This is a genomic window from Clostridia bacterium, from assembly GCA_035628995.1.
In the GTDB taxonomy this organism is placed as follows: Bacteria; Bacillota; Clostridia; order Lutisporales; family Lutisporaceae; genus BRH-c25.
In genome coordinates this window covers 519,043-576,713 of sequence record DASPIR010000023.1, presented here as the reverse complement: position 1 = coordinate 576,713, position 57,671 = coordinate 519,043, and the positions used below count along the sequence as shown (strand labels likewise).

The following is a 57,671-nucleotide window of genomic DNA, read 5'->3' as shown; positions in this document are numbered from 1 at the left end:
AGTGATTAAAAAATAAATAAGTACTATATGTTTCGCACTAATTCCATTAAATAATAGTTCAATAGTACGAAACATTTTCATTGATGTTATAAATCGCATCTATTCGATATAATCTTCTTCGTGCGATTTACTTGAGTAAAATGATGCTAAAAATGAACATGGCTGTTCTCACTATCAATATTCTTGAGTAAATATAAATATGATAATTTCAAAATCACCTATTGGGGAGTGATTTTAGTGGAAAGGACTCCAAGAATAAAGGCTATAGCCATTTTGCTTTTTCTATTGATTATATGCAGCAGTACGCTTGTCTTCACGAGGGGAGAGGGTACTTCAAAGGTTGGAACTGCAAATATTGAAGTAATCCAAGTTGAAGCCTTCATGGACAGCACAGTTGTGCTAAAAAGCGATGGAACAGTGTGGGGCTGGGGGGATAACAGCTCCGGCATGCTGGGAGAAGCCAGGGACAAATATGTTTTTTCTCCGGTAAGGCTTGAAGGACTTGAAGATATTGGGTCCATCTCTATGGGAAACGGATATCTGCTTGCTGTTAAAAAAGATGGCACAGTATGGGGAGCAGGCAATAACGAGCTTGGAATATTAAACCCGGAAAAGATCGGCAGCCGCATAAAAAAGCCAGCCAGGATCAAGGAGCTGACTGAGATTCAAGCTGTCTCTGCCGGTATTAACTATGCAATGGCAATTAAGAACGATGGCACTGTATTTTTATGGGGTGATTACAGATACAAGGCGTCAGAGACGCAGAAGCATCCACCCAGAAAGGTAAATCATGCAAAAGGTATTACAAGCATAGCGGCATCAAGATATAATGCTTTTGTAATAGACAATAATTCTAGGGCTTGGTTCTTGCGAGGGTATTTGCATAAACCGGAGGGAATAGAAAACCTGGAAGAAATAATGCTTATATATGAATCCAGCAAACTCACCTATGCAGTGTCAAAGGACGGCAGCTTATGGTATTGGACTATAAACGGACAATTCACAAATAAGCTCGAAGGGGTCTATGGGATTGAAAAACTGGCAGCCTACGGGGCTAATGAAATGATTGCTCTTGATAAGTCAGGATTCCTTTGGAAGTGGAATCAGAAAGATATGCAGCTTGGTAGAATAACGGGAATTGAAGCTGTGAGGGATATTGCTGCAGGGAATTCCCATATAGCAGCACTCAAGCAGGATGGAACGGTATGGACTTGGGGGGATAACAGCCATGGGCAGCTTGGGGATGGAGGAGAATATATTCAAAGGACTCCTTTGGAAGTGCCAGGGCTGAAGGATGTGAAAATGGTATCAGCATCCTCTGCTTTTGCAGCTGCATTGATGCAGGATGGAACTGTTTGGATGTGGGGAGACAATGGCTATGGGCAGCTGGGAAATGGAACCAGGGAAAGCAGCATGCATCCGGTGAAGGTGAAAGGAATGGAAGGAGTAAAATATATATCTACTGGTCATTCTCATACCCTTGCACTAAAGGAGGACGGCACTGTATGGGCATGGGGAAGCAACAGCAGCGGTGAGCTTGGAGATAGTACATATGAAGACAGGCTGCTGCCTGTACATATAGCGGAATTGAAAAAGTCAGTGTCGGTATCCGCCGGAAACGGCTTTTCGATGGCATTGGCGGGCAATGGAACTGTATGGGTTTGGGGAAACAGCTCCTATGAGCCTAAGCGGGCAAAAAAGAAAATGGATACATCAAAACCTTTGAGAGTGGAAGAACTCTCGGCAATAGCAGAAATAGAGGCTGGGGATGAATGTGCAATGGCGGTAAAAAGAGGAGGCTCTGTATGGGGTTGGGGAAATAATTTCAGCGGTCAGCTTGGGTTTTCACCAAACAAGGAGGACAATGTGAGGGGAAAGCCCAGAGTTGTAAGTGGATGCAGCTATATTGACAGTGTAAGCATAGGTGAAGGTCATGTGCTGTCACTGGACAGCGACGGTTTGGTTAAGTCATGGGGCAGCAATGAATATGGACAGTTAGGAAACGACCTTCCAGCAAAATTCATGAGCCCAAGAACAATAGAGGGACTGGGAGATATAGCAGTGGTGACGGCTGCTGGCAACCACAGCTTCGCATTAGATAAAAATGGGATGCTTTGGGCGTGGGGTGACAATATGAACGGGCAACTGGGTCCGAGCTTAGGCAATATTATTAAACAGCCCATGCAGGTAGATTACCTGGCTGACATAAAGCAGCTTGCATGCGGTGAAAGCTATACTCTGGCTTTGACAACGGGTGGAAAGCTCATGGCATGGGGATTCAATGAATACGGGCAGCTGGGAATTGACAGAAAAGATTCCAGTTTCGTTGAGGATCCCAAACAGATAATAATCCCGTAGCATTTCACTCACTCTTTGCCATAATTTTATGCTATAATTCTTACGACGGTGGGAAAAGGATAGAAGATAATAATGCGAGGTGCTATATGGAGATATATAGGAATTGCAGAATAATCACAATGGATGGCGAAATGTCCAATGGGGATTATATGGCAGTTGATTCCGGGAGAATAGTGGAGGTAGGAACGGGTATTATCAAACCTGAATATGAAGGTGCAAAGCAAGTAGATCTCAATGGAAGTGTCGTTATACCCGGTTTCTGGGAATCACATCTCCATATTGCTACAGGAATGAGAAGTCTTATGGAGTTGAACCTCAAGGATTGTGGCAATTATAAGCAGCTGAAGGATAGAGTATATGCTTATTGTAAAAAAATTGCTCCCGGAGACTGGGTTATAGGGCATGGCTGGGATGAAAAAAAGCTTTTCGGGGGTAAGTTTCCAGATAGGTTAGTTCTGGATGAGCTTTGCAATAGCCATCCTATGGTACTGGTGAGAATGGATGGCCATTCACTGTGCGTAAACACTGCAGCTATAGAACATTTGGGCCTTCAAGGCCTGGAGTCCTCCGCGGAAGCACCTCAGGGAGGAGATGGAAAGCCCAGCGGCATGTTCTTTGAAAACACCGCGACTGATATTCTTGCAAGCATAGAGTGCTTGTTTCCTGATAATTACATAGAGAAAGTAATACTTAGCGCTCAGGATTTATTCTTTAAGAATGGGATTACTTCGGTAAATGATATTTCAATTCAATACGGAAGATATCTGGAGCTATATAGAAAGCTGGGGGCGGAAGGAAAACTTAAGTTAAGGATTACTGCCTCACCAAATGGAGCGGATGAGGATTTGGTTGAGGAGTTTGAAATGAATAAAAGCAATCAGAATGAAAGGCTGAAAATAGGACCCCCTAAGTATTTTATGGATGGCAGCTTTGGTTCCAGAACCGGACTGTTGTGGGAAGAGTATACCGATGACCCGGGGAATATAGGGCTTCAGCTTATTGAAGAGGATGAGCTGGAAGCTATAATTGACAGCAATGCAGCTAAAGGCATTCCTATAAACATTCATGCAATTGGAGACAGAGCAGTAAGTATAATACTGGATGCCTTTGATAAGCTCAAGGGTGCAAATAAAAGAGGATTGAGATGCAGAATTGAGCATATACAGATTATCAAAGATGAGGATATAGAACGGTTTAAGCAGAATTCCATTACAGCTTCCTTTCAGCCGGTATTCCTTTATGAAGTGGATTTGACGCAGTCCAGGTTGGGGAAAGAAAGGCTCCCAAGGGTTTATAGAATCAAGAGCTTTATAGATCAGGGGATAAATGTCGTTCTTAACAGCGATTGGCCATATGGGGGAGAGGTATTTCCTGAAAAAACCGATGGAACGAGATATATTGGGTTTGAGCCGATACTGGGAATTCATGCTGCCTGCTGCAAGCAGATGAATGAGTCTGAGTCTGTAACTCCAGACCAGGCATTACAGTGCTATACGGTGAATCCTGCTTATGTGAATTGCAGGGAGAAGGAGTTGGGAAAGCTGAAGAAAGGATATCTGGCTGATTTTGCAGTACTGTCAGTAGATATAACTGAAGTAGCAGCTGAAGAAATTTTAAGCACCGAAGTATTGGCAACTTATATAAGCGGTAAAAAAGTATATGAAAAAAAGAATCTGTAAAGATTCTTTTTTTACTTCATAGAAATCGCGCTATGTGGGCAGTAAGCCACGCATTTTGAGCAGCCTATGCATTTTTCATGATCAATAACGATTTTCCCGGAGAAGAGCCCTTCCTTTTCAAATTTGATTGCTCCTGTGGGACAAACTCTCTTAGCTCCGCAGAAGGGTGACTTGTCACAGTTCTTATCATTCAAACATGCCTTTTTCATACAATCACTCCTTTACATATACCCCGTATAGGTATATTATATAATCTTTTTGTATCAATGTCAATATAAAGGATTAATTGTGGCAAAATAACTTAAAGTATTCTATAATTCATAGGAAAGCATAAATTCGCCTTGAACAGGCTTACATATGTATAGGCTTTACACATTTTGGAGGAATAGAAATGTTCAACACTATTGATTACGAACAACTTGATGGAGATTATATACTAATTGATCTTAGGAGTCCGGAAGAGTATTCGGATTTCACAATACCCGGTGCTGTGAGCCTGCCACTGTTTGACAATGAAGAAAGGAAGCTTATCGGTACTGTATACAATCATGAAAGTGTAGAAAAGGCTAAAAAAATAGGAGTTGATTTTGCTTCGAAAAAGCTTCCGGTGCTTTACGAAGAAATATCAAAACTCAAAAAAGACCATGACAAGGTAGTATTGTTTTGTGAGCGTGGAGGCTTGAGAAGCAGCTCGGTATGTTCGCTTCTAAGCTCTCTTGGCGTCGGAGCTGTAAAGCTCAGAGGAGGATATAAAGGTTACCGTTCTGTAGTTAATGCCATGCTTCCGAAGCTGAACAGCGGAGTGAATTATATAGTCGTTCATGGGTATACAGGAACAGGAAAGACAGAGTTGTTGAAAATGCTGGAAGGTAATGGCCATGACGTGTTGGACTTGGAAAGGTATGCGAACCATAGGGGATCGCTACTTGGAGATGTTGGACTAGGAAGCCGTGTAAGCCAGAAACAATTTGAATCACTGGTATATGACAGATTAAAAGATAGAAAATCCGATGTAGTATTTGTTGAAGGGGAAAGCAGCAGAATAGGAAATATTGTGGTTCCACATTATATTATGGAGAGTATGAAGGCCGGAAAGCACATACTTGCAGAGGGGAGCCTCGACAAACGTATGCATAGGGTTGTTGAGGAATATACCCAACATGCGGATTGCAAGGCAGATATCAGGAACTCACTGGAGAAGCTGGGAAGACACATTTCAGCCAAGAGAATCGAAGAATATACAAAAAGTATAGAAGAAGATAATTACAGTGAAGTAGCAAGAGACCTTATGGTTAGGTATTATGACCCTATGTACGAGAATGAACAGAAGGAATTTGAATATGAGCTGACAGTCAACACTGACAACATGGAAGAAGCTTGCTTGAGTATTGAAAAGTGGCTGGAAAATACAAGACCGGAGTAATGAAACTCCGGTCTTGTATTTTTTACTTCACTGTTTCCATTGCCTTCTTAGCAAATTCCTGAGTCACGACTTTGTCATACTCTACTTTTTTATCCAGCTGACCTGCTGATTGCATTACATCCTGCAGCAATTCGAAGGATTCGGGAGTAGTGATGGGGTTGTCGCAGAAAGCATCAATTTCTTTATACCTGTTAATGACAGTGACTAGGATATCATCTTCGGTATCAGGGAAGAAGGACTTAATTTCCTTGGCTATTTCCGCTGCTGTGTGGTTTTTGACCCAAAGCTGGCCTTTATAGGTAGCATTTGTGAACTTTTGAATCATTTCTGGATTTTTATCGATAACGCTTTTTGAAGTGAAATATGCTGTGTAAGAAATCAAGCCGGTTTCTTCTCCAATGGAGGATACAATTTTGCCTGCGTTTTCTTTCTCAAGCATTGAGGCTGTGGGCTCAAATAAAGCAACATAGTCTCCTGTCCCGCTCTTGAATGCACCTGCTGTAGCTGTGAACTGCAAATTGGTTACTATTTCTACATCTTTGCCTGGAATTATCCCATGCTTTTTTAATGCGTATTCAAGTGACATTTCTGGTACTCCCCCCGGCCTTCCGCCGATAATCACTTTTCCCTTAGTGTTTTCCCATTTGAATTCAGACTCATTGTTTCTTGCGACCAGGAAAGAACCATCTCGCTGGGTAAGCTGTGCAAATACTACTGCATAATCTTCCTTACCCTCATTATAAACATAGATGCTGGCTTCTGGACCTGCAAAGCCGATATCACACTGGCCAGAAAGCAAAGCGGTCATTGTCTTATCTGCACCCTGGCCTGTAGTGAGCTCTATTTTCAAGCCTTGCTCTTCAAAAAAGCCTTTGTTGATTGCAACATATTGTGGAGCGTAGAAAATCGAGCGCACAACCTCATTCAGCTTGACGGTAGTAAGCTCCTGCTTGCTGCATCCTGTAGACAACAGTGCAACAGAGGATAGAACAATTAAGGAAACAAGTATAAGAGATATGAGTTTTGTATATTTTCTCACCAAATACCCCCCTAGCTTTTATTTGCATTCTATTATTTTCATATTATGTGGTGATAAATGATTTGAGACAGTCCATTAAAGTTTTTATGATTTTGCAGTGATAGTACAAAAGCATTTTATGTGGAATTATAATTCCACAAATGGTAATATATTAATATGATGCCAGCGTATTGAACGATGTAAAGGTAAATATTTATGTTTGTTGTTGGGAATAAATAAAGGGAAGCCTTTTATGAAACTCGTTAACTGAGCATAACAGAAATCAATTACAACCAATGGGAATATCAATTCGAGAAGCAGTCATTGATGAAAGACACCAGCTTGCAGGTAGATGTATTATAGAGAGGTGAGCTATGAATATTCCAAATGCGTTGACTATTATCAGGTTTTTATTGATTCCGGGTTTTGTTTATTACTTTTTTTCTCCAATGGAATATGGGGTTAGAATAGCCATTGTAATATTTGTAGCGGCAGGCCTGACTGATATTCTTGACGGCTTTATCGCGCGAAAGTATAATCTGGTCACAAGATTGGGAATAGTGCTTGATCCACTTGCTGATAAGCTGATGCTTCTTGCAGTTCTAATAAGCATAACACTGAAGAATCAAATACCCTTCTGGATAATTATAGTTGTGGCAATTAAAGAAACTCTGCTGATACTGGGGGCAATTGTGCTATTCAATAATCATGATATAGTTGTTCCTGCCAACCGGTTCGGGAAGATTTCCACTATCGCATTTTATATTGCCATTCTGGCCGTAGCCTTTGATTTAGCATACAGCCAAATATTTCTTGACGGGTTTGTTCTATTGACGATTGTGGCATTGGTGGTTTATGTGCAAAATTACATAACTATAAAACGCCAGCATAAGATGGACCTGATAAAAAAATAATATTGACAAATCTGCACAACTTTAATACTATTTAAATATATTTAAATAAAAGCAATGAGGAAGAGGAGTAGACAGTCACCGCCTTTTAGAGAGGAAAACTCACAGGCTGCAAGGTTTTCCAGGTATGGTGCTATCGAAGGTAGCTTCTGAGCTCCTGCTGCGAATAGAGTAGCAACAGGCGGGTCTGCCCGTTACAGTTCAAAGAGCCGGTGTTTGCCGGAAATAAGGTGGTACCGCGAAATATACCTTCGCCCTTAACATGGGCGAAGGATTTCTATTTTTTGAGCAAACTATTAACTAAAGGAGGAGACATTAATGGATGAATCTAAGAATATCGCAAAAACCTATGATCCGAAACAAGTAGAAGAGACATTGTATCAGAATTGGATGGAAAAGGGCTACTTTACACCAGTAGCGGATAAAAACAAGGAACCTTATACTATAGTGATACCGCCGCCGAATATAACCGGGCAGCTTCATATGGGCCATGCTCTGGACAATACAATACAGGACATACTGATAAGATGGAGAAGGATGCAGGGCTATGCCACACTTTGGCTTCCAGGCACAGATCACGCAAGTATAGCTACAGAGGCTAAGATAGTTGAGTCTCTTGCGAAGGAAGGCAAGACTAAGTATGGCCTTGGAAGGGAAAAATTCCTGGAGAAGGCTTGGGAATGGAAAGAAGAGTATGGCGGAAGAATACTGAACCAGCTCAAAAAGCTCGGAAGTTCCTGTGATTGGACCAGAGAAAGATTCACATTGGATGAAGGCTGTTCTAAGGCAGTTACGGAGGTTTTCATAAGGCTGTATGAAAAAGGTCTCATTTACAAGGGTGAGAGAATAATTAACTGGTGTCCTAATTGCAAGACCTCAATATCTGATATTGAAACCATATACGATACAGAAAATGGCCATTTCTGGCATATCAAGTACCCTATAAAGGGCAGTGATGAGTTTATTGAGATTGCAACCACCAGACCAGAGACAATGTTAGGCGATACTGCAATAGCGGTTAACCCTGATGATGACAGATACAAGCACTTGGTTGGCAAGATGGTGATACTGCCATTGATGGACAAGGAAATACCCATAATAGCAGATAATTATGTTGATAAGGAGTTTGGGACAGGAGCAGTTAAGATAACACCAGCACATGACCCTAACGACTTTGAAGTAGGTATGAGACACAATTTGCCAATGCCAAGGATTATGAATGATGATGGCACAATAAACGGTCTTGGCGGCAAGTACAAGGGACTTGACAGATACGAAGCAAGAAAGCAGATAATCAAGGATTTGGAAGATCAAGGACTACTGGTCAAGACAAAAGAGCATGAGCATAATGTAGGACACTGCCAGAGATGCAATACCACAATAGAGCCTATACTTTCCAAGCAGTGGTTTGTAAAGATGAAGCCCCTTGCAGAACCTGCATTAGAGGTAGTAAGGGATGGCAGGGTAAAGTTCGTACCGGATAGATTTTCAAAGACTTATTATAACTGGATGGAGAACATTCAGGACTGGTGCATCTCAAGACAGCTGTGGTGGGGTCATAGGATACCCGCATATTACTGCCAGGACTGCGGAGAGATAATAGTATCAAAGACAACGCCGAGCACCTGTGGAAAATGCGGCGGAAGCCTGAAGCAGGATGAGGACACTTTGGATACATGGTTCAGTTCTGCACTGTGGCCTTTCTCAACACTGGGATGGCCTGACAAGACTGAGGATTTGGAGTACTTCTATCCTACAAGCGTTTTGGTTACTGGTTATGACATCATATTCTTCTGGGTAGCGAGAATGATTTTCTCAGCAATGGAGAACATGCAGCAGGAGCCCTTCAAATATGTGTTCATACACGGAATAATAAGAGACTCCGAGGGTAGAAAAATGAGCAAATCCCTTGGCAACGGAATAGATCCTCTTGATGTAATTGATAAATACGGCGCTGATGCTTTGAGATTCAACCTTATATCAGGGAACTCTCCGGGAAACGATATGAGATTTTTCTGGGAGAAGGTAGAAGCTTACAGCAATTTTGCAAATAAGATTTGGAACGCTTCAAGGTTTGTTCTGATGAACTTGGATTTTGAAAAAGTACAGAAGGCAGATAGGACAAAATATGCAGCAAGCTTGACTACTGCAGACAAATGGGTAATAAGCAGATTCAACACTGTTGTAAAAGAAGTTACCGAAAACATGGAGAAGTTCGAGCTGGGTATTGCGGCACAGAAGCTATACGATTTCATGTGGTCAGAGTTCTGTGACTGGTACATTGAGCTTGTAAAGCCAAGGCTTTATGGTGAGGACGAGGAAACCAAGGTTATTGCACAAGTTACCCTCTGCGATGTATTAGAGGGAACAATGCAGCTGCTGCACCCGTTCATGCCATTTATCACTGAGGAAATATACCAGCATCTGCCCTCTGAATATGAGTCAATAATGATTTCGAAGTGGCCGGCTTATGATGAGAAGTCATATAAACCAGAGGAAGAGAAGAAGATGGAAATGGTTATGGAGGCTATAAAGGGTATAAGAAACATAAGAGCCGAAATGAATGTTGTTCCATCAAGAAAAGCCAAGGTAATGATAGTAACTGGTAAAAAAGACGTTAAAGCAGCTATGGAGGACGGCAGGATGTACTTTGAAAGACTTGCATCTGCCTCGGAGGTTGTAGTTCTTTCAGAAAAGATAGGCATACCAGAGGGTGCAGTATCGGTGCTTATAAATGGCGCTGAGATATACTTGCCTCTTGAGGATTTGGTAGACTTTGAAAAAGAGCTTGAAAGACTGAACAAGGAAAAGGATAATCTGGAGAAGGAAATTCAGAGAGTCAAAGGGAAGCTTGGAAACCAAGGCTTTGTAGCAAAGGCGCCTCAGAGTGTAATAGAAGAAGAGAAGGCCAAGGAGAAGAAATACGAAGATATGTTGGTAAAGGTACTTGAAAGGATGAATTCGCTTAAAAAGTAATGGGGCGAGGTATTAGGCATGAACTATAATGAAGTAGTAAATTTAATTGAAACCTCCATGAGATTCGGATGCAGGCCTGGACTTGAGAGAACGGCGAAGCTTCTGGCTTTCCTGGGGAATCCCCATAAAAGATTAAGGCTGATACATGTTGCAGGCACCAACGGCAAGGGCTCAACCACCGCGATGATAGCAAATGTATTGAGCAGTGCAGGATATAGCACCGGAATGTATATATCACCTCATCTTTACAAGAATACTGAGAGGATGACAATAGACGGCATAGAGATAACGGAAGAGGATTTTGTCAAGTATGCCCTGGAAGTCATGGCTATGGTGAAGCTCATGAAGGAAAAGGGACTTGAGGAGCCAACACAGTTCGAAATGTATACCGCAATGGCATTCCTTTACTTCGAGAATAAAAAGGTTGATTTTGCAGTAATTGAAGTAGGACTGGGGGGAAGGTACGATGCCACGAATGTGATAGATCCGACTCTGGCGGTGATAACCTCCATAAGCTATGATCACATGGATATACTGGGAGATTCAATAGAAAAGATAGCCTATGAGAAGGCGGGTATTATTAAAGAAGGCTCAACTGTGATAATGTATCCGCAGTTATTTGCTGATGCCGCCAACCTTATGGAAGAGGTGAGCCGAGAGAAAAAGGCGACCTTGATAAAGGCTGGCAAGAATTCAGTGATACTTAAGGAGTTCAGCATGGCTGGGCAGATAATTGATTTTAAATACAGGGGTTATGATATACATGACATTAAACTGCCACTTATCGGAGACCATCAGCTAAACAATGCAGCGGTTGCTCTCACTGCTATAGCAGAGCTTAACAAGATGGGGCATTCAGTAGAGGCTGAAGCCGTGAGAAAGGGCATTGAGAGTGTCAAATGGCCCTGCCGACTGAGCATAGTGAGCACTGAGCCTTTGATACTAATAGACGGGGCTCACAATGAAGACGGTATAAATTCTTTGCAGAGTGCACTTTCAAAGTACTTCAGCAGCAGAAAAATAATATTTGTAATAGGTATGCTGAAGGATAAGGATTACGGCTATGCAATCAGAAAACTTATGCCAATGGCCTATTATACAATAGCTACAGAACCGGTGAGCGAAAGAGCGCTTTCGGCCAGCGCAATGGCAGAAGCTGTGAAGCCTTATTGCAACAGTGTAAGCCCGGAGCCAAACATAATAAAAGCCATTGAGAAGGCAAAGGAGCTGTATGACAAGGACAGCATGATATGTGTCTGCGGGTCGTTATATCTTGCAGGCAGTGCATATGAATATTTGGCACGAGGCAATGGGCAATAGGCTATAGGCAATTGGTTTCGGGGTATAAGAAAGGTAGGGGCGAACACTGTTCGCCCGTACAATAAAAGAAAAGCGCGATATCGCGCTTTTTTTATACATTGAATCTGAAGTTTATTATATCTCCGTCTTGAACGATATACTCTTTGCCTTCCAGACGGTACAGGCCTTTTTCCTTGGCCTTTGCCATGTGGCCTAGCTCTTCAATATCCTTGAATTTCACTACCTCGGCTCTAATAAAGCCTCTCTCTATATCAGAGTGGATTTTACCTGCGGCTTTTCTTGCATCTATACCCTTCCTGATAGTCCAGGCTCTTACCTCATCCTCACCTGCGGTAAGGAAGGAAATCAAACCCTGAAAGTCATAAGTGGTGCTTGCAAGAATGTCTATGCCGGATCTTTTGATGCCAAGCTCCTCCATGAACATCAGCCTGTCTTCCTCTTCAAGCTCGCTGATTTCCATCTCTGCTTTGGCGCATACCTCTATAACCGGTACATTCCTTTCAGCTGCATACTTTTTAACTTCTTCCTTTAGCGGATAGCTGTCTGACTTAAGGGAATTCTCATCTACGTTAATAACAAGTATCATCGGTTTTTCCGAAAGGAAGCTGAAGGTTTTCAGAAGCTCTCTCTCTTCATCGGTCAGGCTTATCTGGTGTATCAGCAGCCCATCCTCAAGGCCTTTTTTGCACTTTTTAATTACTGCAAGCTCTGCGAGATTCTCCTTAGTTACCTTTTTACTGCCTTCTATTCTTGATATCCTATTGTCTATTATACCAAGGTCGGCGAAAAGCAGCTCGAGGTTGACTGTCTCGATGTCGCGCATAGGGTCTATTGAACCATCCACATGCTGCACGTCAGCGTTCTCAAAAGCTCTGATAATATGTACAAGAGTATCAACCTTCCTGATATCTTCAAGGAATTGGTTTCCTACTCCTTTTCCAGTGCTGGCTCCGCTGACCAGGCCCGGTACGTCAATAAAATCTATCAAGGCATATGTTATCTTTTTAGGCTTGTAAAGCTTGGAGAGAAAATCAATTCTATAATCAGGAACCTTTGCAGAGCCTATGTTTGAAGCTAGCTTTCCCGAAGAAAAGTTTGATATCTCCGCATGGGCGTGGGTAAGTAAATTGAAAAACGTCGTCTTGCCAACCGATGGCAGACCAACCAGACCGATTTTCATGATTATTACCTCCTACCATATATTATATAAAGGCCTTCTTTAAAGTATTGTAACGACCAAGGCAGCCTTTTATAAACTCTATGCTATTTATAATTATAGCAATAAATCAGCAATTATCAAAGTGTTTTTAGGAGATAGGCAATGGGCAATAAGCAATAGGCAATGGGCAATAGGCAATGGGCAATGGGCAATGGGATAGGGTATTCCTAAAGGGTGTGGTTTCGCGTTTCGCGTTTCGTGTTACGAGTTACGAGTTACGAGTTACGCGTGTTTTAGTAAGATTTTGGAGTAAATAAGAGAAGCACTTTGCGGCGCTTCTTTTGGTTTAATTTATGAGCGAGCTTATAAGCTGGCTGTAAATCTTTTCTGAGGAGTTTTTCCACTTTTCACAAACCTGCTTGGCCTGTTTCGCAGATACTACGCTAAGCTTGAGATCCATTAGTACAAGCTCCTTTTCAATTACCTTCAGGCTTACTATGTATTCTTTGTCACTCATTTTGCTATACTCTGCAATTACTTGGGATTCTTTCTTCAGACTGTCTTTGTTCTTAGCAATATAATTATCTATTATTCCGGTGGTGTTTTTAGGAATCCTTTGCCAGAAAACCTCAACAGCATTCTTACCAATTTCGGTAGTGGCAAAGCATTGCTTTTTCTGATGCAAAACCAGCTTTATCATGCCGGCCTCTTCCAGATCGGAGATACACTGCTGGAAAGTGAAGAAGTCTATAAGGTTGTTTTCCAATATTGCACTGGTAATCTGCGTTTTGGTAAGTGGGATGTCCATTTTGCTTAAGAGATATAATATCATTAGTTTTTTATCAGCAAGAACTCCGCTATCAAGAATCATAAATTCATCTCCAATATGTTTTGCGAAAAACATTTTATACTGGTCTTTCTTTGCCACAGTATCCTAATTATAGCACAGTTGATTTTGCATGTAACGAACTAAGTTTTTTATTTTAGAAAACACATACTTGATTTGTGTATGTGTTATTATCAGAAAGGACACTTAGTACCTTACGGGTTTTAACTGTAATATTTCGCACTTATTTGAATTTCATTATTAAGGATTAAGTGCGAAATAAATAATTAAGCAAAAACAAAAATCAGGCATATTTCAGTCTGATTTTTGTTTTTTTATCTTAAGTTATGATTTGTTTTCAAGCTGTTGTTCTGCCAGAGTGATTAACTTCTTCACCATGCTTCCTCCGACCCTTCCGCAATCCTTTGACGATAGATTTCCCCAGTAGTCTTCGGAGCCTTGGTGTACTGGCAAATTTAATTCTGAAGCTATTTCATACTTCATATTATCAAGAGCCTTGTGAGCTGTTGGTACCTTTAATCCTTTATTAAACCTTCCACTTCCTGCAGCCATTAAAAAACCCTCCTTATATATAGCATATTATAATTTAAATTTGTTTTTTTAAAGCTCTATATACTGATATTTTAAGTCTTATTTCCCTGCTGCATTATTAATTTAACCTTTTTGTGAATAAAATATGTTAGAACATTATGTTTTTATGAATAATATTATAACCAGATGCATATAATTATAGATTCAGGAAATAAAATATTCATATGGTTGATAAATGAAAAAATGAAATTTTAAAGGGCAAGTAGAAATAACACTTGCCCTCAACTCTTATCATTATTATGTCATTTTCCTTTTGATTGGAATCTTTCTTCCCTTGTTGGTACCATTTCTGTGGATGCCCTGCTGCTGCTGTTTCTGTGATGTAGCTTCTCTGTGGAAGTGTCTCTCTTGCGGCAATATCAGTTCGCGTGAGAATTCTACCATATGTCCTTGGATGTTTGTAAAGTGGCTGCGCCTGTTAGACATATATTCACCTCCAATAAAATTCGAAGTACAATATTATTTTGCCCTGAAATAAAATTTGAAATCCAGGAATTTGAGTTGAATAATGGCATGAAATGAATAATTTACTTTTTTCTTTGAATTGGATATTGTCGAAAGGGATAAGAATTTCTGGTATAATCTAGATATAACAAATCGAAAGGAGCAGGACATGAAACAACTGAAGCAGGTATTTGTACTTTTTGTCGCACTTGTTATAGCACTTAATTTTGTTGGATGCACAACTCAGAAGGTGGGAGAGGATCCCAAAAAACCGGAGCAGAACCAACCAACGCCAACACCTGTGGAACCGGTTAAAGAGCCTCAAAATAACACCCCAAGTCAGAATAATAATGAAAGCAAAGTAGATGAAGTTGATTTGGGAAAAATTAAAGCCAATGAAAACGGTCAGGTTATGATACTTATGTATCATGGCATTAGTGATAAAGAAGCTGAATGGGTGAGAACACCGGATAACTTCAGGAAAGACCTGAAGACGCTGTATGGCAAGGGATATAGGCTCGTGAGCCTTAAAGACTATGTTGAGAACAATATTAAGGTTGAAGCAGGGTACACACCATTTGTTATGACCTTTGATGACGGTCACCAGAATAATTTTAGTATAATTGAGGAAAATGGAGAGAAAAAGATAGATCCTAACTGTGCAGTAGGAATCATTGAGCAGTTCAAAAAAGAGCATCCGGATTTTGGCAGCGGCGGCAGCTTTTTCATATATTATCCGATTCCTTTCAGACAGAAGGAGCTTATTAAGGAAAAGTATGAATTTCTTATACAGAACGGCTATGATATAGGAAACCATTCCTATACACATGAGAACCTTGGAAAGCTTAGCGGTGAAGACGTACAGAAGGTATTGGCAAAAAACGTGAAGCTCACTCAGGAATATCTGCCGGAATATGATGTGTATGCTCTTGCACTTCCTTTGGGAATAGGGCCCAAGGGAGACAACTATAAGTATGCGGCTCAAGGAGAGTTTGAGGGTGTCAAATACAACCATAGGGCGATACTCAAGGTGGGAAGCAATCCTGCTCTGTCACCGGTGAACGTTAAATTTGACCCGTTAAGGCTCCCAAGAGTGAGAGGCAGTGAAATGAAAACAGAGGGCACGGGAATTTATGATTGGCTCCAACACTTCGAAAAGAAACCGGAAAAGCGATATATAAGCGATGGAAATCCAGACACTGTAGCAATACCGGAAAGTGAAAAGGTAAATGTGGATGTGAACAAGCTTAATGGTAAAGAACTAATAATATATAATTAAGAATGAATCAAACGGGATTAGTTGAAATAACTAATCCCGTTTTTTTATACTTGCCATATATGCTTTGATTTTTGAAACGAAGTACATATGCTCTCTCATAAAGTGGTCAGGAATAAGGGGTGACAGTGTACCGTTACCCAATACCTTACACTTAGTGCGAAGCTCTTTGAATTTTCCAAGAAATGCAGTGAAATTCTCCAGCCATTCTATAGTCTCTTCAGCCAGCAGCATCAAGGCTCCATCATACAAACCCACCCTGTTAAGCATCATTTCAAGCTCTGAGGCTTTTATCAGAAGCTTATCAAATTTTTCCTTGAACATTTGAACCTCAGTAGTTATTAAGGCTTCTGCAGGGTCAAGGAATGACATTAATCCGGCAGCATGACCTGAAGCGTCTGCCAGCCATATTTTTATTTGGCTTGCCAACTCAGCAGGAGTATCAACAATGCTTTCTTCAGGCATCATAAACAAATGTCTGAATTCCATCGCCTCATTAATTTGATGATTTATAAGGGTGGGTGGAAAGTTCATCTGAATATTGCACATCAGCAAACTCCGTAAGATTCCCTTCTTATACTCTATGAAGGATTCCAATGCAGATAAGAGATCCGAGAGCATTTCTTCCTCAAGGTTTTTACAATTCTCAAACTTTTTTATTGCATTTTGGAAATAGTTCTTGTAATACATTGATGTTTGCACACAACTCATTTCTTTTACTGTGAAGGCATTGGTCTGAAACATCGCATGATCTCTCATTATACCTAGCCAGAAGACTATATCTTTTCTTAACTCTGACATTAGCATGACCTCCTAATTATTTAAACGCTATAGCCATTATATTAATCAGCGCAGAGTTTGGAGCCTGGCAGGTATAATTAAGTTAAGAAAAATAAAACCCAAATCGCATTCTGGTGATTTGGGTTTTTTGCTTTTTATTGAAAATTCATCTGCTCAAGAAGCAGCCTTCCGAATAATATGCTCTCTATGACTGTATTCTTGAAGTAGGGGTTGGCCAAATCACAGCTGCTTCCTGACTTTTGAAGGAAATACAGCTCTTCGCTTTCTCCTGTGACCTCAGCATAAAGCTTGCCGTCCTTATAAAGCTTATCTCCAATATTGAGCTTTATGTCACCGAAGCCAATCTGTTCAAACATTTTTTCACTGGAATCATTTCTTCTTTTTCTTCTCATATCATTCACCTGAATTTGTAGTAATTGTTTTCTTACAATAGTATTTTCGACACATATATTATCAAAATTAATACTAATTTGCAAATCAAGTGATAAATATGTATGTTTATCGAATATTCGTTGACAGAAAATAACATAATTTGTATAATTTACATCACCGGACTATAAAAGATGGTAAATATGTAATAAAAAAACATAAATAGGATGATATGTAATATAAGCTTCGATTAATAATCATAAGCGGGGGATATATATGAGATTGCTATCTGCGATTAATTATGAGGATATTGAAGAATATCTAAACTATTTGCCTGGAATAACAGCAGTTGATATAGTAAAGGATAAAAAGTCGCTGATAGATACTGCAGGCTCATTCCAATATGACTTGGTACTACTATCAAAAGAACTCACTGGCAGTGAAGAAATGGAACATTTGATAGAACTACTGACATCAGGTGAATTTAAAACGCAGAGGGTAGTATTTATATATGGGGAATATGACAGTATTTGCGACAACTTTATAAGGTTTTTGATTGGCCATGGAGTTTATGATTTCTACGTGGGAGATGAAATAACCTCCAGAGACCTTGAAAGACTTATATTCAGACCTGCCGGCAAGGAAATGGCCTTCGGTTACCTTCAGAGCAGTTTTGACAATGAGCAGTATTTTAGTTATAAGAATCAGAATGCCAAAGAAAGCAGTTCCTTCTTAAGCGGCAGCTTACTCTTCAATTCTGGCTTCAAGACTTTTTTGAAGGCAGGCAACTATAAGAGAGCTCCTGTTGAGAAGCTAGTCATTTCTATAGTATCAAATCAAGCCACGGGTAAATCCCATACAGCATGGAATTTGGGCTATTGCCTCTCTAAACGAGGGTATGCCACCAGCCTTATTAATATTGACAGGGGTTATTCTGCAAATCTGTTTTTCGATATTGATGACATTTATTATGATCTGCTTGATTTCACCCTGCAAAACAATATGCATAAGGATATACTGGATAACTGCTGTAAAAGAAAAAACCTGAGTATTATCACCGGAAAGCTTGGTGATGAAAAGGAAATCAGCGGCGATGATTTCCTTAAACTTCTATATGGCATCCGTACTAAATCAGATATCACGATTATTGACACAAGGACAGGTTTATCAGCTTTGACAAGACTAGCGGTAAAAAGCTCTATATATGATTTGCTGATTTTTGACTGCGATATAATGCACTACCATATGAACATGAACATGCTGGAAGAGCTAAAGGATGATTTTGTACCAGAAAAGACACTTGCGGTCATTAACAACACAAATGTGAAATCTTCCAGTCACAAGTTTATATACAATGAGCTTAAAAGCTCCGGCATACCCTTTAAAGATATAGCTTTTATAAGCAGCTGCGGTTATCTTGGCTGGGAAGTGATGCATACAGGCATTGTGCCATACAAGGCAGCAGGAGAAGAGTACAAAGAATTTACAAGAGATATGGATGTTTTATTGGAAAAACTCTGCACGAGACAAAGCAAGAACGGATTTTCAATTGGTATTTTTGGAAGGTAAGAGGGTGGGATTCATTGGCTTATAACAAGAGAATAAAAGCTTATGCAATAAAGAGAGGCGCATTTATAACAATATGCTTACTATGCTTAGTTTTTATCATTTCTGCTGGTTATTTTTTCTATAGGAATATAATGTCGGCAGAAGCCGCAAATTCGTCAAGCGGAAAAAGCAATACATCCCAAAGCAGAACCATTGTAATTGCTCGTGCAAAACTCAGCATGAGGCAAGGTGAGGTAATGGATGTAAGTAAAGCAGAGCTGGTGGAGGTACCTGCGGAATTGGCTTCAAAGGGAGCAATTACAAGCCTTTCAAAGCTTAATAATATGAGACTTAAACGAGAACTATCAGAGAAAGAATTCTTGAATGCTTTGGACTTAATGGCTGAAAGCGCATCCTACGAGGAGGGCGATAGGCTAATTGAGCATAACTTCGCAGAAGGGGCTATACCTGCCGCAGTTGCAGAGGGCAGTGCCATAGATGTCAAACTCTTTGTAAAAGGTGAAGAGGATTGTGTAGTAATTTCAAAGGCTGTCGTGGTTTCGCGGAATGCTAATCTATTATCTTTTTATATGAATCAGATGGAACAGGAATTCCTCAAAGAAGCTGCAACGGAAGGAATACTCATGGTAGTACAGTATATTGATGACTCACAGGTAGCAAGTGGGGTTACATATATCCCATTATATGATAAGAGTAAAATGAAGGAGTGAATTATATGCGAGGTTCCAAAGGGAAGCTTATATGCATCTGGTCTCCTGTGCTGCATGGTGAGGGATGCTCCACATTAGCCTGCGCGCTGGGCTTTGGAATGCAGCATCTTTCAGGTAAGAAGGTGCTGATTGTAAACAAGAGCAATTCTACCAGCCACATGGAAAAATATGTGGAGAAGGATATAGAGATAAAATACTCAATGGATAACTTGAAAATATTCAATACAGGGATAAGGACAGAGCATATTCAAACCTATGCCACACAGGTGAATGCAGGCTTATACATGATAGCGGGCTCAAGGTTTAACAAGGAGATTACCAGAGAGAATAACGATTTTGACAGACTCTTCCTAGACAGATGCCTGGAGGGTTTTGATATTGTAATTACTGATATGGATACAGGAGTCAGAGAGGAAAATAGGCTTTATCTGGATCGCGCTGATAGCATCATTGCAGTTTTTACTCCTAATGAAATAATAATGGATGAACTGTATCAATATCCTGGGATGAGAGAGGTTCTTGATTATTTCACAAATGAAAAGACAGTCAGTGTAGTAAATAAGCTATATGATGGCTGGGAGACAAGCAGGGCAATTGGAAAGTTCGAGAGTAAATATTTATTATCTAAAACCTTCGGATTGAACTATGATGGTGATGTTTTAAACTCTTGCTGTGCAGATAATGATTTTTACTCTTTTCTTATGAAGGAGATAAAGCGGGAGAAAAATGGGTATGTGAAGCAATTAGTTGATATTTGCGGTTTCTTGATTGATTCACTAAATATGGAAAGAAATACTATTAATAGCATAAAAAATGGGGGCATTTTCAAAAGACTTCTTCGAAGCAGCCTATTCTAACTGGAGGTGAAGTGTTGGATTTAAAGAACCAGCTAATTATTGACTCGTTACATCTGCATATTGAAAAATATATCAATAACTTCATTAATTCTGATCCGGTTGACGAACAGGAGAGGAAAATAGTAGCTCTGCTCAGAGAATACAAAGAAAAGTCAACATCAGGGCTGCCAGAGGCCAGAGATATTATTAAGTCTCATATAAAGAATAGTATTCTTACTGGATTTGATATTTATATGGAGAGCCAGAGCGGTGAGCTGGAGGATGTATGCATATCAGATGGAATCAGCATTGAAGAGACAAGCGGCCTTATAGATTACATTATGCCTTTCAAGGATCCAATTAATCTTACAGCAAGAGAAAAATTCGAAATTATACTATACAAGAATAGAATAATAGAAAGCAATGGCAGAGATGGAGCCTTTAAAAGCCTGATTGCCAAATACCAATGCTGCAGCAAAACAAGAGAGTCTGAGGAATATGAAAGCAATAGATATGAATATAGCGGAGATGATATTGAGTATATATACAACTGTGAGAACTATATACTTACTTTCACAGACAAGATAGAAATTATCACACAGAGGTTATATGAGGAAATTTTCGGTCTCAAACACATAGATATGTTGGCATATTCAGATATTAATGAAGTGGGTTTTTCCAATAATGGCAAATATATATACTGCTGGTGTGGAAACAAGATATGGCTTAGCTTTCTTCATATAAGCGAAAGTGAAGCAAGGATAATACAGGATAGGGCTATAAGCTTTGAAAAGCATTGTCCCCAGTTGGATGTAAGTCACCCGGAAATACTATGCCACAGAGGGGATGGGGCAAGGATCACGGTCACCCAGAAGCCTTATTTTTCAGCACGAAACCTATGTATAAGGGTCTTCAATCAAAGGAATACAGATTTTAAAGATTTGATAACTATGGACAAGCTTAGGAAGCTCATTATTGCTTTAGTTAAATCAGGAGAAAGCATATGTCTTCAAGGAGGGCTTGGTACAGGCAAGACTACGACCATGAATGTGATGTATGAATTGCTGGATGATTCCCTTCATATTGGTACTGTTGAAGATTATTTTGAGCAGCATGTCATGGAGAAGTATCCCTTAAAGAGAATTGTCGAGGGTCAGGCCATAAACGACAAGGACCTTCTGGATGTGGTAAAAACACTGCTCCGAATGTCAGTAGATGTGGCTAATATCGGAGAGGTCAGGGATGGGAAAGCACTATTTGCGTTTATCCAGTTAGTGCAGTCTGTTTCAGTTGCAGCATGGTTCACAACGCATATAACCAATCCGGAGACTACAGTGCCTCGTCTAAAAAATATGCTAATTGGAACAGGTCGTTATTTTTCAGAGCAAAGTGCTGTTATGGATATAATTCACTACATTAATATGATTTTTCAACATGAGATAATTGATGGCCGGATAATGATAACTAAAGTAGTCGAAATTGTGCCATTAGTAGCGTCTTCAAGTGACTCTGATTATAGTATGGAAGCAGATAATGAACTGTTGCAGAAGCTGTATTATATCCAGCAGATACAACGTAATCCATATAATATGTTCAGATTGAATACAATAATGCAAAGGTCGGATGGGGAGGCGAGGTTTATCAATTATCCCTCTGAGAGAATGGTAGGAAAGGCAAGAAAAGGCACTGAATCATGGAAGTATGTGAAGGGTCTTATAAGCTTGATAGAGCAGGATACAGGCAAGGATATACCTGAATATGCAAGGGGGTGACCCATATTATTTGGAATATACACAGCAGAACAAATTCTAGCAGTTTTAACAGACAAAGCTTTTCCAACAGCTTGCTTTCAAAGTTGAATAGACGGCTGACTCTTATAAATCAAAAGACACCGATGCAGAATTATGGGACAAGTTTTGTGCTGCTTTCTGCACTAACAGCGCTGGGAGTATTATATTTTATATTTGCATATAACACCTTCAACGGTCTTTGGTATCATAAAGTGCTGTGTGTTCTCTCCACATTGATATTCGTTTATCTGTGCGAGCAGTCATATTTTGAGTTATATGAAAAAAGGATTAAGAAAGACTTTCCTAATACATTGAAGAAGCTCACACATTACTATAATCATTACAAAGGAAATATAATGCCTGCACTGGAGGATACTATTTCCCGATGCCCCAAAAGCAATAGAATATATGTCTTAAGAATCAGAGAAGCCCTGCTTAAGGTTGATTATGAAAGACATATGGAAGAGCTGGAGCATCGAATGCCCACTATCTGGCTGAAGATGCTATGCCAGCTTATTTTGTTTGCCAAGGAAAATGGGGGGACGGTTTCAGACAGCAGCGATAAGGCACTGAACAGTGACGTGATTTCCAGCAACCTGAAGAGGCTGACCAATATAGTCAACTTTCTTAATATTGAACAGGGATATAATGATGCTGAATTATTAGGAATGCAGATATTTGTCTTCTTTGCTCCACTCATGGTTATTCCAATTACCAAATGGTATAATACCAGTCTGCTTATTGACATTAATATTGGTGATATTTACGGCAGTATTCAAGCGGAAAGCCTGATTGCGATAATGCTGCTAATAAGCGACCTCGGAGCACTATTTATCTATTGGATGAGAAAGCTGCAAAACTGACAGGGAAGTAAGCGATACTGTGTTTAGGAATAGGAGGTGAGTAAATGCTATACTTCGTATTAATTCAAGCTTTTGGACTTGCTCTGTTGATAATAGCAATTATTGTGTTTGCTCATCAATATTGCAGATATCAGAAGATAAAGAGGTTATATAGGGCGGATTATGCGAGGTCGAGCTATTTAAAGAGCATTAGCAGGCTGCTGCCCCTTATGCCAAGATATAAGAGCAAGAGGTACAGAAATACCGAAGAGCTTATAGTTGATTCGGGATTGAGGATTTCTGTTGAAGGTTTTTATTTAGTCAAGGCAGCGTTATTTATAATAGGTCTCGCATTCTTTATAAGCATACAAACCACAAATATCTTTATGCTTCATGATGGAATAATAAACGATTTAAACATAGAAAAGACCTTGATAGATATAGCAGTTAAGGCAGATGCGGAGGGCTTGAAGCTTGAAAATGAGATATTCAGCTATATTAATAGCTGCCTCCCCAGGGAGAAAGTCACACTTAAAGAGCTTGCCAATAAAAATAATTCTCAGATGTACATTGAGTACCTGGAGGCTCAGATAGGCAATAAGTGGACTGACCTTGAAGTGGATGCTGGTGTTACAGCTAAGAGGATGTACAAAAAGCTTATAAGGATACGGACAATAGAAACGGACTACACTAGATATTTTACAGCCATATTGGCAGCTATAATACTATATTTCATGCCGAATATTATTGGCAATATAAAGTTGATGCTTATTGAAGATAAAAGGGATTGGGAGATATTGAACTACATTTATGTTTTTTCTATATTTGGGAGAATGCCTCCCTTCAATATAAAAAACGTGCTCTCTAATATTTTGGCAATATCAGATATCTATAGACCGATTATAAACGAAGCATTGAACAGTATAAAAAGCGGCAAGGGGGAGGCGTCCTTTGACAGTTTGCTGCAAAGAGTGGAAAATCAGGAGCTTTATGAACTGTTGGAGGCTATGCGGCTTTCTATGAGCACGGGACTCCTAAATATGGTGGACAACATTGATGAAATGGCTCTGAACCAGCTAAAATGGCTCGAAATCAAGAGTATAAAAAGGAGGAAGTCAAAGCAGGTAATCGCCATGGTACCGGTAGTACTGATAATGTTTATGGCAATGGTATATTTTTCATATAGTCTGTCGGCGCTTTCTAACCCTATGAATTTTATAAAATAGATAATGAAAGGGAGTATGAATTATGGAGAAATTCTGGGCGGCAATACTTATATTCGTGGTAGTTGCAGCAGCAGGACTCATGTATGTAAATCAAGTATATATTCCTCAAAAGGATTCACAAGCAGCGATGGCTGAGACTGCAAATCAGACGCTCTCTGCAGTTAAGTCAGAGATGGGAGAGGATACATCACCTTCTTTGGTTAGTGCTAGTAGCGTAAAATATACAGTTGAAACATATTGCAGCAAGGCTGGTAATGAAGTAAGCATTACAGTAAAAACTGAAGATGATGAAAAAACATATAAAGAGGATACTAATAATATAGAAGATCAGCTTAAAGATGTGACATGTATGTTTCTTAAAACACCCAAAAGAGATGAAGCGGGAAATCTCACAAGCATAAATTTTAGCTATGTTCCCGATTAGCAATTAATAAGGATCAAAGTTACTGAGGTAGAGGCTCTTAGTGGTGATACTTATCAAAATTAAGGAGAATTAATATATGGAAAAATTCTGGGCATCTCTTTTAGTAATACCAGTCTTCATGTGGTATTCATTTCATGCTGTCCTGGACAGAGACTTTAAAATAAGACAGCAGGCAGTTGAGAATATTGTATATCAGTACACCCAGGTAGCTGCTAAGAAAGGCGTCTTATATAACTCTGTCTATGATGAGATGGAAAATAAGCTTTATAAGTACGGCGAATTTGAAATCAATGTGACTGCTGAAAAATTTACTGGTGCAAGTGATATTCCAGAGATTATAGACGGTATGGCGGTTGTGAACAAAAAATTGCGGTATGAAGGTTACGATATTATAAATATATATGTTGAAAGTAAGAATGAGCACCCCTTAGGACGGTTGTATGAGGTTACACCTTTTGGCACCAAGTCGGGGGTTGAGACGGATATCAGGTATTTCGCCAAAGCATCGGTGTATATACAATAATTTAATAATACGGAAGTGGTATTATGAAATCATTTTTCTGGAGTCTTATTTTCCTGTTTTGTGCCTGGAGCTTATTTTTTATAGGAAAGGGAGCAGACAATATAGACATTATGTCCGAGCGGTACAAGAGAGCTCTGGATGCCGGAGCTAATGCGGCTGCAAGTTACAGGGCCTACAACTCCAGAGATATGCTTCTGAATCAGGGAACGGGTTATGGAGTTGGATTGGAGGACAGTGGAAATGTGGCTGTTGATAAAGAAGAAGCTGTTAAATGGTTTTACCGATTATTTTTTAGGAACCTCAGTATAAACGATACCGATAAGCAGAAAGAGTTAAAGAGATTCATACCTATGAAAGCTGTAATCTGCTATGACAGGCTTATGATAGCTGATGCTGATGATAATTGGTATTCCTATGATTCGGCAGGGGAAAAGGAATATGTAATACAATACAGGGGAAAGAGCTACATGTTTACCTTGTCCGACCAGATTTATGACATTCATAACGGGATATGGGTTAGGGCCGGGGATATTGGTCTTGAATCAAAGGATAGAAAAGCTTTGCTTACACAATATATTACAAGTGAACTTAACAGCTTTCTGGCTAACAGAGCGAATAAGGAAAGCGGCAATGATTATAAAATAGTTTTTTCCTTGGATGATGCTATTTATGATAAGCTAAGCGGTATCAATGGAGTCAACTTTATTGTGTTTAGTGAAGGAATGCCAATACCGACCTTGAAACCTTTCAAGCGAGGACGGTTCTTTGCCTACGGGGTAGGTGGAAGTGAGATAAGAAGATAAGAGTATAATTATAAATCGGCCATGGGCCAGTAATTTCAATTCAAAACATACATAAATGATTGCTGTTAATGGACATAATATGCTTGTTAAATCTTGTAAAAGTATGAAAAGGAGTGTTTTAGCAATGGATAAAACAGGCGCTGTATACACTACACCAGAAGACCTCAGGGCAGCAACGAATAATGCTAACAATTTCAAAGGTACTTTTAACCTGGATAAGTCAGGATTCAATCCCAAGATGCCCGGACATGTAACAAATCATAATATGATTCTCCGCCAGGAGCCCAGGACAGTAAAGAAAGAGGGAGCAGGAATAAATTTGCCATATGAAGTGCGCAATGAAATGGCACTTATGCTTGATGATCACCAGTGTGCGCTTACTATAGCTTTGCACCAGTACAACAAGCATCATTGGCTAAGTGAAGGTACTGAATCGTTTTTGAGCTTGCATGAGCTCTTAAATGAACACATAGAAGTTACAAAAAAGCATATAGATGAAGTTGGTGAAAGAGTAACAAGATTGGGTGGTGTACCGACTGCACATCCGATTACTCAACACGAGCTTTCATATATTAAGCATGAGGTTGAAGGGCGTTATAGCATGAGGGATTTTCTAAGAAATGACCTGGAACACGAGCTTGTGATTCAGCAGATGCTGAGGACGCAAATAGATCGAGCTCATGTTCTTAAAGACTATGGTACAGTGGAGACCTTGGAAGAAATACTGAAAGATAGGGAAGATCTGGGCTATCACCTCTACAGCGTATTGGAGGATGACTCTTTATTCAGGGGAATGACACATTTGGCAGATGAATACAACAAAGCTGGGGACGGTAGAGTAGAATCCAATAACAAGCTTCAGTAATCGTAAATATAACTATAGGAAACACAGCTGAAATCAAATAGCTGTGTTTCTTTGCTGGAAAAATGAATGTGTGTAAATCACGGATTGTGTTTCTTTTGATTAAAAACATTTAAAAAGATATTTCATGAAACTGAACTGGGATATTTATATAATTCGAGATATAGAGAATAGTAATTGCCTTTTTAGAAAAAATATATCTATAAGCTAAAAAAGAGGGTGACATTATGATTGTAAGGGAAAATTCCATAGTTCCCCTTGGATATGGGAAGTATGTGCGCTCTGATAAGATTGTCGCATTGGAACCTATTGAGGATGACAGAGGTCCGGGAAGAAGGACGAAGGTCTATGTCGATCAGTTTGAGAATCCTATCATAGCCTCCAGGACGGAGAATTCCATAATAGCGAACATTTCGGAAGTGCCTCGGGAAATAATGGAGGCAACCGCAGCCTATGAGCTGCTGCAGGATATATACGATAGTTTACAACAGATTGGGCCAATGCTCCGGAAGAGTATAAGAAAAGAAGCTGATTTGGATTTGGATAAGATACAGAAAAGGATAGAGGAAATACTAAAGCATGAGATTGAGTTTGATGTAAAACAGTAAAAAATATTCTAAATTTATTTCATGGGGCAGTTCAGGATACATAAATTTGCAAGGTTGCTCTATGACTTGCAAAATTTAAAGGGAGGGGAATGGACATGATAGATGAGGCACTTGAAGGCTTAAGAGAGGTAGCAAAAAGAAGTGGTTGTGCGTATATTATGGATAACATAGATATTACAATGGATGTTATGAGAAGAAGCATCGATGAGGATGAAAAGAGTATCGCGGCTTTAGCTTTCAGCTTTTTTGCCGATTATGCCATAGATAGGAGAAATATTGACCTGCTGCATGAAATATACGAACTGGCTGGTAAGCTTGATCTGTTGGAGGAATTTCAGAGCCGCAAGGCATACGAGATAATATACAGTCTGAGGCATGAAACAATGAATGTTTATCCTAAAGGGCTTAGGGAGCTGATTTCTTTTATGGAGGGGTTGGAAGCAGACAGTTTGGATTACCGCATAATGCCCTATGATCCTGACAATGTATTGATGGTTGAATAATTGAAAAAAATAACTTGACACGAATAATAATATAATTTATGATTATAGCATAGTAAAGTAGTAGGAATTAAGATAAAGGCTTTGATTGGAAAGTGTAGGTATACTAATATTTCTACAGAGAGGCACTGGGTTGGATTATTCCGACAGCTGAAACAGTGCCAGAGATATGTGCCGAAAGTGCATCCAGGAGCTTTTGACTGAACCAGTCTCATGTGAGACTGTAGTAGGGTACGACGGGAGCACCCGTTATAGTGCAGGGATATGATAGTATCCTTTATAGTATTGAAAGAGTGGAATCGCAGTATATGCCTCTTTATACATATGTGAGTATGTGTAAAGGGGTTTTTTATTTTAAATCGCGAATGTCACCAATTAAAAGATGGAGGTATGACAATGAAAAAGGCAGGAAGCATTATGGAACTTATCGGTGGAACGCCGGTAGTAAAACTAAACAGACTTACAAATGAAGAAATGGCGGATATATATGTAAAGCTTGAGTATTTCAACCCGGGAGGCAGCGTAAAGGACAGGATAGCTTTATATATGATTGAGAAGGCAGAAGAAGAGGGACTCCTTGGGAAGGACTCGGTAATAATAGAACCTACAAGCGGAAATACAGGGATAGGACTCGCAATGGTAGCGGCAGCAAAGGGATACAAGGTAATTCTTGTAATGCCTGAGACTATGAGCATTGAGAGAAGAAAGCTAATGAAGGTTTTTGGAGCGGAGATAATACTTACAACGGGACAGCTGGGAATGAAGGGCGCTGTTGATAAAGCTAAGGAGCTTGCAGAAGCAAATCCTGACTACTTCCTGCCAATGCAGTTCGATAATTATGCAAATCCACAGGCACATGAGAAGACGACAGCAAAAGAGATAATTGAGCAAATGGGAGACAGCCTGGATGCAGTAGTATGCGGAGTAGGGACAGGCGGAACAATTACTGGCGTTGGGAATATATTGAAACAAGCATATAAAGGTATCGAAGTAATTGCTGTAGAGCCTGAGGATTCGCCGGTACTGTCAGGTGGAAAGTCTGGTCCCCACAAGATTCAGGGTATAGGTGCAGGTTTTGTACCCAAGGTTTTGAATATGGAGATACTAGATAGAATAGTCAAGGTATCAAATGAAAATGCCATAAAGACAGCATTGCAGCTTGCAAAGCTGGAGGGTATACTGGCAGGTATATCCACAGGAGCTTCTGTCTATGCGGCGTTACAGAAAGCTAAAGAGCTGGGCAAAGGAAAAACCGTGCTTACCTTCGCCCATGATACTGGTGAAAGATACCTAAGCACAGATATGTATAGAGATTTTGAATAAAAAGGGTGGTTATCATGCTGAAACAGCTAAAGGAAGACATAAAAACAATATTTGAAAGAGATCCGGCGGCTAAAAGTTATTTGGAGGTCATATTATGCTATCCCGGCTTGCATGCAGTTATTTGCCACAGGGTTGCCAACTGCTTGTACAGAAAGAAGGTGTTCCTTCTGGCAAGGCTGCTTTCACAGATGAGCAGATTTTTTACCGGAATTGAGATACATCCCGGTGCTGCCATAGGAAGAAGGCTTTTTATTGATCATGGATCAGGAATAGTTATAGGTGAAACTTCAGAGGTAGGAAACGATGTAACCCTGTATCAGGGCGTTACACTGGGCGGGACAGGAAAGGACAAGGGTAAGAGGCATCCTACCATAGAGCATAATGTTACTATTGGTTCAGGGGCTAAAATCCTCGGACCCATCACAATAGGACATAATGCCAAGATAGGAGCCGGAGCCGTTGTGGTGAGATGCATACCTCCAAACAGCACAGCTGTGGGGGTTCCGGCTCATGTAGTCAGAGGAGTTGGACTTGATGACACTTATATAGATCTGAACCACACTGATATTCCAGATCCTCTTGAAGATGAAATCAGAGAACTTGAAAAGAGAATCAGAGAACTTGAAAGCAGAGTAAAATAGCTCAAAAGCCCAGGAAGGGCTTTTTTCTTTTCACCGTATCACACACGGGCGGACACTGTTCGCCCCTACGACTGGCGGGCATGGAAACCCGCCCCTACGATTCTCAGACCCCACAGGAATACCCAAACCTATTGCCCATCGCCTATCGCTCATTGCCTTTAAGTCTTTTTCCCTATTGATAAAAGTCTGGAATAATATTAACATTAAAGTATATTTTTGAACTAGAGGTGGTTGAAATAAAAGAAGCATTTGAAGTAGTAAATAAAGAGGAATTAGTCTATCTTTCTATACCAGCCTTTGAGAGGACCGGGATGGTGAAGCACTGCTTTACTACCAGGGTAGGCGGTGTAAGTCAAGGAATATACAATTCGTTGAATACCTCACTAGTAAAGGAAGATTCTGAAGAGAATGTGCGCAGGAATCTTGAGCTGTTGTGCAGCGCGATAGACATAGACTATACCAGGCTGGTGCACTCAAAACAAACTCATGAGGATAATATAAGGGTTGTCACAGAAGAAGATATTGGTAAAGGAATCACTGTTTCCAGCGATATTGAGAATACAGACGGACTTATGACCAATATTCCGGGGATACCGCTGATAACCTTCTACGCTGACTGTGTGCCGCTTTTCTTCCTTGATACAAAGCAGAAGGCAATAGCAGTTACTCACTCCGGCTGGAAGGGAACAGTGCTTAAAATAGGGGCAAAGACAATAAAGCAAATGGCTGAGGTGTACGGGACTATGCCAAAAGACTGCCTGGTAGGGATAGGACCTTCCATAGAGATGGACTGCTTTGAGGTTGGACCTGAGGTAGCACAGGAGTTCAGGAATGCATCTGCTAACTGGGCCGAGTTTATAAAGCCTTTTGGATATGACAAGTTCAAGATAGATTTATGGGAGATTAATAAGCAAATGCTTATAGAAGCGGGAGTTCCCGAAGAAAATATAACAATCAGCGGATATTGTACAAAGTGTAATGAGGATTTGTTTTTCTCGTACAGAAGAGATAAGGGCAGGACGGGGAGTCTTTCAGCAATAATGGAACTAAGGTGAAAAAGGCGATAAGCGGCGCAATATTGTATCATACATTGGACAAAAGTAAGAGGGAGGAATATGCTTGATAAATCAGAGGATACTTGTAATTGAGGATGAGACCAACATTCAAGAGCTTATAAAGTATAACCTTGAGAAGAATGGATACAAGGTAGTAGTTTCCGATAATGGCATAGACGGGCTGGAGGAGGCTATTGCCAATGTGCCTGACCTTATACTGCTTGACCTTATGCTTCCCGGAATGGATGGCTTGGAGGTATGCAAGAGGCTCAGGATGGATAAAAGAACAAAAAAGGTTCCCATATTTATGCTTACTGCAAAAAGTGAGGAGCTGGATAAAATATTGGGCTTAGAGCTTGGAGCTGATGACTATATAACAAAACCCTTCAGTATAAAGGAATTAATTGCAAGGATCAGAGCGGCGATGAGGAGAATCAGCGATGACAGGAATGAAGAAGCGGATGGGAAGGAAAGCAGCACGATACTCAAAGTACGGGATATTGAAATCGACAGTGAGAAATATGAAGTGCTTAAGAACGGTGAAAAGCTGGTACTGACCCTTAAAGAGTTTGAGCTTCTGAAGATGCTGATAGAAAACAAAGGAAAAGTACTGACAAGAGACTTCCTGTTGGATAAAATATGGGGATATGACTATGTAGGTGAAACCAGGACTGTAGATGTGCATATCAGGCATATAAGGCAGAAGATCAATGATGAGGAAGGCAGCAATCAGATGATAGAAACAATACGAGGCGTGGGCTATAGGTTCAAAAGTGAAGGTGAAAGATAATGCAGCGCAAGATTTTCTTTAATGTCGTAATAGTACTCCTTTTGGGAGTAATTATCTGCGGAATATTTTCTGCAAGAATAGTAGAAAGAAATCTTGTCAACAGCATTGAGGAGAGCCTTATTATTGAGTCCGGCCTAGTTAGGGAGCTTGTGGGTGAAAGGTTGATTGACAGCAACGATACAGGAGACTACATTAACAAGATAAAACAGACTACCAATACCAGAATCACTATAATAGATGTTCGGGGCAATGTAATCATAGATACAGAAAAGGATCACTCTACCATGGAAAACCATGCAGGAAGGCCTGAGTTTATAGCCGCTTTGAGTGGAGAACTTGGAAAGTCTAAGAGGTATAGCAGTACCCTTGAAGTGGATTTAATGTACATAGCCCAGCCAATTTATAAGGATGGCAGTATTATCGGTGCTGTGAGGCTGGCAAAGCCTTTGTATCAAATAAATGTTTTGCTTAATAAGCTGTATGTAAATGTTTTTATTGCAGTAATTGCAGGTATTTTGATAGCTTCTCTGCTTGGTTATAAAATGGCTGTGAATATAACGAAGCCAATTAAAGAGATTACATTTACTGCTTCAAGAATAGCAAAAGGGGATTTCGGTAAGCGGATAAATATAACCGGACGGGATGAAATAGGAATATTGGCCGATTCCATAAACGACATGGCATCCAAGCTGAATGACACCATTATGAGCCTGCAGGATAAGAACACAAAGCTGGAAGCCATTATGTCCAGTGTGGTTAATGGAATAATTGCAATAGACAGTGCAGAGAGGGTGCTCTTCATAAATAATGCAGCGGAAAGGCTTCTTAACATAACTGGAAGAGATATGGTTGGCAAGCACCTTCTTCAGGTTATAAGGAACAATTCCCTAGACAACTATTTAAAAACAATACTGCAGGATAAAAAATTCTTTGATACCGAGATTACAATAGATGACCCGGTTGAAAAGGTATTGAAGTTTTATACTAATCCAATTAAACAGACAGATAAAAGTGATATTGAGGGAATCATCATTACGCTTCAGGATATTACCGAGCTCCGGAAGCTGGAACGGATGCGAACAGAGTTCGTTGCGAATGTTTCCCATGAGCTTAAGACCCCGTTGACATCTATAAAAGGCTTTGCAGAAACACTGAAAATGGGAGATATAGAAGATAAACTGGATACAGTCAGATTCCTTAATATTATTGAGGATGAAGCAGACAGGCTCTACAGGCTTATTAACGATATATTATCCTTGTCGGAACTGGAGCAAAGAAAGGTAAAGACAGTTAAGGAAGAAATTAAAGTTGAGAAGACGATAAAACAAGTATTATCTATGCTGAAAAGCCAGAGTGAAAAGAAAAACATCGAGATTACTCTTGATGTTCAGGAAGGGCTAGATAATCTTACTGGTGATCCCGATCAGCTTAAACAGATGCTGATAAATCTAGTGGATAATGCCATCAAATACACTCCAGCGAACGGGAAGGTCCTTGTAGAGGCATATAACCTGGGAGATAAAGCTAGCCAGGGTGAGATATTGATTAAAGTTAAGGACAATGGAATTGGCATACCCAAGCAGCACATACCAAGGCTTTTCGAAAGGTTTTACAGGGTGGATAAAGCAAGATCCAGAACGGTGGGAGGCACCGGCCTTGGACTGGCAATAGTGAAACATATAGTAATACTCTTCAATGGAAAGATAGAGGTTGAAAGTGAAGTAGGAAAAGGTACAGAGTTTAGAATAATACTACCGACAAAGTAGGCATAAAGAACCGCAAATCAATGCGGCTCTTTTTTTATGCACTTAACATGCAATTAACATTCAGTTCATGGTTCTTTAACCTTCCCTTTATTTGCCGTTAACAATGCTATTGTATATTTAAATTGTGAAAAGAAAAAAATAATAAAATGAAGTTTAGGGAGGAATTATTAAATGAACATTAAAAAGGCATTAGTACTAGTTTGTGCAGCAATATTACTCATAGGTGTTTTGACTGGGTGCGCAAAACCAACAGACACAAACCAGCCGGCAGGTGAAGGTGTAAATGGAAATATAACAGTAAACGGTTCTACCTCAGTACAGCCACTTGCTGATGAGCTTGCAAAGGCATTTAAGGCAAAAAACCCTAATGCTACAATAGATGTACAGGGTGGTGGTTCAGGTGTTGGAATAAAATCAGCTATTGACGGAGTAGCAGATATCGGAATGTCTTCAAGAGATCTTAAAACTGAAGAAAAGTCACTCAAGGAATTCAAAATAGCAGTTGATGGTATAGCAGTAATAGTAAATCCGGCAAACGGAATTACCAATCTCACAATGGAACAGATAAAGAAGATTTATAATGGCGAAATCACTGACTGGAAAGATGTTGGAGGCAAAGAGGGGAAAATAACAGTTGTAACAAGAGAAGAAGGCTCAGGAACAAGGGGCGCATTCATAGAGCTTACGAAGATTGAAGTAACAGAGGGTGACAAGAAGGTGGACAAGACAGTTGCATCAGCCATAACCCAGGGTTCAACAGGAGCAGTAATGACAACAGTAGTAGGTGATCCTAATGCTATCGGTTATGCTTCTTTCGGTTCAGCAAAAGACAAAACGGATGTAAAATTGATAAGTGTAGACGGAAAAACATGTACAGAAGAAAATATCTATGCTGGAGAATATAAGATATCAAGACCATTCCTGATGCTTACGAATGCAGAACCAACAGGTCTGTCAAAGAGCTTCATGGATTTCATACTCAGCCCTGATGGACAGGACGTTGTTGCTAAGCACGGCTACCTCAAAGCTGTAAAATAGATAATACAAAACCAAAATAATTACCCCTAGCTGAGCTTCTGGCTGAACCCAACAGTCAGAAGCTTATAATTTATGTAAATTTCAACTTAACATTTACTTAACATTCAATTAACAGTCAATTAATAACTCGTTTGAGGTATTGTATTACAATCAATATGAAGGTATATAAAACATTTTTAAAAACTACATAAATGCACATCATATAATCAAATGCGTACAAAAAGGGGGAGTGAATATGAAGGGCTATGAGCGGGTGATACAATTTATACTTTTTATAAGTGCATTAATAGCTGTACTTGGAGTTATATTGATTACATACTTCATAATCAATGAGGGCTACCCCGTGATTCAGAAGGTCGGTATTCTGAAGTTTATTACAGGTCAAAAATGGGCACCGACACAAGGAATTTATGGGATATATCCAATGATTATCGGATCACTGCTTGTTACAGCCGGGGCACTGGTGTTGGGGGTACCTATAGGAATAGGCTGCGCAGTGTTTCTTGCAGAGCTGGCAAAGCCCAGAATAGCAGCAGTCATAAAGCCAGGAATAGAGCTCTTGGCAGGAATACCTTCAGTTGTATTTGGATTATACGGCTTGACAGTAATTGTCCCCTTAATAAGAAAGATGTTCAACAACCAAGGTTTTAGTGTGCTGGCAGGAAGTATAATATTAGCAATTATGATTCTACCGACAATAATCAGTGTATCTGAAAGTGCTATAAGGTCAGTACCAAGGGATTATAAGGAAGCATCGCTGTCTTTAGGATCGTCCCACTGGCAGTCAATAAGGAATGTTATTGTGCCTGCAGCACGGTCAGGAATAATCGCGGGAGTAATACTAGGAATGGGCAGGGCTATAGGGGAAACAATGGCGGTGATAATGATAGTAGGTAATAGTCCACTTGTGCCTGAAAGCATATTATCATCAGTCAGAACTCTCACAGGCAATATAGGTATTGAAATGGGCTATGCCAGTGGACAGCATCAGAAGGCTTTATTTGCTACCGGGGTTGTACTTTTCGCTTTTATAATGCTGCTTAACATAGCTGCAAACCTGATACCCAGACAAAATGCAAAATAATATTTTGCATTTTGTTTCCGCAGCGAACATCGCGGAAACTTAAAAAAGTCCATATACATTTCCGCGATTTAAATAAAAAGGTAGGTGAATAAAATGACAGATTCTAATATAACTTCGAGCAGCGTAAATAAAATCAAAAAGAATGAGAAGCTGGCATTTGCATTTCTTTGGGCAGCTGCAATCATAACTGTGTTAGTGATGGTGGCAATCGTGGGAACCGTGCTTGTAAACGGAATCAGTCATTTGAGCCTGCAGTTCCTGACTCAGGAACCTGCAGAAATGGGCAAAGAGGGCGGTATATTTTCTATAATAATAACGACTATCTATCTTGCGCTGTTTTCTCTGATAATTGCTGCACCGATAGGTATATGTGCTGCAATTTTCCTAACAGAGTATGCCAAGGAAAGCCCTGTTATAAGGCTGATACGATTTGGAACTGAGTCCCTGGCAGGAATACCATCCATTATTTTTGGACTTTTCGGATACGTTTTCTTTGTTGTATTTTTAAAATTCAGGTATTCAATTGTATCAGGAGGTCTTACACTTACGCTTATGATATTGCCTACCATAATAAGAACTTCAGAAGAAGCAATAAAAATGGTCCCCAGGTCATTTAGGGAAGGCAGCCTTGCATTGGGAGCCACCAAATGGCAGACAATATTCAAGGTGGTGCTGCCTGCTGCAATCCCAGGGATACTCACAGGGGTCATACTCGGCATAGGCAGAGTGGTAGGCGAGACAGCGGCAGTTATATATACGGCAGGAAGCTCATTGGGACTGCCCAATTCAATTTGGAGACCTGGCAGGACAATGGCAGTGCACCTATATATACTTGCCTCAGAGGGATTATCAAAGAGCAATATGTATGCAACGGCAACAGTTCTTATAATTACAGTGCTTATTATAAACTTTTCAGCCAACAGGTTGATAAAGCATTTTATGAAAGCATAGCAGGGGGAGAAAAAAATGATTGAAAACAAGATTGAGGTTAGCAAGCTTAATTTATTTTATACAGACTTCCAGGCTCTTAAGAATGTTGACATTAATATAGCTAAGAACGCAGTTACAGCTTTTATCGGACCTTCAGGCTGCGGCAAGTCAACATTTTTGAGAACACTTAACAGGATGAACGATCTTATCGACGGAGTGAGGATTGACGGGAAAATAACGTTGGATGGTGCTGACATTCATAAATATGATGTGATAGAATTAAGAAAAAGGGTAGGGATGGTATTCCAGAAGCCTAATCCTTTTCCAATGTCGGTTTATGACAACATAGCCTATGGACCAAGGGTTCACGGAGTCAGAGATAAGAGAAAGCTGGATGAGTTGGTTGAGAAAAGCCTCAAAAGTGCAGCAATATGGGATGAAGTAAAAGACAGGCTTAAGAAGTCGGCCTTGGGATTATCCGGTGGGCAGCAGCAAAGATTATGTATTGCCAGGGTACTTGCTGTAGAACCAGAGGTGCTTTTGATGGATGAGCCGACCTCAGCTCTTGATCCAGGTTCCACTCTTAAGATTGAAGACTTGATGGAGCATCTTAAGAAGGATTATACTGTAGTAATCGTAACACACAACATGCAGCAGGCAGGACGTATTTCCGACTATACTGCCTTTTTCCTAAATGGCGAAATAGTAGAATATGATTTGACAGAGAATGTGTTCTATAAACCAAGGGATAAAAGAACAGAGGATTATATAACAGGAAGATTTGGATAAAGTATATTGAAGCAAAATGGAGGTGCTAGGATGACACGGAATTATTTTGATCAGGAACTGCAAGATCTGCAAGTATCGCTTTTAAAAATGAGCAGCATGGTTGAAGAGTTACTTGGTGACTCTGTAAAGGCACTTAAAACTCAGGACGTTGAGCTGGCGCAGAAGGTTATAAAGAATGATGATCTAATAGATGATATGGAGTTTGTAGTGGAGGACAAGTGCCTTAAACTTATTGCACTTCAATCTCCACTAGCTAAGGATCTGAGGATTATCGCCACAGCGCTTAAGATAATTACTGACCTGGAGAGAATAGCGGACTATGCAGTGGATATTGCAAAAATAACGATAAAGCTTGCAGATGAGAAATATATAAAAGAACTTATCGACATACCAAGAATGGCTGAAATTGCCGTAAAGATGGTAAAAGGAAGCATAGATGCTTATGTACATTTAGACACGGAAAAAGCACGTGAAGTAGCAAAATGGGATGATGAGGTTGATGCTCTGTACAAGCAGATTTTCAGGGAGCTGCTGTTTATTATGATGGAGGATCCCAAGACCAGCCACCAAGCGACTAATTTCCTGTTAATTAGCAGATATCTTGAACGAATAGGCGATCATGTGACTAATATCTGTGAACGCATCATCTATTCTGTGACAAGTGAACATGTGGATTTGAACGATTAAAAGGGTGTTGCGGCTAACATCCTTTTTTTTCATTTACTGCTGTTGCTATGGCTCATGTCGAAATACTGTAGTATAATATAAAACTGGTATGATATAATATTATGTAAAAGTTGACGAGCATCAGGAATCATACCTAAGTAATGAAGAAAACCGTTTTATATTTAAGGAGGAAATGAAATTGGTGAATACGGGCGTAGATATAATTGAAGTGCGTCCTTCAAGTATAGCAGATGGGCTTGGCATCAAAAAGGGAGACAAATTGATAACAATAAACGGTGCAGGCATTAAGGATATACTTGAGTATAAGTATCTGACAACTGATGAGTTTCTTGAAGTAGAAGTAGAGCATGGTAATGGTGAGATATGGATATATGAGGTTGAAAAGGAATATGACGAGGATATAGGCATTGTCTTCGAAGGAATCATTGATAAGCCAAAGGCATGTCATAATAAGTGCATTTTCTGCTTTATAGACCAGCTGCCTTCTGGAATGAGAGAAACCTTGTATTTTAAGGATGATGATACAAGGCTGTCCTTTTTGCAGGGTAACTTTGTGACGTTGACTAACCTCAGTGAAAGGGAAATAGACAGGATAATCAAATACCGAATAAGCCCGATAAATGTATCAGTGCATACAACAAACCCAGAGCTCAGGAAAATGATGCTGAACAATAAAAATGCAGGAAAGCTGATGGACTATCTCGAAAAGCTTAAGAAAGGTGAGATTGAAGTCAAAGCACAGATAGTCCTGTGTCCTGGAGTGAATGATGGCAATCATCTTTCTGAGACACTCAAGGATTTGTCTGCCCTGTACCCTGAGTTGAGCTGTGTTGCAGTTGTTCCTGCAGGGATAACCAAACATAGACATGGTCTTTACGAGCTCAAGGAATATGATGAGGTCTCCGCTGCAGCAGTAATTGAGCAGGTAAGAGAACTTCAGGGAAAGTTTCTGACCGAGCTGACCACCAGATTTGTATTTCTGTCTGACGAGTTCTTTCTGATTTCGGGGAAGGGGTTGCCTAAGTATGATGAATATGAAGGCTTCAGTCAGCTGGAAAACGGCGTAGGGCTGATAACACTTTTCAATGAAGAGGTTGAGGAATCCCTCAAAAACCTGGGGAGCTATAATAAAAAACAAAGAAAAGTATCATTAATTACAGGAGAGTATGCTGCACCTAACTTGGCCATAGCGGCTTCAAAAATTGAAAGCAGCGTTGAAGACCTCAAGATAAGCATATTTCCAATAGTAAACGATTTCTTCGGTCCGGGTGTGAAAGTAGCCGGACTGTTGACAGGAAAAGACATAATGGAACATCTAAAGGGTAAAGCTATTGGAAGTGATATATTTATACCAGAGTGCATGCTTAAAAGAGATGAGACAATCTTTCTTGATAATGTCAGCATTGACCAACTGGAGAAAGAGCTTGGTGTAAAGGTAACAATATGCAAAGAAGACGGAAGCGATCTTGTTAAGAAAATAATATCCCTTTAAATTATTAGTATAACATAATGTAGGGGCGAACATTGTTCGCCCATCTAGGAGGTGGGGCAATTTGCCAAAGCCAGTAGTTGCAATAGTAGGACGTCCTAATGTCGGAAAATCTACTCTTTTTAACAGAATGGCAGGAAAGAGGATTTCCATAGTAGAGGACCATCCGGGAGTGACAAGAGACAGGATTTATACAGAGGTTGAGTGGCTGGATAATAAATTCACCCTCATTGATACAGGCGGAATAGAACCATACAGTGAAGATACAATGATGAGGCAGATGAAGCTGCAGGCAGAAATAGCCATAGAAACTGCGGAGGTTATTGTTTTCCTTGTAGACGGACAGGAAGGGATAACCACTTCTGACAAAGAGGTAGCCAATCTGCTGAGAAGGACGAAGAAGAATATCATTTTAGCTGTTAATAAAATTGATGCACCAAAGTTTAAGGATAATATTTACGAATTTTACAATCTTGGTCTGGGAGAGCCTATGGGCATTTCCTCAGGCCAGGCCTTAGGTCTTGGTGATTTGCTGGATGAAATAGTAAAGAACTTTCCTCCTGAGGGTGAAGAGACATACGATGAATATACAATTAAAGTTGCCGTAGTGGGCAAGCCTAATGTAGGAAAGTCTTCACTGGTCAATAAGATACTTGGTGAGGAAAGGGTAATAGTAAGCGATGTTCCCGGCACTACAAGAGATGCGATTGATACTCCCTTCACTGTAGGGGATAGCAAATATGTATTTATAGACACCGCAGGAATGAGAAAAAGAGGCAAGGTATTTGAGAACATTGAAAGATACAGTGTAGTAAGGTCTCTTACTGCTATTGAAAGAGCAGACGTATGCCTCATGCTGATAGATGCAAAGGAAGGCGTCAGCGAGCAGGACAGCAAGATTGCCGGTTATGTGCATGATCAGGGTAAGGCAGTGGTTATAGTTGTCAATAAATGGGATGTAGTGGAAAAGGATGACAGGACTATTGATAGGTTTAAAGCGGATATAAAGAACGAGCTTTCATTCATGGATTATGCTCCGATGATTTTTATATCTGCGCTGACAGGGCAGAGGGTAAATAAAGTACTGGAGCTTATCAACCATGTTTCAAATCAGCATGCTATGAGGATTTCTACAGGCGTATTAAATGACGTAATTAATGAGGCCATACTTATGAATCAGCCTGCTATTTCGGGAGGCAGAAGGCTTAAGGTATACTATGGCACACAGGTATCTGTGAAGCCGCCAACCTTTGCGCTTTTTGTCAATGAACCGTCTCTAATACATTTCTCATATCAAAGATATCTTGAAAACCAGATTAGAAAGGCTTTCAGCTTTGAAGGAACGCCTATAAGATTCTTGTTGAGAAAGAGGGAATAGAAAAGTGGGGGGCACAATGCTTATTTAAAAGAATCAAAGCTTGGACGTAAGACGAAGACAGAGCAGGAGGGAATATAATGGACAACCTGATTTCTATTGTCGGAGCTGGCAGCTGGGGTACAGCCATAGCAGTGCTCCTGGCAAAGAAGGGCTTGAATGTAAAGCTTTGGGTAAGAGATAATGGACTTGTTGACAAGATTAAGAATACGAGAGAGAATCCTGAGTACCTGCCCGGCACAGTTCTGCCGGGTAATATCATAGCATCCTCTGATATGGAATTCTGCTGCAGGGATAGTGAAGCAGCAATAATTGCAGCTCCTTCCCATGCTATGAGGGATATTTGCGGTCAGATGAAAAACTTCGCATCTAAAGAACAGGTGATAGTCAGCTTGACTAAGGGAATTGAGAACGATACTTTACTTAGGATGTCTGAGATTATAAAGGAATTCATGCCGGAAAATGAGGTAGCTGTGGTTTCGGGACCAAGTCATGCAGAAGAAGTGGCAAACGATATACCCACTGCGGTAGTTGCTACTTCGCAGAAAAGGGCAGTGGCTGAATACGTGCAGGATTTGTTTATGACTCCCTTGTTCAGAGTATATACCAACCCTGACATAGTAGGGGTTGAGCTTGGGGGAGCACTCAAAAACATAATCGCTTTAGGCGCAGGGATTATTGATGGTCTTGCACTGGGTGACAATACGAAAGCTGCAGTGATGACCAGAGGCATTGTTGAGATAGCTAGACTTGGTGAGTCTTTAGGAGCCAGAAGTACCACATTCGCAGGCTTGTCCGGGATAGGGGACCTGATTGTAACCTGTACAAGCATGCACAGCAGGAACAGAAGGGCAGGGATAGCCATAGGCCAGGGCAAATCAGTAGAAGAGGTGCTAGAGGGCACAAGGATGGTTGTAGAGGGGATAAGAACTACTAAATCCGCATACCAGTTGGCTCAAAGGCAGAAGGTGGAGATGCCCATTACCCAGGAAATATACAATCTGCTTTTCAATAAAGCGAATATAAGGGATTCAGTAATGAATCTGACCATGAGATCCAAGACCCATGAGATGGAAGACATTGCGGAATTTAGTGTAGTTGATTGGTGAAGCACCTGAGGTGCTTCATTTTTTTTGTAATAAAAATTACACATGCACATATATATTTAGAGAAAGTGTCTATGCAATTATTTCAACATATTAAGGAGGGAAGAGTGTGGAAGGATACGATGTTTATCGCGATATAGCAGAGAGAACTGAAGGCAGCATTTACATAGGAGTTGTGGGGCCAGTCAGAACCGGCAAATCCACCTTCATCAAGAGATTCATGGATCTGCTCGTACTTCCCAACATGGACAATGACTTCAAGAGGGAAAGGACTCGTGACGAGCTTCCTCAGAGCGCAAATGGGAAGACTATAATGACAACAGAGCCCAAATTCATACCCAATGAACCTATTGAACTGTCTTTAAGGGAGAATGCAAAATTCAAGGTAAGGCTTGTTGATTGTGTCGGATACTTGGTGGAAGGTGCTCTAGGACATCTGGAAGACAGCAGTCCAAGAATGGTCAACACTCCATGGTTTGAGAACCGCATACCCTTTGAAGAGGCTGCCGAGATTGGAACCAGAAAGGTTATATCAGACCACTCCACAATAGGTCTTGTTGTGACCACTGATGGCTCCATTACAGACCTTCCGAGAAGGAGTTATATAGAAGCTGAAGAAAGGGTTATAAAGGAGCTAAAAGAGCTGGAAAAACCCTTCATAATAGTACTTAATTCTGCAAAGTCCAAGGCGCAGGAAACCGTTGAACTCAGGGAGGCCTTGGAGACCAAATACAATACTCCTGTAATAATAGTTGATGCTTTAAAAATGGAAATGGGTGACTTAGATGCTATCCTTGAGAAGGTGCTCTTTGAATTCCCGGCAAGAGAGATAAATTTCCATATACCTCGCTGGATGGATACATTGGATCTGGAGCACTGGCTTAAGAAGGGCATAGTTGGCAATATCAGAAGCAATCTCAGTGAAGTTAATAAAATAAGGGATGTTGATGATGCATTAAAGAGATTTGACGGTGCAGAAAATATCAAGGCAATAGAAATATCCGATATGAGACTGGGCGAGGGTGTAGTAAACATAACTGTAAACTTGGAAGATGGTCTGTTCTTTAGAATCCTGGGCGAAGTATCCGGATATAGTCTCGAAGGGGACTATCAGCTTATAGCCCTTGTGAAAGAACTGGCTCAGTCTAAGCGTGAGTATGATAAAGTAAAAGCTGCATTAGCAGATGTAAAAGAGTTCGGTTATGGCATGGTAGCTCCGTCTGTGGATGAAATAAAGCTCGAAGAACCTGTGATTGTGAAGCAGGGCAGCAAATTCGGTGTCAGACTGAGAGCAAGTGCTCCATCCCTGCATATTATAAAAACAGATATCGAGACAGAAATAGCTCCTATAGTTGGGACGGAAAAGCAAAGCGAAGAGTTCATCAGATACTTCATGGAAGAATTTGAGAACAACCCGCAGAAGATATGGGAATCAAACATGTTTGGCAAATCCTTGTACGATATGGTCAAGGAGGAGCTGCAGAGCAAGCTGTATAAGATGCCGGACGATATCCAGAATAAGCTTCAGATTACATTGCAGAAGGTTGTTAATGATACCAAGGGCAGTCTGATATGCATAATTATATAGAGAATTGAAGCAGTACCAGGCGTTCCGGCTTATCCAGACCGAAACGCCTAATTTTTTTTCGAATAGTTTGAAACATTTTTGTATATTTGGTAGTATCTAGATATGGATAAATAAACTAATTAATTTTTAATCTAAGGGGTGTATACGATGACAGACGGTATTAAAAGATATAGGGATTCCATAGAGCTGAAAACTACGGCAAAGGAAAACCTTGATGGCAAATGGCTTATAGCTATAGCGGTATGTGTGGTGGCATGGCTTCTGGTAGAAGCTTTTATATCAAATAATGGTGCAAGTGCTTCATTTAAGTTTATTATGGAGAATGGAAACTTAGTAAGAGTTCCAAATGGAGGTAATCCTTTTAACGGGCTCATGTCACTTGTCAGTTTTATAATTGGAGGACCGATTTACTTTGGTGTTGCGGCTTTTTTCCTGAAGCTCGCAAGACACGAACATGCTGAGTTCTCGGAGTTGTTCTCGGGTTTTAGTTTGTTTAAGACTAACTTTGTTTTAAATTTTTTCATTATGGTTTTCACAGTATTATGGACACTGCTTTTGATAGTTCCAGGCATTATTGCGGCGATAAAATATTCTATGGCTTACTTTATTGTAAATGACAATCCTGGGATAGGAGCTTTGGAAGCAATAACAAGAAGCAAGGAAATGATGAATGGCCACAAGATGAGATTTCTGGAAATGTGGCTGGGCTTCCTGGGGTGGTTCATATTAGGCGTTGTGACCTTAGGATTGGGCATGATATATGCAATCCCTTACTACAGAGCAGCAAAGGCTAATTTTTATCTGGACTTGAAAGAAAGCTATAACGGATAAAAGAAAGTGATGGGTGCATGCACCTATCACTTTCTTCCTTCTTTTTTGTTTTTCTCCAGGGTGTTCTCTGATGCCGGTACTGAAATTGAATCGGTATAAGTAATCCTGGTAGTTTCATTTCTTCCTTCGTCAATATGCCCGGTACTGCTTGTAGTATATGTCTTTTTTTCTTTTGAATCCTTCAATGCAACAGCTCCTTTCATAAAAGTATACTATTTATTATTTTGCGGATAAGAATAGGATTAATACATAAAAGTTTTTTTAAAATTTTTGAAACAAATGGGGGACAACTGCAGTATATAGATATGTAAAGTAAAATCTTTGACGGGAGCGGATTATAATGGGGCGCAGGAGATGGGAACACGAGAATGGGGAATTTGATGATATGAGAAGAAATCACGGCAGCGGTTGCCATAGAGGTGCCGGTTCCTTGGTAGGGCTAATATTTGGCATAATATCTTTTTCTATTACTTTAGCATTCAAAATTGTTGAGGTAGTATTTCAGGTTTTGTTTGGAGTGCTTTCGGGTATAGGGTCAAGCTCTAAAAGTGCAGACAATGTAAAAAATGCCCCGCAAAAGACTGCGGCTGAGAAGCAAAATGTGCGCTATACCGTAAACGATATAAAGCAAGAGGCTGCTTTTACGAAAAAAGCAGAAGACACTAAAGTTAATAAAGCGGCTGATAATGTAAGAGAGTTTAAAAAGCCCGAAAACAACAATGCGCAAGGGGCAGCTTCGGCAGCAGAGAAGGGAAAGCATTCCAATGAGGGACATAATAAGGATTTCTACGTTGTATTGTTCATACTTACAATAATACCCGCGATAGTGGCTTTAGCAATGGGCAAGCTGCTCTACGCCGGTGCAATATTTGCAGCGGGCTTTGGACTCATGATGGTGGCGGGAGTTATATCCGGCATTTCAGGAAGCTTCAAGAAAAGGGCTGCGGAGCAGAAGGTAGAAGAAGACAAAGAAGAGTCTAAGGATAATGAGTCTGTAGAGAAGCTTATAAAAGATGCCTTCGAGCAGCTCTTTGAGATAAGAAAAGATATTGACAAGATAAAAGATGCTGAAATAAGAGCGAGAACAGAAGCTATCTGCTGCACAGGGGAAAAGATAATTGGAGAGGTCAGGACAAATCCTGAGAGCCTTACTCATGTAAGGAAGTTTTTCTATTATTATCTCAATGCCTTCGGTGAAATAGTTAAGAAGTACCTTAGGTTATCAAACTTTGAGGAATCCTCGGAGGAAGTAAGCAAGCTGGTGGCAGAGACAGAAAAATCCTTCACTGACATAGATGGAATTTTCAAAGATTTGTGTGAAAAGCTTTTAGAGAAGGACATGATGCATCTTAAAGCAGAAATCAATGTAATAAAAAACAGCAATTAGAATTATTATGCTTTGCTTCTTTACAAAGATATTAACTACAGTTATAATAATAAAGAATTAAATAAATTGTAAATCTTCAGGGAGGGGTGTAATTCCCTACCGGCGGTAAAGCCCGCGAGCCAATGGAGCTTATGCTTCATTAGCAGATTCGGTTAGATTCCGAAGCCGACAGTATAGTCTGGATGGAAGAAGGTGTATTTTAAACACTACCCTGGCTTATGCCAGGTTTTTTTGTAGGCATATGTGTTTAACTATCAAGCCCTGAAGTGATTTTACTTCAGGGCTTAGTTTTTTTCAGACACAATTATGGAATACTAGCCAATAATAGATGCGGAGGGAGTGATGGTATTGGATGATTCCTTTTACATGAAGAAAGTACTGGAACTAGCTGCGAGAGGCAGCGGCAGCACAAGTCCCAATCCACTTGTCGGCGCAGTCATCGTAAAAGAGGGGAGAGTCATAGGAGAAGGCTGGCATGAGAGAGCCGGGGAGGCTCATGCAGAGATTAATGCCATTAGGAATTCAAGTGAGGATGTAGAGAATTCGACTATATATGTGAACTTGGAGCCTTGTTCACATTTCGGAAGGACGCCTCCTTGTGCTGCAGAGCTGGTTAAAAGAAGGTTCAAACGTGTTGTTGTAGCAATGGAGGACCCCAATCCTTTAGTGGCAGGGCGGGGGATAAAGCTTTTGAAGGACAGCGGCATACAGGTTGATGTGGGGATCAATAGGCTTGAGGCATTAAAACTCAATGATATTTTTATTAAGTTTATAACTAAGAAGACACCTTTTGTACTTCTGAAATCAGCAATGACCCTGGATGGAAAGACAGCGACAAAGTCCGGAGATTCCAAATGGATAAGCGGTGAACAATCAAGGGAGTATGTCCATAATTTGAGGAATAAGTATTCGTCCATACTTGTAGGAGTGAACACTGCAATAAAAGATGATCCTGAGCTGACCACAAGACTTGAAGGAATTAAAACAAGGAATCCTGTAAGGATAATAGTTGATTCAAAGGGCAGAATACCAGCTGATGCAAAAGTGCTTGAAACAGATGAAAATAAAAGGACTATTATAGCTGCGACAGGAGACATGACAGAAGAAAAGCTGAAGTATTTGAAGGGTAGGGGCATAGAGGTAATTATCACTGATAAAAAGGATGGGAAAGTAGATATAAGGCAGCTCATGGAGGAGCTGTACAAAAGGGGAATAGACAGCTTAATGGTGGAGGGCGGAGGCACAGTGGCTTCAGCATTCATAGAGGAAGGGCTCATTGACAAGGTGGCGTTCTTTATTGCACCAGTAATTATAGGAGGCAAAGCTGCACCTACGCCTGTCATGGGAGCTGGAGTTGACTCTATAAGTGATGGCTATAGGCTTAAACATCAAAACGTTACTACGTTTGGTCATGATGTATTAATTGAGGGATATGTAAATGTACCTTGGGAGGAGTGATTTGACACGTTTACTGGAATTGTGGAGGAAATAGGGAGTATAAGGGGGATAAGAAAGGGAGAAAAATCAGTGAGTCTTGCTGTGGAATGCAGCGATATTTTTGAAGGGACCTTGATAGGAGACAGCATTAGTGTTAATGGAGTCTGCCTTACAGTCACTGCAATAAAGGGAAATTGCTTTGATGCTGATGTTATGCCTGAGACAATAAGGGCAACAAATCTTAAATATCTTAAGCCTGGAGACGCTGTCAATTTGGAAAGGGCTCTTTCACCAATGAGGCGATTTGGAGGACACATAGTATCGGGGCATATTGATGGAACAGGTACGATATATGAAATGAAAAAGGAGGATAATGCAGTTTGGATCACAATTGAAGCGAGTGATGAAATACTAAAGTATATAATACACAAGGGCTCAATTGCGGTTGACGGCATAAGCCTCACAGTACAGTACGTGGATGATAGGGTCTTCAAAATAGCAGTTATCCCGCACACCAGGGATTATACTACATTGCCTGATCGGAAGGTCGGATATAAAGTGAATCTTGAATGTGACATTATTGGAAAATACATTGAAAAGTTAATTAGTCGAGAGAACAAGAGCTCTAGGGGTGGTGTTACTTTGGAGTACTTGATGGAAAATGGTTTTTAGGAGGGATAGGTATGTTTAATAGAATTGAAGAAGCTTTAGAAGATTTGAAAAAAGGAAATATGATAATCGTTGTTGATGACGAAGACAGGGAGAATGAGGGGGATCTCTTGATGGCAGCCTCCAAAGCTACCCCAGAAGCTGTAAATTTCATGGCTATGCATGGAAGGGGACTGATATGTGTTCCTATGGCTGAGGAACGGCTTAAGGAGCTAAAGATAGAACCTATGACCATCAATAATACCGATGCGAAGGAAACTGCTTTTACTGTATCTGTTGATTGCAGAAGCTGTTCTACCGGTATATCAGCCTTTGAGAGAGCAGATACAATAAAGGCATTGGTGGATTCCGGTACAAGTCCGGAGGACCTGACTAAGCCTGGGCACATATTCCCTTTAAAGGCAAGAAAAGGCGGAGTCCTTAAAAGAGCAGGACACACGGAAGCCGCAGTGGATCTTGCAAGAATGGCAGGGCTTTACCCTGCAGGGGTTATCTGTGAGATTATGAAGGATGACGGTACAATGGCGAGGCTCCCGGATCTTATTGAATACTCAAAAAAGCATCAGTTGATGATAATTACGATAGCCGACCTGATAAAGTACAGAAGCAATGAAGAAAAGCTGGTTTATAAAGCTGCAGACGCCTTTATGCCGACTAAATACGGAGAATTCAGAGTAATGGCTTATGAGAGCACAATAAGTGGCGAGCACCATGTAGCACTTGTTAAGGGAGATGTAACTACAGATGAGCCTGTATTGGTCAGGGTTCATTCGGAGTGTCTCACAGGGGATGCCTTCGGCTCTTTAAGGTGCGATTGCGGTGAACAATTTGCAGAAGCTGCAAGAATGATAGAGCAGGAAGGCCGAGGGGTACTGCTTTACATGAGGCAGGAAGGCAGAGGTATAGGATTGGTTAATAAAATCAGGGCATATGAGCTTCAGGATACTGGAGTTGATACGGTAGATGCAAATGTAATGCTGGGTTTTCCGGCAGATTTGAGGGACTACGGTATAGGGGCACAAATACTTAAGGATATTGGAATTAAGAAGCTAAGGCTGATTACAAATAACCCGAAGAAGCTTAAGGGATTGTCTGGATATGGCCTTGAGGTAATTGAGCGCGTACCCATAGAGGTAGGTGCAAATATAAAGAATGAGAGGTACTTGCACACTAAGAAGGAAAGAATGGGGCATATGCTCCATAATGTATAATTTCAAATTCATTATATAGGAGGTAATTAAATGAAAGTATATGAAGGAAATTTAATTGCGGGTAATAGGAAATTCGCTATTGTAATTGGCAGATTCAATGAGTTTATTGGCAACAAGCTGCTGGGGGGATGCATTGATGGGCTGAAAAGGCATGGCTGTGATGAGGAAAACATAGAAATAAGCTGGGTTCCCGGAGCATTCGAGATACCATTGGCGGCACAGAAGCTGGCAAAGACAGGCAGATATGATGCTGTTATATGCCTTGGTGCTGTAATCAGAGGTTCTACACCTCACTTTGAATATGTTTCCAGTGAAGTAACCAAGGGGATAGCAAACGTAATGCTAGCTACGGGCATTCCGATAATATTTGGAGTACTTACAACGGAAAACATTGAGCAGGCTATAGAAAGGGCAGGTACAAAATCCGGAAACAAGGGCTTTGATGCTGCACTGACCGCAATAGAAATGGTAAACCTGCTTAATAGCATATAATTTAGTACACAATTGCAGAATAATGCGAAGTATTAAATGGGGAACGGGTACCACGGATTTCCTTCGGAAAAACACTGAAACCCACTGAATACACAGCGGGGAAAATATTCTGAAACATTAGTAATAATCGATAATGACGTAAGTATCAAAATTCTCTAACGTCGCAATATATTATAAAAATTAACCGTGTTATTCCGTAGGAATCCGTGGAACATCCGTGTGTTCAGTGGTACCCGTTCCCCCGTTGCATAAGAACATCTTTAATAAAGTGCAAATTAAAGGAAGCCATTTTAGGCTTCCTCTTTCACTATTTCAGTTTTTCAGGATTCAATACATCCAGTTCTTTAAGGACGAATCTGCCGTCTTTTCTGATGAGTACATCATCAAACCAGATTTCGCCGCCACCGTATTCTGGTGTTTGTATGCATACGAGATCCCAGTGGATTGCTGATTTGTTGCCGTTATAGCACTGGTCGTAGGAGCTGCCGGGAGTGAAGTGGAAGCTTCCCATAATTTTCTCGTCAAAAAGAGTGTCTTTCATTGGCTTAATAATGTATGGATTTACACCAATGGCGAACTCACCTACATATCTAGCGCCTGCATCTGTGTCGAATACTTGGTTTATTCTCACGGTATCGTTTGATGTGGCATTTACGATTTTCCCATCCTTGAATTCCAATTTTATGCCTTCGTAAGTGTAGCCCTGGTATTCTGCCGGTGTATTATATGTTATATATCCGTTGACTGAGTCTTTTACCGGAGCAGAATATACTTCTCCATCCGGAATATTGGCTTCTCCGTCGCATTTTATAGCAGGAAGACCTTTGATGGAGAAGCTTAAATCAGTTCCGACACCTTTAATTCTTACTTTGTCGGTTTTGCTCATAAGCGCAGCAAGCGGGTCCATAGCTTTTGACATCTTTGCGTAATCCAGATTGCATACATTGAAATAGAAATCCTCAAACTGTTCAGTGCTCATATTGGCCATCTGTGCCATTGAGTTGTTGGGATATCTCATTACGCACCATTTTGTCTTCGGCACCCTGATTTCTGAGTGAACAGTCTTGGACCATTTGGACTGATATAAACCCATTTTATCACTTGGAATATCAGACCAGTCAGAAGAGTTAAGGGCTCCCCTTATGCCTATGTATGCCTGCATATCCTTCATTCTTTCTGCTTCATAGCGAGCAGTTTGAGACATATGCTCTGCATCTGTGCCCAATATCAATTCCCTTATCAGCTCTCTGTTCTTAACTGATAGAAATGGCCTTCCACCTATTCGATAAGTTTCTTTTATAAGCTCGGCAACGAGTTCTTCACCAGAGTCGTAAAATTCAATAAGAACGTTTTCTCCGGGCTTTAGCTTTACAGAATAACCTAAAAGGTTCTTAGCCATTTGCGTAATTCTTGGATCCTTCATTTATGTAACCTCCTCTTTAGATGATTTTATTTAACTTAAACGTACAACTAATCAGTGAAATTATAACACAACGAAAATATGAAAAAAATATGTTGGATGAATTATTTTAGATTCTCAGGATTCAATACTTCCAACTCTTTTTGTACGAATCTGCCGTCTTTTCTGATGAGTACATCATCAAACCAGATTTCGCCTCCGCCGTATTCTGGTGTTTGTATGCATACGAGATCCCAGTGGATTGTGGATTTGTTGCCATTGAAGCAATTGTCATAAGAGGCGCCGGGTGTAAAGTGGAAGCTTCCCATGATTTTTTCATCAAATAGTATGTCCCGCATAGGTTTTACTATGTAAGGATTCACACCAATAGCGAACTCTCCTACATATCTTGCTCCTTCATCAGTATCAAATATCTGATTTATTGCTTCTGTATCATTAGAGGTTGCTTTTATTATTTTTCCATCCTTGAATTCAAGGCGTACATTTTCGTATAGCTTACCCTCATATTCGGAGGGGGTATTGTAGGTTATGTATCCGTTTACCGAGTCTTTGACGGGTGCTGAGAACACTTCCCCATCCGGGATGTTCAGTCTGCCGTCGCACTTTATTGGAGAAAGGCCTTTTATGGAGAAGGTCAGTTCAGTGCCAACTCCGGTTATCCTTACCTTATCAGTCTTGCTCATCAGCTCAGCCAGCGGGTCCATAGCCTTGGACATCTTGGAATAATCAAGAGTGCATACATCGAAATAGAAGTCCTCGAACTGTTCTGTGCTCATATTCGCTGCTTGTGACATGGCTCCTGTCGGATAGTTCATCAAGCACCATTTAGTTTTTGGTATTCTTATGTCAAAGTGCACCGGCTTCACCCACTGCGCTCTATAAATGCTCATCTTTCCACTTGGGATGTCTGAATACTCAAGGGCATTCTTAAAGCCTCTGATAGATATATAGGCATCCATTTCCTTCATGCGCATTGCTTCATACTTTGCAACCTGTGCCATATGTTCAGCATCTGTTCCGGATAAGAGCTCACGAAGCAGCCTTCTCGCCTTGACAGAGATAAAGGGTTTAGCCCCTACTTTATAGGCTTGTTTAACCAGCTCTGCTACCAGGTCTTCACCGTCATCAAAGAGTTCAATTAGCAAGTTTTCCCCAGCCTTAAGCTCAAGGGAGTAACTTATAAGATTTTTTGCGAGCATAGATACTCTAGGGTCTTTCATAACATACCTCCTGTTAATATACTATCATTATGAAATTAGACATAAATGAAATAATATTCTATATAATTATAGCTTTTTGAAAAAAAATTGTAAAGACGAACAATATAAACAGCATAATAAAGGGGGCAAAATATGCAAAAGCTATAAAAAAAGAGTTTCATATGATTATGAGCGAGCATGCTATAGCAAAATTAAGTCAGGAGATGAAAGAATGGACGTTATTGAAAGAGCCTATGGGAAAACATTCAAGACGATATTATGGGCTGTCAATCCGTTAAAAAAGGTATTCAAAAAGACCTTGTGCGAGGTTCATGTCTTTATTAATGAGCAAGCTATTGAAATACTTAAGAATGATGGATTTCAAGAGGCATATGAGTTATATACCTTGAACAAGGGTTGCCTGAATGACGGGGCTGTGTGGGTAGATCAGGACTTTAAGAGCAGGGAGCATTTCTACAATCCATACACTCACAGGGGATTATATGGCTGCAAGTCGTCAAAGCAAAGGTTTCAGAAGTATTACGGATGTGCGCTTGTACATTGGGATTGTGGAGATAAGGATAAAGCAATGTTCTATCTTGGTGCAGCTGTGCATTTGATTCAGGATTCAACAATTCCGCAGCATGGGAACGTTAAGCTCTTAAAAAGCCATAGGAAGTATGAACAATGGATTCACAAGGTTCATGATGATTTTCTCCATTATTCAGTTTCAAAGGGGGGAATCTACTATGACAACCCCAATGACTATATCGAATCAAATTCAAAGATAGCAATTACAGCACACAAGAAATACTCATTAATAAAAAATCCTGAAGACAAATTTTTCAGAATCGCCAACAAGACCTTTCCCTTGGCACAGCAAACAACGGCAGGGTGTCTGTTGAACTTCTACAACAGAATAAATGAATAAGTTCAGGTTGCGGGGTGCGAGGTTTTTTGAATAAATATTGGTATTTGGTTAAATATAAAAACATTAGACGAAAGATAGGAGATGATTGGATGTCGGATGTGAATATCAGCAATGATGCCGAAAAAAATATAGAACAGTTGGAGGTAGGACAGAAGGTAAAGGTTGATAAGCTATTCAACGATAACAATGAATATGAAATAGTGGATAAAAAGGCTCACCCAAGCGCATGCGCCATAGACTACACTTTGGTGCTGCCCCAATACGCATCAGATTACAAGAATAACAGGGACAGCTTTGACGAGGACAAGAGCCGATTGATATATGACAATAAAATAGTAGGCTACGTAAATATAACAGGTGATGCATATTATGGAGGAGAAAAAACTGACGGGGATATTACCAGGGCATAAGGCATTAAATAAGGGCCCGGTGATTCCGGACCCTTTTATCTTAACATTGCATATAGATATACAAACCTTGTCGCATGCTCCTGCTCGTCAGTAATTATTTCATACAACATATCCCTATATTTTTTCCCTCGGAGCATTGCCCTAATTTCCCTATACAGCTCAACTGCTTCAAGTTCTCCATTGATGCTTGACTTTATAGCATCTATAAATCTGCCCAGATGCTCCTGCTCAGGAAGCTGAACCTGAATGTCGGTACCGGCAAGCTCTTCGTAAATTTCTTGGAACATATCATAATGCTTGGCTTCATCCTCGTAAGCATAATTTATTTGCGCTATTATTTCTTTATTATCAGTCATTTCCATCATTTTTCTGTATTTCCTGTGATCCTTCCGCTCATCTAGCATCGCTTCCCTGAGTAAATCTATAAGCTTTCTATCATAATCTCCGTAATTGCTGTTACTGCCATGGATATTATTATACAATGCACTTGCCCCCTTTAAATAGTGACTATTACATTGTATGCGTGGAAAGATGCAAAGTTGACTCTAGGAATCTATTATCCCTTATGAATAATTTCCTTAAGGGGAAGGATGATGAAAAAAGGATTCTTTCTGTTTGTTTTCTGGTTTAATTTATAGAACATCGCGGTCTCATCTGGAGAGGGGGTAATGCCAAAAATATTCCAAGCGAATACCTCATATCCTATATGCTTCAATAATTCACGCATGGGCATATTCTTGTATTCCTCAAAGCCTTCCATATTAATGACGCTGTCATTCAAATATTCCTGCAGCCTATCTTTTAGTAATGCATGGTTATATCTGTCAATTGACTCAGGCATGCTGCCGCTCCTGCTGTATAGCAGCCAATCCAGCTTGAGGTACTCATTCAGCAGGCTGCATCCCGCGGAATCGAGCCTTCCCGCGTATTGATCAGCGACAAAATGTTTCAAAATCGTATAGAGCTCACTTACACCCTTTGATGAATTGAAGTGCCCTTTGGAGTTCCAATAGTCTGACAGTCTGTGATAAAAGTCAAAGGGAGTGACTGCAAGCGACATAAGTAAGAAATCCAGTGTGTGCTTGAATCTCCCGCTGTTGTAATATTGCTCAAGTACATTCTCGATATCCTTTAACACAAGAAGCTCTTTGTAAGACAACCATTTAGTACTTATTACCTCATAGGGAGGAAAGTCGTGATGCTCCATACCGTATTCGACGCAGCTTTCTCTTATGCCAGAACCCTTCAATAGCTTCAAAAAACCAAGCTGGAGCATATCGGGCTTAAAGTCATACACATCATTGAAGGATTTCTCAAAGCTTTTAATATCCTCATATGGAAGTCCGGCAATAAGGTCCAGGTGGATATGAGCATTCTTAAAGGCTAAGAGCTTGCGTACATTTTGTCCCACCTTGCCAAAATTCATTGTTCTGTCTATTTCGGATAGAGTCATTGGGTTGGTGGATTGAACTCCTATTTCAAATTGGAACATACCCTCAGGGGCTTTTTCAACTGTTTGCAGGAAGCGCTCATTAATAAGGTCGGCAGCTATTTCAAAATGAAAGTTGGTTGTGGACTTTAGCTCCATTATATATTGCATAATTTCTATGGAACGGTCAATATCACAGTTAAAGGTCCTGTCAACCAGCTTAACCTGTCTTACCCCTGCGTTTATAAAGCCTTTTATATCTTGTCTGATTCTATCTATTGAAAGATACCTTACCCCGTGTATTGTGGAGGAAAGGCAGTACTGGCAGTTAAAGGGGCAACCCCTGCTGGTCTCATAGTAGACAATCTTATTCTCAAATTCATCAAAGCTGTCATAAGGAAAGGGGATTGCATCTAAGCAAGCAATAAGAGGTCTTTTCTGGTTGATGACAACATTTGCTCCTTCTCTGTAAGCTATTCCGGGTATGCTGGAGATATTACACTTACCATCTGTGATGCAGCCAAGCAAGTCAAGCAGTGTTTCTTCACCTTCTCCTACAACTACATAATCTATAAATGGATTATCCCTAAGGATGCTTGCGGAATCATAAGAGACCTCGGGACCTCCCAATATGATTACAGCATCAGGCTTGGCTTTTTTCAGACTGCTGCAAATACTGCGCATCAGGCTGATGTTCCATATATAGCAGGAGAAGCCGTATATATCAGCACCGGAGTTATACAGCTGCTTTAGGATGTTGTTTATGTTGTCATTTATACTGAACTCAGCTATGTTAATTCCTTCTATTTGAGCTTCACAGTATTTTTTCAAATATCTTATAGCAAGGTTGGAGTGTATATATTTGGCGTTAACTGCACTTAGCAATATCTTTTTTTGCATGAGGGGCCTCCTAAAAGTCTTTTTGATTAAGTTTTGTCATAACCTATACAAAATGCGAAATCGTATTTCTCACTTTTGTTTCATTAGTGTACATCGCGGAAAGTAAAATAATTCCTTTAAGATTTTTCCGCGATCTCTATAGGAATATTATATCAATATTGATATACTTGTGCATATTATTATGTTTTTAAAGTCACAATTAGAGATGGTATTAGTTGTAATATATTTGGTAGAATAAAGCTATATGATTAAAACGGCGGGAAGATTGATTCCGGGAGAAATATATGGATAAAAGAGATATAGTACAGATTTTAGAGGAAATCGCACTGCTACTGGATCTAAAAGGGGAAAATCCATTCAAGATTAAAGCGTATGTCAATGCTGCCAGGTCAATAGAGCTTTTGGACGGGGACCTGAAGAGTTATATAAATGAAGGAAAGCTGGATGACATAAAGGGTGTAGGTAAGGCCATAACCGAAAAGCTCACTGAGCTTGTGACAACAGGACGGCTGGAATATTACGAAGAGCTTAAGAAGTCTATTCCTGTAGGATTATTAGAAATGCTTACGATACCTGGAGTGGGACCCAAAAAGGTGAAGGTGCTCTATGAGAAACTGGATGTAAAATCTATCGGAGAGCTTGAATACGCATGCATAGAGAATCGGCTCCTATCGCTTGCAGGCTTCGGTAAAAAGACCCAGGAAAATATATTAAAAGGCATTATGCATGTGAAGACCTATAAAGGTCAACATCTCTTTGGAGATGTATATCAGGAAGCAATGGCGGTAAAGGAAACGCTGCTGGCCAATCCTATTACAAAGGAATGTGACCTTGGAGGAAGCCTGCGAAGGAGGAAAGAAGTAGTCAAGGACATAGACATAGTTGCCAGTACTACCCAGCCTGCAAAGCTGATGGATTATTACACCTCACTACCCCAGGTTGAGGAAGTTGTTTCAAAGGGTGAAACAAAGTCTACAGTCAGGCTCAAGAGTGGCATCAATATGGATTTGAGGGTAGTAGACATCAAAGAATTTCCATACGCACTTAACCATTTCACAGGAAGCAAGGAGCACAACACGGCTATTAGGCATAGAGCAAAGGCAATGGGAATAAAGGTGAATGAGTATGGACTTTTCAGAGGTGAAGAGCTTTTACCCTGCAATAGTGAAGAAGAAATATACAGGGTATTGGGATTACGATATATACCACCGGAACTAAGAGAGAACACTGGTGAGATTGAAGCCGCAGAAAAAGAGGAATTGCCTGAGCTTTTGACAAGGAAAGATATTAAGGGCACTTTTCATATGCATACCGTTTACAGCGACGGCTCCGGCAGCATTGAAGAAATGGTTGAGGAGGCAATAAGGCTGGGATTTCAATATATAGGTATAACTGATCACAGCAGAGCTGCTTATTATGCAAGAGGTCTGAATATCGATGAGGTAAAGCGGCAGGTGGAAGAAATTGATGCAATAAATCAGAGACATAAGAATTTCAGGGTTTTTAAAGGGATTGAGTCGGACATACTGCCTGATGGTTCTCTTGATTATGATGATGAGGTATTGAAGCTTTTTGATTTTGTCATTGCAGCGGTGCACTCAAATTTTAAAATGGAAAAAGATAGAATGACAGAAAGACTTGTAAATGCTTTGAAGAACAGGTATACTATAATGCTAGCCCACCCCACGGGTAGAATACTTCTAGCCAGGGAAGAATATGAATTGGATATCAATGCGGTGATAGATGCTGCAGCAGAATATGGCAAGGTGGTTGAGATTAACGCAGATCCTCACAGGCTGGACTTGGACTGGAGGAATTTGAAATATGCC

Annotated in this window: 55 protein-coding genes, 1 riboswitch and 1 other annotated feature (1 of these 57 running past the window's edge); of the genes, 42 read left to right on the top strand and 13 right to left on the bottom strand. The window is 40.3% G+C overall.

From position 1 onward, the window contains the following. Positions 1 to 237: 237 nt before the first annotated feature. Positions 238 to 2,358: a hypothetical protein gene (locus VEB00_09720; GenBank protein HYF83289.1), complete on the top strand. Its 2,121-nt coding sequence runs from the start codon at positions 238 to 240 to the stop codon at positions 2,356 to 2,358. Positions 2,359 to 2,444: 86 nt separating this feature from the next. Further along, positions 2,445 to 4,037 (top strand): amidohydrolase, encoded by a 1,593-nt coding sequence (locus tag VEB00_09715; GenBank protein ID HYF83288.1) that lies wholly within the window; start codon positions 2,445 to 2,447, stop codon positions 4,035 to 4,037. Positions 4,038 to 4,048: 11 nt separating this feature from the next. On the opposite strand, the gene VEB00_09710 is transcribed toward VEB00_09715, so the two are convergent. Further along, entirely contained in the window at positions 4,049 to 4,246 is a 198-nt protein-coding gene (locus VEB00_09710; protein ID HYF83287.1) for a 4Fe-4S binding protein, read from the bottom strand. A gap of 182 nt (positions 4,247 to 4,428) precedes the next feature. Between VEB00_09710 and mnmH the strand changes: the two genes are divergently transcribed. After that, positions 4,429 to 5,460 (top strand): tRNA 2-selenouridine(34) synthase MnmH, encoded by a 1,032-nt coding sequence (gene mnmH / locus VEB00_09705; protein HYF83286.1) that lies wholly within the window; start codon positions 4,429 to 4,431, stop codon positions 5,458 to 5,460. A 22-nt stretch (positions 5,461 to 5,482) separates the two neighbouring features. Here mnmH and VEB00_09700 read toward each other — a convergent pair whose 3' ends face one another. Continuing rightward, positions 5,483 to 6,499: an ABC transporter substrate-binding protein gene (locus VEB00_09700; GenBank protein ID HYF83285.1), complete on the bottom strand. Its 1,017-nt coding sequence runs from the start codon at positions 6,497 to 6,499 to the stop codon at positions 5,483 to 5,485. 353 nt (positions 6,500 to 6,852) lie between these two features. On the opposite strand from VEB00_09700, the gene VEB00_09695 reads away from it, so the two are divergent. From VEB00_09695 to VEB00_09685, 3 genes are all read left to right on the top strand, one after another. Continuing rightward, on the top strand, positions 6,853 to 7,392 hold the full coding sequence (locus tag VEB00_09695; GenBank protein HYF83284.1) for a CDP-alcohol phosphatidyltransferase family protein: 540 nt from the start codon (positions 6,853 to 6,855) through the stop codon (positions 7,390 to 7,392). A 45-nt stretch (positions 7,393 to 7,437) separates the two neighbouring features. Next, positions 7,438 to 7,651 (top strand) — a binding site (T-box leader). A gap of 56 nt (positions 7,652 to 7,707) precedes the next feature. Then, a complete protein-coding gene (locus tag VEB00_09690; protein HYF83283.1) occupies positions 7,708 to 10,365 on the top strand; it encodes a valine--tRNA ligase in 2,658 nt (885 codons plus the stop codon). Between the two features lie 18 nt (positions 10,366 to 10,383). Further along, positions 10,384 to 11,685, top strand: a complete 1,302-nt coding sequence (locus VEB00_09685; GenBank protein HYF83282.1) for a folylpolyglutamate synthase/dihydrofolate synthase family protein — start codon at positions 10,384 to 10,386, stop codon at positions 11,683 to 11,685. Between the two features lie 91 nt (positions 11,686 to 11,776). On the opposite strand, the gene ychF is transcribed toward VEB00_09685, so the two are convergent. The 4 genes from ychF to VEB00_09665 all read right to left on the bottom strand — a co-directional run bounded on the left by ychF (position 11,777) and on the right by VEB00_09665 (position 14,708). Continuing rightward, the gene (gene ychF / locus VEB00_09680) at positions 11,777 to 12,865 is read right to left on the bottom strand and encodes a redox-regulated ATPase YchF (protein ID HYF83281.1); all 1,089 of its coding nucleotides are present in this window, start codon (positions 12,863 to 12,865) and stop codon (positions 11,777 to 11,779) included. 325 nt (positions 12,866 to 13,190) lie between these two features. After that, a complete protein-coding gene (locus VEB00_09675; GenBank protein HYF83280.1) occupies positions 13,191 to 13,715 on the bottom strand; it encodes a DUF4364 family protein in 525 nt (174 codons plus the stop codon). A 300-nt stretch (positions 13,716 to 14,015) separates the two neighbouring features. After that, positions 14,016 to 14,243, bottom strand: coding sequence for an alpha/beta-type small acid-soluble spore protein (locus tag VEB00_09670; protein ID HYF83279.1), 228 nt, complete (start codon positions 14,241 to 14,243; stop codon positions 14,016 to 14,018). A 276-nt stretch (positions 14,244 to 14,519) separates the two neighbouring features. Next, complete coding sequence (locus VEB00_09665) at positions 14,520 to 14,708, bottom strand: hypothetical protein (protein HYF83278.1); 189 nt, start codon at positions 14,706 to 14,708, stop codon at positions 14,520 to 14,522. Positions 14,709 to 14,895: 187 nt separating this feature from the next. Between VEB00_09665 and VEB00_09660 the strand changes: the two genes are divergently transcribed. Then, positions 14,896 to 16,005: a polysaccharide deacetylase family protein gene (locus tag VEB00_09660; protein ID HYF83277.1), complete on the top strand. Its 1,110-nt coding sequence runs from the start codon at positions 14,896 to 14,898 to the stop codon at positions 16,003 to 16,005. A 30-nt stretch (positions 16,006 to 16,035) separates the two neighbouring features. Here the strand turns inward: VEB00_09660 and VEB00_09655 are convergent, their stop codons facing one another. Next, positions 16,036 to 16,803, bottom strand: a complete 768-nt coding sequence (locus tag VEB00_09655) for a DUF2935 domain-containing protein (protein ID HYF83276.1) — start codon at positions 16,801 to 16,803, stop codon at positions 16,036 to 16,038. 134 nt (positions 16,804 to 16,937) lie between these two features. After that, the gene (locus VEB00_09650; protein ID HYF83275.1) at positions 16,938 to 17,195 is read right to left on the bottom strand and encodes a hypothetical protein; all 258 of its coding nucleotides are present in this window, start codon (positions 17,193 to 17,195) and stop codon (positions 16,938 to 16,940) included. Positions 17,196 to 17,448: 253 nt separating this feature from the next. Between VEB00_09650 and VEB00_09645 the strand changes: the two genes are divergently transcribed. From VEB00_09645 to VEB00_09515, 27 genes are all read left to right on the top strand, one after another. Further along, positions 17,449 to 18,741 carry a hypothetical protein gene (locus VEB00_09645; GenBank protein HYF83274.1) on the top strand — a complete coding sequence of 431 codons (1,293 nt, stop codon included), beginning with the start codon at positions 17,449 to 17,451 and terminating at the stop codon, positions 18,739 to 18,741. Positions 18,742 to 18,755: 14 nt separating this feature from the next. After that, positions 18,756 to 19,451: a hypothetical protein gene (locus tag VEB00_09640; protein HYF83273.1), complete on the top strand. Its 696-nt coding sequence runs from the start codon at positions 18,756 to 18,758 to the stop codon at positions 19,449 to 19,451. Positions 19,452 to 19,456: 5 nt separating this feature from the next. Continuing rightward, positions 19,457 to 20,308: a hypothetical protein gene (locus VEB00_09635; protein HYF83272.1), complete on the top strand. Its 852-nt coding sequence runs from the start codon at positions 19,457 to 19,459 to the stop codon at positions 20,306 to 20,308. Positions 20,309 to 20,322: 14 nt separating this feature from the next. Beyond that, a complete protein-coding gene (locus tag VEB00_09630) occupies positions 20,323 to 22,059 on the top strand; it encodes an ATPase, T2SS/T4P/T4SS family (protein HYF83271.1) in 1,737 nt (578 codons plus the stop codon). Between the two features lie 83 nt (positions 22,060 to 22,142). Next, positions 22,143 to 22,940, top strand: coding sequence for a hypothetical protein (locus VEB00_09625; protein HYF83270.1), 798 nt, complete (start codon positions 22,143 to 22,145; stop codon positions 22,938 to 22,940). A gap of 44 nt (positions 22,941 to 22,984) precedes the next feature. Beyond that, positions 22,985 to 24,145 carry a hypothetical protein gene (locus VEB00_09620; protein HYF83269.1) on the top strand — a complete coding sequence of 387 codons (1,161 nt, stop codon included), beginning with the start codon at positions 22,985 to 22,987 and terminating at the stop codon, positions 24,143 to 24,145. A 22-nt stretch (positions 24,146 to 24,167) separates the two neighbouring features. Further along, positions 24,168 to 24,569, top strand: coding sequence for a hypothetical protein (locus VEB00_09615; protein ID HYF83268.1), 402 nt, complete (start codon positions 24,168 to 24,170; stop codon positions 24,567 to 24,569). Between the two features lie 76 nt (positions 24,570 to 24,645). Further along, the gene (locus VEB00_09610; GenBank protein HYF83267.1) at positions 24,646 to 25,092 is read left to right on the top strand and encodes a hypothetical protein; all 447 of its coding nucleotides are present in this window, start codon (positions 24,646 to 24,648) and stop codon (positions 25,090 to 25,092) included. A 23-nt stretch (positions 25,093 to 25,115) separates the two neighbouring features. Then, positions 25,116 to 25,895 (top strand): hypothetical protein, encoded by a 780-nt coding sequence (locus VEB00_09605; protein HYF83266.1) that lies wholly within the window; start codon positions 25,116 to 25,118, stop codon positions 25,893 to 25,895. 124 nt (positions 25,896 to 26,019) lie between these two features. Continuing rightward, entirely contained in the window at positions 26,020 to 26,760 is a 741-nt protein-coding gene (locus VEB00_09600) for a ferritin-like domain-containing protein (protein ID HYF83265.1), read from the top strand. Positions 26,761 to 26,984: 224 nt separating this feature from the next. After that, a complete protein-coding gene (locus VEB00_09595) occupies positions 26,985 to 27,365 on the top strand; it encodes a hypothetical protein (GenBank protein HYF83264.1) in 381 nt (126 codons plus the stop codon). 95 nt (positions 27,366 to 27,460) lie between these two features. Then, positions 27,461 to 27,868 (top strand): hypothetical protein, encoded by a 408-nt coding sequence (locus VEB00_09590; GenBank protein ID HYF83263.1) that lies wholly within the window; start codon positions 27,461 to 27,463, stop codon positions 27,866 to 27,868. Between the two features lie 393 nt (positions 27,869 to 28,261). Further along, positions 28,262 to 29,188: a cysteine synthase A gene (gene cysK / locus VEB00_09585; protein ID HYF83262.1), complete on the top strand. Its 927-nt coding sequence runs from the start codon at positions 28,262 to 28,264 to the stop codon at positions 29,186 to 29,188. Between the two features lie 14 nt (positions 29,189 to 29,202). Further along, on the top strand, positions 29,203 to 29,829 hold the full coding sequence (epsC, locus tag VEB00_09580; GenBank protein ID HYF83261.1) for a serine O-acetyltransferase EpsC: 627 nt from the start codon (positions 29,203 to 29,205) through the stop codon (positions 29,827 to 29,829). A 311-nt stretch (positions 29,830 to 30,140) separates the two neighbouring features. Further along, positions 30,141 to 30,884, top strand: a complete 744-nt coding sequence (gene pgeF, locus VEB00_09575) for a peptidoglycan editing factor PgeF (GenBank protein HYF83260.1) — start codon at positions 30,141 to 30,143, stop codon at positions 30,882 to 30,884. Between the two features lie 67 nt (positions 30,885 to 30,951). Beyond that, a complete protein-coding gene (locus tag VEB00_09570) occupies positions 30,952 to 31,674 on the top strand; it encodes a response regulator transcription factor (GenBank protein ID HYF83259.1) in 723 nt (240 codons plus the stop codon). Beyond that, positions 31,674 to 33,440 (top strand): ATP-binding protein, encoded by a 1,767-nt coding sequence (locus VEB00_09565; protein ID HYF83258.1) that lies wholly within the window; start codon positions 31,674 to 31,676, stop codon positions 33,438 to 33,440. The genes VEB00_09570 and VEB00_09565 overlap by 1 nt, the downstream gene beginning before the upstream one ends. A gap of 171 nt (positions 33,441 to 33,611) precedes the next feature. Beyond that, complete coding sequence (locus VEB00_09560; protein HYF83257.1) at positions 33,612 to 34,478, top strand: phosphate ABC transporter substrate-binding protein; 867 nt, start codon at positions 33,612 to 33,614, stop codon at positions 34,476 to 34,478. 235 nt (positions 34,479 to 34,713) lie between these two features. Further along, positions 34,714 to 35,562, top strand: a complete 849-nt coding sequence (pstC, locus tag VEB00_09555; GenBank protein HYF83256.1) for a phosphate ABC transporter permease subunit PstC — start codon at positions 34,714 to 34,716, stop codon at positions 35,560 to 35,562. Positions 35,563 to 35,655: 93 nt separating this feature from the next. Then, positions 35,656 to 36,513 carry a phosphate ABC transporter permease PstA gene (gene pstA, locus VEB00_09550; protein ID HYF83255.1) on the top strand — a complete coding sequence of 286 codons (858 nt, stop codon included), beginning with the start codon at positions 35,656 to 35,658 and terminating at the stop codon, positions 36,511 to 36,513. A 15-nt stretch (positions 36,514 to 36,528) separates the two neighbouring features. Further along, a complete protein-coding gene (pstB, locus tag VEB00_09545) occupies positions 36,529 to 37,281 on the top strand; it encodes a phosphate ABC transporter ATP-binding protein PstB (protein HYF83254.1) in 753 nt (250 codons plus the stop codon). 30 nt (positions 37,282 to 37,311) lie between these two features. Next, positions 37,312 to 37,968, top strand: coding sequence for a phosphate signaling complex protein PhoU (gene phoU / locus VEB00_09540; protein ID HYF83253.1), 657 nt, complete (start codon positions 37,312 to 37,314; stop codon positions 37,966 to 37,968). Positions 37,969 to 38,140: 172 nt separating this feature from the next. Beyond that, positions 38,141 to 39,460, top strand: a complete 1,320-nt coding sequence (locus VEB00_09535) for a DUF512 domain-containing protein (protein ID HYF83252.1) — start codon at positions 38,141 to 38,143, stop codon at positions 39,458 to 39,460. Positions 39,461 to 39,521: 61 nt separating this feature from the next. After that, positions 39,522 to 40,835: a ribosome biogenesis GTPase Der gene (gene der / locus VEB00_09530; protein ID HYF83251.1), complete on the top strand. Its 1,314-nt coding sequence runs from the start codon at positions 39,522 to 39,524 to the stop codon at positions 40,833 to 40,835. Positions 40,836 to 40,912: 77 nt separating this feature from the next. Next, positions 40,913 to 41,941 carry an NAD(P)H-dependent glycerol-3-phosphate dehydrogenase gene (locus tag VEB00_09525; protein ID HYF83250.1) on the top strand — a complete coding sequence of 343 codons (1,029 nt, stop codon included), beginning with the start codon at positions 40,913 to 40,915 and terminating at the stop codon, positions 41,939 to 41,941. A 106-nt stretch (positions 41,942 to 42,047) separates the two neighbouring features. Beyond that, a complete protein-coding gene (gene spoIVA, locus VEB00_09520; GenBank protein HYF83249.1) occupies positions 42,048 to 43,526 on the top strand; it encodes a stage IV sporulation protein A in 1,479 nt (492 codons plus the stop codon). Positions 43,527 to 43,673: 147 nt separating this feature from the next. Next, entirely contained in the window at positions 43,674 to 44,357 is a 684-nt protein-coding gene (locus VEB00_09515) for a DUF975 family protein (protein HYF83248.1), read from the top strand. A 26-nt stretch (positions 44,358 to 44,383) separates the two neighbouring features. On the opposite strand, the gene VEB00_09510 is transcribed toward VEB00_09515, so the two are convergent. Continuing rightward, entirely contained in the window at positions 44,384 to 44,542 is a 159-nt protein-coding gene (locus VEB00_09510) for a hypothetical protein (GenBank protein ID HYF83247.1), read from the bottom strand. A gap of 155 nt (positions 44,543 to 44,697) precedes the next feature. Between VEB00_09510 and VEB00_09505 the strand changes: the two genes are divergently transcribed. The 5 genes from VEB00_09505 to ribE (VEB00_09485) all read left to right on the top strand — a co-directional run bounded on the left by VEB00_09505 (position 44,698) and on the right by ribE (VEB00_09485) (position 49,553). Next, positions 44,698 to 45,744: a 5-bromo-4-chloroindolyl phosphate hydrolysis family protein gene (locus VEB00_09505; GenBank protein HYF83246.1), complete on the top strand. Its 1,047-nt coding sequence runs from the start codon at positions 44,698 to 44,700 to the stop codon at positions 45,742 to 45,744. A gap of 68 nt (positions 45,745 to 45,812) precedes the next feature. Further along, positions 45,813 to 45,942, top strand: a riboswitch (FMN riboswitch). A gap of 144 nt (positions 45,943 to 46,086) precedes the next feature. After that, on the top strand, positions 46,087 to 47,202 hold the full coding sequence (ribD, locus tag VEB00_09500; protein ID HYF83245.1) for a bifunctional diaminohydroxyphosphoribosylaminopyrimidine deaminase/5-amino-6-(5-phosphoribosylamino)uracil reductase RibD: 1,116 nt from the start codon (positions 46,087 to 46,089) through the stop codon (positions 47,200 to 47,202). Positions 47,203 to 47,220: 18 nt separating this feature from the next. Then, complete coding sequence (gene ribE, locus VEB00_09495) at positions 47,221 to 47,853, top strand: riboflavin synthase (protein HYF83244.1); 633 nt, start codon at positions 47,221 to 47,223, stop codon at positions 47,851 to 47,853. 11 nt (positions 47,854 to 47,864) lie between these two features. Next, positions 47,865 to 49,061, top strand: coding sequence for a bifunctional 3,4-dihydroxy-2-butanone-4-phosphate synthase/GTP cyclohydrolase II (locus tag VEB00_09490; GenBank protein ID HYF83243.1), 1,197 nt, complete (start codon positions 47,865 to 47,867; stop codon positions 49,059 to 49,061). 30 nt (positions 49,062 to 49,091) lie between these two features. Next, on the top strand, positions 49,092 to 49,553 hold the full coding sequence (gene ribE, locus VEB00_09485) for a 6,7-dimethyl-8-ribityllumazine synthase (protein ID HYF83242.1): 462 nt from the start codon (positions 49,092 to 49,094) through the stop codon (positions 49,551 to 49,553). A gap of 307 nt (positions 49,554 to 49,860) precedes the next feature. On the opposite strand, the gene VEB00_09480 is transcribed toward ribE (VEB00_09485), so the two are convergent. Beyond that, positions 49,861 to 50,976: an aminopeptidase gene (locus VEB00_09480; GenBank protein ID HYF83241.1), complete on the bottom strand. Its 1,116-nt coding sequence runs from the start codon at positions 50,974 to 50,976 to the stop codon at positions 49,861 to 49,863. Positions 50,977 to 51,077: 101 nt separating this feature from the next. Continuing rightward, positions 51,078 to 52,193: an aminopeptidase gene (locus VEB00_09475; protein ID HYF83240.1), complete on the bottom strand. Its 1,116-nt coding sequence runs from the start codon at positions 52,191 to 52,193 to the stop codon at positions 51,078 to 51,080. 211 nt (positions 52,194 to 52,404) lie between these two features. Between VEB00_09475 and VEB00_09470 the strand changes: the two genes are divergently transcribed. Continuing rightward, a complete protein-coding gene (locus VEB00_09470; protein ID HYF83239.1) occupies positions 52,405 to 53,103 on the top strand; it encodes a zinc dependent phospholipase C family protein in 699 nt (232 codons plus the stop codon). An 89-nt stretch (positions 53,104 to 53,192) separates the two neighbouring features. Continuing rightward, a complete protein-coding gene (locus VEB00_09465; GenBank protein ID HYF83238.1) occupies positions 53,193 to 53,513 on the top strand; it encodes a hypothetical protein in 321 nt (106 codons plus the stop codon). Positions 53,514 to 53,548: 35 nt separating this feature from the next. On the opposite strand, the gene VEB00_09460 is transcribed toward VEB00_09465, so the two are convergent. Both VEB00_09460 and VEB00_09455 read right to left on the bottom strand, forming a co-directional pair. Then, positions 53,549 to 53,995: a ferritin-like domain-containing protein gene (locus tag VEB00_09460; protein ID HYF83237.1), complete on the bottom strand. Its 447-nt coding sequence runs from the start codon at positions 53,993 to 53,995 to the stop codon at positions 53,549 to 53,551. A gap of 74 nt (positions 53,996 to 54,069) precedes the next feature. Beyond that, positions 54,070 to 55,842: a B12-binding domain-containing radical SAM protein gene (locus VEB00_09455; protein HYF83236.1), complete on the bottom strand. Its 1,773-nt coding sequence runs from the start codon at positions 55,840 to 55,842 to the stop codon at positions 54,070 to 54,072. A gap of 284 nt (positions 55,843 to 56,126) precedes the next feature. Between VEB00_09455 and polX the strand changes: the two genes are divergently transcribed. Then, positions 56,127 to 57,671 carry the 5' portion of a DNA polymerase/3'-5' exonuclease PolX gene (gene polX / locus VEB00_09450; GenBank protein HYF83235.1) on the top strand. It continues 186 nt past the right edge of the window, so 1,545 of the gene's 1,731 nt are visible here — the first part of the coding sequence; it begins with the start codon at positions 56,127 to 56,129; the stop codon falls past the right edge of the window.

What these genes read in the sequence shown, in the direction of transcription:
- VEB00_09615 (HYF83268.1), top strand. Translation starts at nt 24,168, where the DNA reads ATGGAGAAATTCTGGGCGGCAATACTTATATTCGTGGTAGTTGCAGCA.
- VEB00_09635 (HYF83272.1), top strand. Translation starts at nt 19,457, where the DNA reads ATGCGAGGTTCCAAAGGGAAGCTTATATGCATCTGGTCTCCTGTGCTG.
- VEB00_09505 (HYF83246.1), top strand. Translation starts at nt 44,698, where the DNA reads ATGGGGCGCAGGAGATGGGAACACGAGAATGGGGAATTTGATGATATG.
- ychF (HYF83281.1), bottom strand. Translation starts at nt 12,865, where the DNA reads ATGAAAATCGGTCTGGTTGGTCTGCCATCGGTTGGCAAGACGACGTTT.
- VEB00_09515 (HYF83248.1), top strand. Translation starts at nt 43,674, where the DNA reads ATGACAGACGGTATTAAAAGATATAGGGATTCCATAGAGCTGAAAACT.
- mnmH (HYF83286.1), top strand. Translation starts at nt 4,429, where the DNA reads ATGTTCAACACTATTGATTACGAACAACTTGATGGAGATTATATACTA.
- VEB00_09560 (HYF83257.1), top strand. Translation starts at nt 33,612, where the DNA reads ATGAACATTAAAAAGGCATTAGTACTAGTTTGTGCAGCAATATTACTC.
- VEB00_09710 (HYF83287.1), bottom strand. Translation starts at nt 4,246, where the DNA reads ATGAAAAAGGCATGTTTGAATGATAAGAACTGTGACAAGTCACCCTTC.
- VEB00_09535 (HYF83252.1), top strand. Translation starts at nt 38,141, where the DNA reads ATGAAATTGGTGAATACGGGCGTAGATATAATTGAAGTGCGTCCTTCA.
- ribE (HYF83242.1), top strand. Translation starts at nt 49,092, where the DNA reads ATGAAAGTATATGAAGGAAATTTAATTGCGGGTAATAGGAAATTCGCT.
- VEB00_09605 (HYF83266.1), top strand. Translation starts at nt 25,116, where the DNA reads ATGAAATCATTTTTCTGGAGTCTTATTTTCCTGTTTTGTGCCTGGAGC.
- cysK (HYF83262.1), top strand. Translation starts at nt 28,262, where the DNA reads ATGAAAAAGGCAGGAAGCATTATGGAACTTATCGGTGGAACGCCGGTA.
- VEB00_09600 (HYF83265.1), top strand. Translation starts at nt 26,020, where the DNA reads ATGGATAAAACAGGCGCTGTATACACTACACCAGAAGACCTCAGGGCA.
- VEB00_09475 (HYF83240.1), bottom strand. Translation starts at nt 52,193, where the DNA reads ATGAAAGACCCTAGAGTATCTATGCTCGCAAAAAATCTTATAAGTTAC.
- VEB00_09590 (HYF83263.1), top strand. Translation starts at nt 27,461, where the DNA reads ATGATAGATGAGGCACTTGAAGGCTTAAGAGAGGTAGCAAAAAGAAGT.
- VEB00_09650 (HYF83275.1), bottom strand. Translation starts at nt 17,195, where the DNA reads ATGAGAAGAAAAAGAAGAAATGATTCCAGTGAAAAAATGTTTGAACAG.
- VEB00_09620 (HYF83269.1), top strand. Translation starts at nt 22,985, where the DNA reads ATGCTATACTTCGTATTAATTCAAGCTTTTGGACTTGCTCTGTTGATA.
- VEB00_09690 (HYF83283.1), top strand. Translation starts at nt 7,708, where the DNA reads ATGGATGAATCTAAGAATATCGCAAAAACCTATGATCCGAAACAAGTA.
- VEB00_09715 (HYF83288.1), top strand. Translation starts at nt 2,445, where the DNA reads ATGGAGATATATAGGAATTGCAGAATAATCACAATGGATGGCGAAATG.
- VEB00_09610 (HYF83267.1), top strand. Translation starts at nt 24,646, where the DNA reads ATGGAAAAATTCTGGGCATCTCTTTTAGTAATACCAGTCTTCATGTGG.
- VEB00_09695 (HYF83284.1), top strand. Translation starts at nt 6,853, where the DNA reads ATGAATATTCCAAATGCGTTGACTATTATCAGGTTTTTATTGATTCCG.
- phoU (HYF83253.1), top strand. Translation starts at nt 37,312, where the DNA reads ATGACACGGAATTATTTTGATCAGGAACTGCAAGATCTGCAAGTATCG.
- VEB00_09480 (HYF83241.1), bottom strand. Translation starts at nt 50,976, where the DNA reads ATGAAGGATCCAAGAATTACGCAAATGGCTAAGAACCTTTTAGGTTAT.
- VEB00_09455 (HYF83236.1), bottom strand. Translation starts at nt 55,842, where the DNA reads ATGCAAAAAAAGATATTGCTAAGTGCAGTTAACGCCAAATATATACAC.
- VEB00_09490 (HYF83243.1), top strand. Translation starts at nt 47,865, where the DNA reads ATGTTTAATAGAATTGAAGAAGCTTTAGAAGATTTGAAAAAAGGAAAT.
- VEB00_09660 (HYF83277.1), top strand. Translation starts at nt 14,896, where the DNA reads ATGAAACAACTGAAGCAGGTATTTGTACTTTTTGTCGCACTTGTTATA.
- VEB00_09565 (HYF83258.1), top strand. Translation starts at nt 31,674, where the DNA reads ATGCAGCGCAAGATTTTCTTTAATGTCGTAATAGTACTCCTTTTGGGA.
- epsC (HYF83261.1), top strand. Translation starts at nt 29,203, where the DNA reads ATGCTGAAACAGCTAAAGGAAGACATAAAAACAATATTTGAAAGAGAT.
- pstA (HYF83255.1), top strand. Translation starts at nt 35,656, where the DNA reads ATGACAGATTCTAATATAACTTCGAGCAGCGTAAATAAAATCAAAAAG.
- VEB00_09465 (HYF83238.1), top strand. Translation starts at nt 53,193, where the DNA reads ATGTCGGATGTGAATATCAGCAATGATGCCGAAAAAAATATAGAACAG.
- VEB00_09655 (HYF83276.1), bottom strand. Translation starts at nt 16,803, where the DNA reads ATGTCAGAGTTAAGAAAAGATATAGTCTTCTGGCTAGGTATAATGAGA.
- pgeF (HYF83260.1), top strand. Translation starts at nt 30,141, where the DNA reads ATGGTGAAGCACTGCTTTACTACCAGGGTAGGCGGTGTAAGTCAAGGA.
- VEB00_09670 (HYF83279.1), bottom strand. Translation starts at nt 14,243, where the DNA reads ATGGCTGCAGGAAGTGGAAGGTTTAATAAAGGATTAAAGGTACCAACA.
- VEB00_09675 (HYF83280.1), bottom strand. Translation starts at nt 13,715, where the DNA reads ATGATTCTTGATAGCGGAGTTCTTGCTGATAAAAAACTAATGATATTA.
- VEB00_09525 (HYF83250.1), top strand. Translation starts at nt 40,913, where the DNA reads ATGGACAACCTGATTTCTATTGTCGGAGCTGGCAGCTGGGGTACAGCC.
- ribD (HYF83245.1), top strand. Translation starts at nt 46,087, where the DNA reads ATGGTATTGGATGATTCCTTTTACATGAAGAAAGTACTGGAACTAGCT.
- VEB00_09685 (HYF83282.1), top strand. Translation starts at nt 10,384, where the DNA reads ATGAACTATAATGAAGTAGTAAATTTAATTGAAACCTCCATGAGATTC.
- VEB00_09470 (HYF83239.1), top strand. Translation starts at nt 52,405, where the DNA reads ATGGACGTTATTGAAAGAGCCTATGGGAAAACATTCAAGACGATATTA.
- VEB00_09645 (HYF83274.1), top strand. Translation starts at nt 17,449, where the DNA reads ATGAGATTGCTATCTGCGATTAATTATGAGGATATTGAAGAATATCTA.
- VEB00_09665 (HYF83278.1), bottom strand. Translation starts at nt 14,708, where the DNA reads ATGTCTAACAGGCGCAGCCACTTTACAAACATCCAAGGACATATGGTA.
- pstB (HYF83254.1), top strand. Translation starts at nt 36,529, where the DNA reads ATGATTGAAAACAAGATTGAGGTTAGCAAGCTTAATTTATTTTATACA.
- VEB00_09595 (HYF83264.1), top strand. Translation starts at nt 26,985, where the DNA reads ATGATTGTAAGGGAAAATTCCATAGTTCCCCTTGGATATGGGAAGTAT.
- pstC (HYF83256.1), top strand. Translation starts at nt 34,714, where the DNA reads ATGAAGGGCTATGAGCGGGTGATACAATTTATACTTTTTATAAGTGCA.